Origin of the sequence: Streptomyces sp. 3N207 (assembly GCF_052246355.1) — a bacterium.
In the GTDB taxonomy this organism is placed as follows: domain Bacteria; phylum Actinomycetota; class Actinomycetes; order Streptomycetales; family Streptomycetaceae; genus Streptomyces.
The window spans coordinates 1-56461 of the sequence record NZ_JBQQBV010000015.1 but is presented as its reverse complement, the minus strand read 5'-3'; the positions used below and the strand labels follow the sequence as shown (position 1 = coordinate 56461).

Sequence of the window (56461 nt, the reverse complement as noted above, 5' to 3'; positions counted from 1 at the left end):
CTTCGTCACCGTCAAACCGGGCGACACCCGCTTCACAGCCGACTACGAGCAGCACAAGAAGTGGGTTGAGGAGTTCAACTCGGAACAGGCCAACGGCGCCTGAGCCGCGGGCTGCGGCCTTGTTCCGGTGAGGGGGTGCCCTCGTCCGTCGTCCGCGGGCAGTCTGCGCGCTCTTTCAGGACAGGCCCGTCGGACGCTGGCCGTCCCGGCGGCGCTTGCGTGCCGCCATCACCGTCAGCCAGATCACCCCGGCCACCAGCAGTACGCCCACCACCACGATCACGACGCCCATGGCGCCGCCGCCTCCACCGTCTCCGCCGGGCAGGGCCGGCTCTTCGGGGGCGATATCTGCGAGATTCATCGCGTTGTCTCCATGGCTGTTCGGCCCCTCAGGGCGCATCGTCAGGTCGGACGGGTACGGGTACGGGTGCGGAAGCGGACGTGGAAGCGGACGTGGAACGGGAAGCGGCCGGCGGGAGGGAGGCGGACCCCGCGCCGAGCCCCAGCACGAGCATCAACAGCACGGGGAACTCCAGGTACGCGTGATACGTGGCGACCGCCGCGTACAGCTCCTTCCCCGAGGCGTAGTCACTGGCGAACAGCGCCGCCAGCGCCGCGCCGCCCGCCAGCCCCAGCGCCCACACCCGCCACCCTCGCAGCAGCGGTACCCGCCGCTCGAAGGAGACGGTCGCCTCCGGCGCGTACCGCGGAAGGAACCAGACCCACACCACGTAGTGCATCGTCTGGAGGAAGGCGAAGAGCGCCAGGAACCGCAACGCCACCGCCGAGTCCAGCCAGGCTGGTGGCGTGTACGCAGCGGACAGCCGGTCCGCCCACGCCGTTCCCGGTGCCGACCAGCCGTCGAACGCGCCCGCCAGCAGCAAGCCGGGCACCACCAGCACCCAGCCGCACTGCACCGCGCGGAACAGCCGCCGCCCCCGCTCCAGCCCACGTGACCACTCCCAGAGGAACAGCAGCGGCACCACGTTGTGCAGGTGAGCGAGGACCACGAAGTGGTAGTCGGGATAGGCCAGCGAACAGGCAGCCGCGCACACCAGCACCCCGCCCGCCGCCACGCACAACCCGGGCCGCCCGCGCAGCCCGTGCACACAGGCGGCGCCCAGCAGCCCGTAGGCGAGCAGGATTTCCGCCACCCGCGGCAGTTCGCCGGCCGGCAGCAGGCGGCACAGCACGATCCCGGAGGTCAGGAGAAGCAGCAGACGCAGGAACGGCCCGGCCAGTACGGCGTCGAAGCGGCCCAGCACATAACGCAGCTCCGTGACGTTGTGCAGAATGCCGAAGAGCGCCAGCCCGAACACCGTCGTCCCCACGGGCAGCCGCAACGCCAGGGCCAGCGCACCCACCACCGCCAACGGAAACCCGACCATCGCCACCGGTCCCAGCACGGTCCTCCGCGGCACGGTCCCCCGCGGGCCACCGCCCCCGGCCGCGCCCTGCGCCGCACCGGCGAGGTGTACGCCCGTCGCCCCCGTGGCCATGTCACCCCTCCCCCGTGACACGATCCCGGTCGTGCCCTACGCCTTGGCCCTCGGCCTCACCCTGCTCGTCGAGGTACCGGTCTACTCGGTGGCGCTGCGGGCACTCGGACGCGTAAGCGCGGGCCGGGCCCTCACCGCCGCCCTGCTCGTCAACTGCCTGACGCATCCGCCGCTCTGGTGGTTCCTGACCAGCGGTTTCCCGGGCGGGGCACCTGCGGCGGGCACGACCTCGGCAGCGTACCCGGTGCTCCTTCTGCTGAGCGAGGCCGCGGTCTGGCTGGCAGAGACGCTTCTGCTCCGCTACGGCCTGGGCCTACGCGGCCCCCTCCCCTACGCCCTCTCCCTCACCGCCAACACCGCCTCCCTCCTCCTCGGCCTCGTCCTTACGCCCTGACGGCGCCCCTGCGGCGGCTGCCCAGACCTATTTCAACCCCCGCCTTTCAAGTTCGGCATCGTGGAGCTCGGCGTAGACGGCGTCCGGGTCGAGGTGGGTCTCGGGCCGGTCCAGGTCAGCGGTTGACCGGATGGGGACCGCGATACCCAGCTCGGCGAGCAGTTCGGCCGCCTCTGCACTGAAGTGCTCGGCCACTTCCGCGAACTCCTCCTCGGGGACACTGAAGTAGTCGTCCACGATTGCCCCGGCGAAGGTATTCCCTCCCATGAGCATGAAAGAGCCCTCGGTGTCGCGGTGGACAATCCGCGCCGGCCGGTCTGTCGGCTCGTCCGGATGCACCCAGTATCCGTAGCAGTCCCCGTCCTCATGCTTGGCGACGACCTTGACGTACTGGGCCATCCGACGGTCGACCACGCCGCCCGCGGTGGTGGGCGCGGCGGGGGCTCGCTCGTCGCGGGAGCTCTGTTCCAGCAGAGGATCGATCTCTCCCGACTCCAGGAATCTGATGCCGAACTGCTCGTAGAACGCTTGGCGTCCCTCCCACTGCGCAATCAGCAGCCCCCGCAGATCTTCCGGTACCCGGCGTCCGTCCAACCGTTCACGGGAGAAGCTTTCCAACCTGTCATCCCTGTCATCGAACAAGGGGCCCCCTCTTGATCGTCAGCAGTACGAAGGTAGTGAGACCAACATCCGCACCGACAGCGCGGCGCACCCCGAAGTCAGACCCCTGGTGAGGACGGTGACCGCATTCCCGCACGGTGATCGCGGTGAGTCGCTGGCGGGCGTTGTGAGCCATCGTTGATGTTGTCATCGCTGAAGCCAGGGACGGTGGCGAATCAGCTGGGACGCTTTCTCCCGGTGCTCTCTGACGCTGAGCTCCTACGCACCTCTCACCCAACCAGCTACTCTCGCACGGTAGTTGGGAGTCGGAAGATGGAGACAGACATGGTCGTGCTCGTCATCGTCATATGCCTGGCTCTCATCGGTGCGGTGGCCTACGTCGCCCATCGTCGTGGCGTCGGTGGCTCCAGCGGGACTCTGACCCCGGAGGAGCGGGAACGTGGCCTCGCCGCCGAAGAAAAGGCCCGAGCCATCCACCAGCAGACCCACTGGCGACGTCTCTGAGCATCCCCCTTCACCAGCCCGCCTCCACTGGCAGCTCGCACCTGGGGGCAAGGGCCCACCCGTACTCGCTGCGGGCTCGCGATCCGTAAGCCATGGGCGGCAGCTGAAACGGCACGCGTCCCGGCGGCCGGCCGGTTCCCTGTACGACGACCGGCGGGAACCACTGCGGCTGGAATGCCTCTCCGTGGAGGTGGATGACGCCCGGGACCTGTACCAGTCTTCCGCGTACGCCAGACTCGCCGAACGCCGTCCCGCGCTGCTGGCAGACGCCCGGAAGAGATCACCGCAATGACCGTGCCCCCGGACCACGGCTCCGCCCGCTGCGAAGCCGGCCAAGTCGGTAGCGGCCTCAGCGATCACCCCGGTTGCTGTACTTCGCTGCCGTACGGCACGAAGAGGCCCCGCACCGATCCCGGTACGGGGCCTCTGACCTGCGGAGCCGCCTGTCGGATTCGAACCGACGACCTTCTGTTTACAAGACAGATGCTCTAACCAGCTGAGCTAAGGCGGCGGGGTGTCGTCGCTCGAGCAGTGTACCTGGGAGCTGGATCGTGATGTCTGGGGCTACTGACAAAAGCGCGGGGAGGAGCTAGCGTCTCGCCAGGTCCACGCGGTGGACTACACCTCCCTTTACGACGGATCGTCCGGCACGTACCTGCCGGTGAAGGAGAAGAGAACATGGCCACGGTCACCTACGACCAGGCGACCCGGGTGTACCCCGGCGCCGAGACCCCCGCCGTAGACAAGCTCGACATCGAGATCGCGGACGGGGAGTTCCTCGTTCTCGTCGGTCCCTCCGGTTGCGGTAAGTCCACCTCGCTGCGGATGCTCGCGGGGCTGGAGGACGTGAACGAGGGCAACATACGCATCGGTGACCGCGACGTCACCCACCTTCCGCCGAAGGACCGGGACATCGCGATGGTCTTCCAGAACTACGCGCTGTACCCGCACATGACCGTGGCCGACAACATGGGCTTCGCGCTCAAGATCGCGGGTGTGCCGAAGAGCGAGATCCGCAAGAAGGTCGAGGACGCGGCCAAGATCCTCGACCTGACCAAGTACCTGGACCGCAAGCCCAAGGCGCTCTCCGGTGGTCAGCGGCAGCGGGTCGCGATGGGCCGGGCCATCGTCCGGGAGCCGCAGGTCTTCCTGATGGACGAGCCGCTCTCGAACCTGGACGCCAAGCTCCGCGTCCAGACCCGTACCGAGATCGCGAGCCTTCAGCGCCGCCTCGGCATCACCACCGTGTACGTCACCCACGACCAGGTCGAGGCCCTGACGATGGGCGACCGCGTGGCGGTGCTCAAGGACGGACTGCTCCAGCAGGTCGACAGCCCGCGCAACATGTACGACCGCCCCAACAACCTGTTCGTCGCGGGCTTCATCGGCTCCCCGGCCATGAACCTGGTCGAGGTCCCGATCACCGACGGCGGCGTCAAGTTCGGCAACAGCGTGGTGCCGGTCGAGCGCGAGGCACTCACCGCCGCCTCGGACAAGGGTGACAAGACGGTCACGGTCGGCGTCCGACCCGAGCACTTCGACCTGGTGAACGGGGACGGCAACGGCAAGGCCCTGTCCAAGGACGAGAAGGCCGGCGTCCCCGTCACCGTGAACGTCGTCGAGGAGCTGGGTGCCGACGGCTACGTCTACGGCACCGCCGAGATCGGCGGCGAGAAGCGTGACCTGGTGGTCCGCGTTCCGGGCCGCGCAGTCCCGGAGAAGGGCGCCACGATCCACGTGGTGCCGCAGGGTGGCGAGACCCACGTCTTCTCCACCTCCTCCGGCGAGCGACTGAGCGACTGACGACACCCGACCCCTGCCTGTGGGGCGTGAAGGGCCGTGACGGCATCCCCGTCACGGCCCTTCACCGTTTCCGCCCAGCCGCCCGTTTCCGCCCCGCCTCTCCCCGCCTCCCGGGTCCTCCCTCCCCCGCTCGCGTCCGCCCCCTCCCGCCTCCGTTTCCCCCTCGTGCGGTACCGCTCGAACAACCCACTTTTCCCGTCGCTCGATGTGGTGACAAAATGTCGCCAAATCACTACCGCTCGCTACCATCGCGGTCGTGAACCACGCAGCCCGCCGTATCGGCCGATCCCTCGCCCTCGTACTCCCGGTCATGCTCGTCCTGTCCGGGACCCTCGCCGTCACCCATGTCCCATGGGCGCCGACGCCCGCGGACTCGCCGGTCCTCGCCTCCTCGGCAGAGGACTCGGCGCAGAGCTCGGCGCCGGACTCCGCGCACAAGGCGTCGGCGCGCAGCGCCTCGACACCGGCGGGGCCGATGACGCGTCGCGCCCCGCAGGACGTACTCCGTGACCGGCTCATCGCCGAACTCCAGGAGCAGCACCCTGGGGTGGCGCTGAGCGGTCTTCAGCGCGCGATCACCCGCAAGCCGTCCCTGGCCCGCCACTGCGCCACGATCGCGCGGGCGCTCGGCAAGGCCGCCGTCCACAAGTACGGTGCCCAGCGCGCCCAGCGCTTCGCGCGGCCCGTCTGCGACACGTCCTTCGCCTCCGGCGTCGCGCAACTGGGCTGAGGCAGCCCGCGCGGAGACAGCCGGAACCGGGACAGCCCGATTCGGGCCGGCCCGGGCTGTGGGTGCGGCGCCCGGCGCCTGCCCCGCGCGCATAGGCTGCGGCACATGACCCAGCACCCGACCCAGGCCGTGATCCTTGCCGGTGGACAGGGATCACGGCTGCGGCCGTACACCGACGACCGTCCCAAGCCGATGGTGGAGATCCCCGGTACGGGCGTCCCGATCATCGGCCATCAGTTGGCCTGGCTCGCGGCGGAGGGCGTCACCGACGTCGTCGTCTCCTGCGGACACCTCGCCGAGGTGCTCGAGGAGTGGCTCGCCAAGGCCGAACTCCCCTGCCGCGTCACTACGGTGATCGAGCGCGAGCCGCTGGGGCGCGGTGGCGGACTGAAGTTCGCGGCGCGCTCCCTGCCGCGTCCCGACGAGCCGTGGTACGCGACGAACGGTGACATCTGGACCCGCTTCTCGTTGCGCGAGATGGCCGCCTTCCACGCCGAGCGCGACGCGACCGCCACGCTCGCGCTCGCCCGCCCACGCATCCCCTGGGGCGCCGTGGAGACCGACCGGTTCGGCCACGTACTCGACTTCATCGAGGCGCCGCCCTCCCCGTATCTGATCAACGCGGGCGTCTACGTCTTCTCGCCCCGCTTCACCGGGCTGCTGCCCGAGCGCGGGGACCATGAGCGCACTACTTTCCCCCGCCTCGCCCGCGAGCGCGCCCTCGCGGGCTTCCCGCTCCCCCAGGGCTCCTACTGGCGGGCCATCGACACCGCCAAGGACCTGCGCGAGGCCGCCAAGGAACTCGCGGACGGCAACCCACGCTGAGTCCCATCCCACATACGGCCGCCGTACGGCCACATGGCCATGCGGCATAACGGCACAACGACACGCGGCTTACGGCATACGACCACTCGCGCACGCGGAAGGGCCTCCGGCTTCCCCTCTCCGGGGAGCGCCGAAGGCCCTTCCGTACGGCCGTACGCGCAACAACCCGGGCGCGCCCCGCAAGGCGCGCCCGCGCGGCTCAGTGGCCGAACAGCCCACCCAGCGCGCCGCGTCCGCCACCGGACGAGGACGCTCCGCCGCCGGAGCCGGCCGACGAGTCGTCGCTCGTGGAGGAGGACTCGCGGGACATACCGGTGCGGGAGCCCGAGCCGCCGGTGGTGGCCTGCGGCTGCTGTCCGGGCTGCTGGGCCGGCGGTGCTGTGGTGCCCTGCTGACCGGGTGTGGCGCCCTGCGGACCGCCCTCGTTCGCGCCCTGCGTCCGGCCCTGGCTGGGGGTGGACTCGGGGCCGCTGCTGGCCCGGCGCTCGCCCGGCCTGGTCTCGTGCGCGGAGGGGCGGCCGTCCTTGCGGCGCCGGTCCAGGTCGCCGCGCCGCCCGTCGAGGCCGGCCGGGCCGTGGGTCGCCTGGCCGGCGCCCGGTCCGCCCGGCGAGTGGGGCATCGGGGAGCCCGGCAGCCGGTTGGTGGGGGTCTTGCCGCGCTCGGGGGCCGAGGCCGGCTGCGAGGAGCGGACGGCGCTGCCCAGCAGCGAGCCGACGAGCAGGGCGAGACCGACGACGACCGTGGCGATGACGGTGCCCCTGCGCAGCACCCGGCGCTGCAGATCGCGCAGCTCGACGCGGGGGCCGAGCTTCCGCCATGCCTCGCTCGCCAACCGCCCGTCGACGGAGTAGACAGGCGCGCCCGCGATGATCAGCGGGCTCCAGGCAGCGAGGTAGATGATGTCCGGCGCCTCATAGGCGGGGACGCTGCTCCAGCTGACGGTCATCAGCAGCGCCGCCGACAGCAGCGCGCCGACGCCCGCGGCGACGCGCTGCCACAGCCCGAACATGGTCAGCACGCCGACGATCACCTGGAGGAAGGCCACGGTGAGTCCGGCGCCGACCGGGTGGGCGAGGGCGAAGTCCCGCAGCGGGGAGGCGACCGTCCACGGGTCCAGGGAGCGCAGCCAGGTGACCATGGAGCCGCGCTCGCCGCCGTCGAAGTAGACGGGGTCGCACAGCTTGCCCATTCCGGCGTAGACGGTGATGAAGCCGAGGAAGAGGCGCAGCGGGAGCAGGACGACGCCCAGGTTCATCCGGCGCCCCGGGTAGTACGCGTGCCGTACGGCGTCGCGGCGACGCCGGCCCTCGGCGTCCGCCGAACCGTCGTCGCTCTCGTAGCCCTCCGAGCCGTAGCCCTCGTGCTCCTCGAAGCGGGCGTAACGGACGTGCGGGCCGTGGCCGTCAGGACCTCCGTCGCCCCGGTTGCGGTGGCCCTGGTAGCCGACCGGCGGCAGTTCCCCGGTGTCCTGCTGGGCGGCGACGAGTTCGCCGGTGTCCTCGTCGAAGGCACCGCGCGCCGGGCGTACGCCCTTCAACAGCGGTTCTGGCTGCGGGGGCTCGGGCTGGTGCGGCACCGGCCGTCCGCTCTCGGACGGCTGCGGACCACGGGGCGGGCCGACCACGGTGGCGGGGCCGCTCCCGGTGGCTCCGCTCCCGGACCGGCCGGGCCCGCCGGGGCCCTTGACGCGGGGCAGGGTCTGGGTGGCGGAGGGGTCGGACTCGCCGGTGGCGGGGCCCTCGTAGCCGACGAGCCCGGCCGTGCGGGCGGCCTGGATCAGCTTTGTGGCACCCGTGTCGTCCGGCTCGGGGCCGCCGCTCCACACCACGGGTGCGCGGCGCCCGGCATGGCCGGAGCCGGGACGGCGGGCCCCGGCCGAAGCAGTGCCGCCGGTGACGACGGGAATGGGCTCGGTGTCCTCGAACGCCGCCACCTCGCGCCCGGCCGACGCGGACGGTGCCGAAGCGGACGTTCCGGCGGTCACGGCAGCGGTGGTGGCCGCAGGCGACAGGCCGCGCACGCTTACGGAGGGCGAGGCGACGGACGGTGCGGCAGGCATGGCCGACGTGGCCGATGCGGCGGACGCCGCGCCGAGCCGCACTCGGAAACTCGCGTGATTGACGACCACCTCAGCGGGGTCGGACGGGACCTTGACCGTGCTCAGCACCGGTTCGTCGTCGAAGAAACCGCGTGGGCTTCCCCCTGGGCTGTGCCCGGAGCCGCGGCCCGAAGCGCCGGGTGCGCGGGGTGTTCTGGTGTCCACACTCATCTAACCGAGTGACGGACGGTTAGGACACTGCCTTGACCGGCCCGATCTGTCCGAGGCCCGTCAAGAGATCATCAACCGGTCGCGGGTCCGGGCCCCCGCCCGGACCCGCCTCAGCCGCGTCGCCGCGCAGCCTCGTACAGCACGACACCGGCCGCGACGCCGGCGTTCAGCGACTCGGCGCCGCCCGGCATCGGGATGCGTACCCTCAGATCGCACGTCTCGCCGACCAGCCGCGACAGGCCCTTGCCCTCGCTGCCGACGACCACCACGAGCGGACCGTCGAGCGCGGCGGCCTCGCCGAGCTCCACCTCGCCGTCCGCCGCGAGCCCGACCACCATCAGGCCTGCCTTCTGGTAGCCCTCCAGCGCACGGGTGAGGTTGGTGGCGCGCGCGACCGGCGTACGCGCCGCCGTACCCGCGGACGTCTTCCACGCGCCGGCCGACATCCCGGCCGCACGCCGCTCCGGTACGACCACACCGTGCCCGCCGAACGCGGAGACGGAGCGGACCACGGCGCCCAGGTTCCGCGGGTCGGTCACCCCGTCCAGCGCCACGATCAGCGGGTCCTCGCCGCGGTCGAACGCGGCAGCCGCCAGTTCCTCGGGGTGCGCGTACTCGTACGGCGGGACCTGGAGGACCAGGCCCTGGTGGTTGAGGCCGTTGGTCATCCGGTCCAGCTCGGGCCTGGGGGCCTCGACCAGCCGGATGCCGCCGCGTTCGCCCGCGAAGCGGACGGCCTCACGGACCCGCTCGTCGTTGTCGACGAACTGCTGCACATAGAGCGCGTTGGCGGGCACACCCTCGCGGAGGGCCTCCACGACGGAGTTACGGCCCACGACCAGCTCCGAGGTGCCCTTGCCGCCACGCTGCTGGCGGCTCTGCGTGCGGCGCGCCCTGGCCTGCGCGGCGCGCTGCTTGGCGTGGCCCTTGCGCATCTCGGCGGGCGGCGTGGGGCCCTTGCCCTCCAGGCCACGGCGGCGGTTGCCGCCGCTGCCGATCTGCGGCCCCTTCTTCTTCCCGGGCATGCTGGGGCACCTACCTTGCTTCTTGGCGGCTTGCGCGTCGAGTACGCGCGCTCGGATGTACGTACGGCTTTACAACGGTACCGGTACCGAAGAGACCCTCACTCCCCGCTGAGCTCCCAGCGGGGGCCGGAGGGGGTGTCCTCGATCGTCAGGCCGGCGCGCTTGAGCTCGTCGCGGATGGCGTCCGCCGTCGCGTAGTCCTTGCGCGCCCGGGCTGCCTGCCGCTGCTCCAGCACCAGCCCGACCAGCGAGTCCACCACCGAGTGCAGGTCAGCGCCGCTGCCGGAGGCGCCACCGGACCAGGTGGCGTCCAGCGGATCCATGCCCAGGACGCCGAGCATGGCGCGGACCTCGGTGATCGCGGTCGCGACAGCGGCCTTGTCGCCCTCGCCCAGCGCGGCGTTCCCCTGCCGCACGGTCGTGTGGACGACGGCCAGCGCCTGCGGCACCGAGAAGTCGTCGTCCATGGCCTCGGCGAACGCGTCCGGAACGCGCTCCGCGGGCGCCGCCTGGCCCGCGAGCTCGGTGCCGCGCTGGAGGAAGCCCTCGATCCGGCCGAACGCGGACTCCGCCTCGCGCAGCGACTCGGTGCTGTACTCGATGGTGGAGCGGTAGTGCGGGCCGCCCAGGTAGTAGCGCAGCACGAGGGGGCGCCACTGCTTGACCATCTCGCTGACGAGCACCGAGTTGCCCAGCGACTTGCTCATCTTCTCGCCGCTCATGGTGACCCAGGCGTTGTGCGCCCAGTAGCGGGCGAAGTCGTCACCGAAGGCGCGGGACTGGGCGATCTCGTTCTCGTGGTGCGGGAAGACCAGGTCGACACCGCCGCCATGGATGTCGAAGGCGCGGCCGAGGTACTTGTGCGCCATCGCGGAGCACTCCAGGTGCCAGCCGGGGCGGCCAGGGCCGAAGGGGGTCTCCCAGTAGGGCTCGCCGGGCTTGGCGGCCTTCCACATCGCGAAGTCGCGGGGGTCCCGCTTGCCGGTCTCGCCCTCGCCCGCGGGCTGGAGGAGGTTGTCGAGCTCCTGGTTGGAGAGGGAGAGGTAGTCGCCGAAGGAGCGGACGTCGAAGTAGACGTTGCCGTCGGCGGCGTAGGCGTGGCCGCGCTCGATCAGCACCCGCATCATCTCGACCATCTCGGGGATGTGGCCGGTGGCACGCGGTTCGTTGGTGGGCGGCAGGCAACCGAGCGCATCGTAGGCGGCGTTGAAGGCACGCTCGTTCTCGTAGCCGATCGACCACCAGGGGCGGCCCTGCTCGGCGGACTTGACGATGATCTTGTCGTCGATGTCGGTGACGTTGCGGACGAACGTCACGTCGTAGCCGCGGTAGCTGAACCAGCGGCGCATGATGTCGAAGTTCAGCCCGGAGCGGATGTGCCCGATGTGCGGGGGCGCCTGCACGGTGGCACCGCACAGGTAGATCGAGACACAGCCGGGTTCGAGCGGGCTGAAATCGCGGATCTGCCGGGCGCTGGTGTCGTACAGGCGAAGAGTCACGGGGTCAAGGGTAGTAGCCCGGCGGGCCCCGCTGTGCGCCTCCCGGAAGAGAGGGCGGCGGGGCCCGGGGCCGGGCGGCTCAGAGCCGGCCGATGACCCTGTTGACGGTGACGCGTACGACGACGCGTTCGGCGTCCTCGCCCGCGGCGGGGTTGAACTCGGCGTAGCTCTTCCCGACGTACTTGTGCGCCAGCTCCTCGATGAGCTCCTGGCCGCCCTCGGGGGTGACGCTCGCGGTGCCGCGCAGCTCGGCGTAGGTGTACGGCTCCTCGGCTGGCTGCACCAGGATCGTCACGCGGGGGTCGCGCCGGAGGTTCTTCGTCTTGCGGCGGTCGATGGTGGTGGAGATCAGCAGGTCCTCGCCGTCGCGCTTCACCCACACCGGCGACACCTGCGGGCTGCCGTCGGGCTGGATGGTGGCGACGGCGATGAAGACCTTGCTGTCGAGGACCTTCTTGAGTTGGTCGGAGAGCACCTGCTGGGCCACGGAAACGGCTCCCTATTCTCTCGCTGCGGAGGTCTGGGCTCCTGGGACCGTATCTCACGCACCGTCAGCCGCGGAGCCTTACGCGCGTCGCAGGACCAGCGCGGTCGCGACGGCCGCCAGGCCCTCGCCACGGCCGGTCAGGCCAAGGCCGTCGGTGGTGGTGCCGGAGAGGGAGACGGGGGCGCCCGCGGCATCGGACAGCGCCTTCATGGCCTCCGCACGCCGTTTGCCGATCTTGGGGCGGACGCCGATGACCTGGACGGCCACATTGCCGATCTCATACCCCGCCGCGCGTACGATGCGCGCCGCCTCCGTGAGCAGCGCGACGCCGGAGGCGCCGGACCACTCGGGACGGTCCGTACCGAAGTGGGCACCGAGGTCACCGATCCCGGCGGCGGAGAAGAGCGCATCGCATGCCGCGTGCGCCGCCACGTCACCGTCGGAGTGCCCGGCGAGTCCGTACGGCTCGCCCTCCCACAGGAGCCCGCCGCACCACAGCTCGCGCCCCTCCTCGAACGCGTGCACATCCGTGCCGATGCCGACCAGGGGCAGGGGCAGGGCGGCTCCGGCAGCGTCCTCAGTACGCATCGCGCCTCCTCCTCCTGGCCAGCACGGCCTCCGCGAGCACGAGGTCGAGGGGGCGGGTCACCTTGAACGCCTCCTCGTGTCCGGGGACGACGACCACCTCGACGCCGAGCCGCTCGACCATCCCCGCGTCGTCCGTGGCGCCGTCGCCCTCAGCCACCAGCCGGGAGTGCGCCTCGGCGAGCACCTTGCGGGCGAAGCCCTGCGGGGTCTGCACGGCGCGCAGCCGGCCCCGGTCCGGGGTGCCGGTGACCGGCTCGGGCGCGCCGCCGGTGCGGGGCTCCACCTGCTTGACGGTGTCCGTGACGGGCAGCGCGGGCACCACGGCGGGCGCACCTTCGTGGACGGCCCGCGCGACGGCGTCCACCGTCTCGTCCGGGACGAGCGGCCGGGCCGCGTCGTGCACCAGCACGGTCTCGACGGTGTCGGGCAGCGCCGCCAGGCCCAGGCGTACGGAGTCCTGGCGGGTGTCGCCGCCGGGTACGACGGCGACCTCGGGCAGCCCGTGCCCGTCCAGCAGGGTGCGGACGGCGGGTGTGCCGTCGGGCGGTGCGACCACGACGACCAGCTCGACGGCGCGCGCCCGCGCGGTCGCCCGTACGGCGTGGACGAGCATCGGTGTACCGCCCAGCTCGCGCAGCGCCTTGGGCGCCCCCGGGCCGAGCCGAACGCCCTTGCCGGCGGCCGGGATGATGACAGCGGTGCGAGGGCCGGCATCAGTGGAGGGCCGGGGGTCCCCGGAAGGGGCAAAGTCTGTGGAATCGATTGACATCGGTAGCGCGTTCAGGGTTTGTGTCCTCAGCCGGGGTGGGTATGGCCTGGGGGTACCCCCGGCCACGGGTTGGGGAGTGCCGGGCGCGACCGCTCGACCGAGCCCTTCCGTGAACATCGGTCGAGCCGGCTGCCCGGGCCCGGCACGCCGGCTCCTCAGCCGGATGCGCAGTCGTATATGCGCGCACCATGCTTGACCGTGTTGCAGCATGCCCACACCGAATGTGTCACAACATGCCGCAGCGCCCGGTGACGACTGATGTCATCCGGGCACCGCGGCATCGTGGGGCATATCGAGTGTCAGGAAGCGAGAACCTCGTCGAGCAGCGCCTCGGCCTTGTCCTCGTTCGTGTTCTCCGCCAGAGCCAGCTCGCTCACCAGGATCTGACGGGCCTTGGCCAGCATCCGCTTCTCACCGGCGGACAGACCGCGCTCACGCTCACGGCGCCACAGGTCACGCACCACCTCGGCGACCTTGATCACGTCGCCGGACGCAAGCTTTTCGAGGTTTGCCTTGTAGCGGCGGGACCAGTTGGTCGGCTCCTCGGCATACGGCGCGCGGAGCACCTCGAAGACCCTGTCCAGCCCGTCCGAACCAACGACGTCGCGCACGCCTACGAACTCCGCATTGTCCGCCGGTACGCGAACGGTCAAATCGCCCTGCGCGACCTTCAGAACCAAGTAGGTCTTGTCCACGCCTTTGATCTGGCGAGTTTCGATAGCCTCGATCAGCGCGGCCCCGTGATGGGGATAGACCACGGTGTCGCCAACCTTGAACGTCATGTGTCAGGTACCCCTTCCGTGGCTATCCAGGGTAACACGGGAACGACGTCTTCTGAATGGCGTTTTCGCAGGTCAGGGCATATCTCGGGGCTTGACAAGCGACCCTCTATCGTGCATCGACCGGTCAATGCAAGCGGGTATTCGCAGGTGAGAGCGGTTCTGCGCACCCGCGGAAACAGGCCCGGCCGGCCCCCGGAAGAGGCTCGCGACACGTCCGCGGTGACCGATTTGTCCGACTGTAGGGAGTGGCATCTTCGCCGCGCCTTCCGGCTTTCCCAAGAATTGATCAATGGCCCTGTAAGAGCCTGTTGATCAATTCTTCATCATCCTCTCGCATTCCCGTGGAATCGCCCGTACGGAGGTCACCCGCACATCGGCCCTCGCTATTCGACGGCGTACGACGCGAAGTACCGCGCAGGGTGCAGCGCGCCGCCGGAAGTCCGGGCCGGAGGGTCGGGTGCGGGGCCTCCACAGGCTGTCGGTAACCTGAGCCCGCACGCGAAAGCCCATCCGTACGCGACCGGCACGCGCTTGAGGAGCGTGCCCGCCGCCATAGCTCGCCTAGGAGTTGCCGCCGCCGTGAGCAGCAGCCTTCGTCGCGGCACCCTCGCCGCCACCACCCTCGCGCTCGCCGCCGTTTCGCTGACCGCCTGCGGCGCGGGGAACGACGCGCAGACGCTGGAGGTCAAGCCCGACAACGCGGCGACGCACGTCGGGGTCATCAAGATCCAGAACGCCAACCTCGTCACCGACACCAAGGGGTCGGGCGAGGCGACCGTCACGGCGCGGATCTTCAACGACGGTGAGAAGGACCAGACCCTCAAGGGCATCTACATCAAGGGCACCCGTGCCGAACTGAGCCCCGCCAAGGGCAAGAAGAGGCTCGTCGTGCCGGCCGGCGGCTCGCTGGCGCTGGGCGGCAAGGGCAAGGCGTCCGCGCTGCTCACCGACGCGGAGAAGGCCGGCGTCAAGGACGGCAACGCACAGCCGCTCACCTTCGACCTCAGCCGCACCGGTCCCGTCAAGCTGCGGGCGACGGTGGTGCCGGCGGAGGACGCGTACGAGACGGTCGGCCCGAGCTCGTCGCCGTCCCCCCGGACGCCGGAGCAGGGACCCTCCGGGTCGGGCAAGCCGAGTGGGTCCGCCGAGCCGGGTGAGTCGGCCGGTGCGAGTGAGTCCGCGAAGCCGGGCGGCTCCGCCGAGCCTGGTGAGCGCTCTGCCAGCCCGTCCTCGTCGGCCACGTCCGGCGCCGAGGAGCAGCAGGGCGAGCACGCCGGCCACTGAGCCCGTACACGTACGGCGAGAGGCCGCATCCCGCGCGGGGTGCGGCCTCTCGCCGTAGGGGCTGGTGTGCAGTGCCCGGGTGCGGGCGCGGTTGTGGTTGATCGCGCCCGCGCGGCGGAGCCGCACATGTCAGCGCCCCGCGCCCCTGCGGGGCGCGGTTTACGGCTCGAACTTGTAGCCGAGGCCGCGGACCGTCACCAGGTAGCGGGGGGCGCCGGGGTCGGGCTCGATCTTGGCGCGGAGCCGCTTGACGTGGACGTCGAGGGTCTTGGTGTCGCCCACGTAGTCGGCGCCCCAGACCCGGTCGATCAGCTGCATCCGGGTCAGCACCCGGCCCGCATTGCGCAGCAGCATCTCCAGCAGGTCGAACTCCTTGAGCGGCAGATCGACCTTGCCACCGCCCACGGTGACCACATGCCGGTCCACGTCCATCCGGACCGGTCCCGCCTCCAGGGCCGCGGGCACGACCTCCTCCGGCTCGCCGCGGCGGCGCAGCACCGCGCGGACGCGGGCGACCAGCTCGCGGGAGGAGAACGGCTTGGTGACATAGTCGTCGGCGCCTATCTCCAGGCCGACGACCTTGTCGATCTCGCTGTCCTTGGCCGTCACCATGATCACCGGGACGTTGGAGCGGCCGCGCAGCTGGCGGCACACCTCCGTGCCGGGCAGCCCCGGCAGCATCAGGTCGAGCAGCACCAGATCGGCGCCGTTGCGTTCGAACTCGTCGAGCCCGTCGGGACCCGTGGCCGCGACGGCGACCTCGAAGCCTTCCTTACGGAGCATGTACGACAGTGCGTCGCTGAACGATTCCTCGTCCTCGACGACAAGCACTCGGGTCACGGGAGGACCTCCGGGGCGGAAAGTTGTTCATCAGCCTGGTCGACATACGGCCGCTCCTCCTCGTCGAAGGCGGCCGGTTCCTGCAGTGCGCCGGACAGGCGGTTCCGGCCGAGCCGGTCGGCCTTGTCGAGCGCCGCCTGCTCCCGTGCGCTGCCCGCCTCGGGCAGCCGCAGGGTGAAGGTGGAGCCCTGTCCCTCGGCGCTCCATACGGTGACCTCCCCGCCGTGCGAGGCGGCCACGTGTTTGACGATGGACAAGCCGAGCCCGGTGCCACCGGTGGCCCGGGACCTGGCCGGATCGACGCGGTAGAACCGCTCGAAGATGCGCTCCTTGTCGCGGTCGGAGATACCGATGCCCTGGTCGGTGACGGAGATCTCTATCAGGTCACCGCCGGGGGCCTGGGTGCAGCGTCCCGCGATCTTGACACGCGTGCGTGCGGGTGAGTAGTTGACGGCGTTCTCCACGAGGTTGCCGAGGGCCGCGGCCAGCTGACCGCGGTTGCCCCATACGTGCAGCCCTTCGGTGCCCCCTGCGAGGAGGGTGATCTGCTTGCTGTCGGCGCTATGCCGACTGCGTTCTATGGCCTCGGTGACCAGTTCGTCCACCCGGACCGACTCCGAGTCCTCCAGCGGGTCGTCGTTCTGCACCCGGGAGAGGTCGATCAGTTCCTGGACGAGGTTGGTGAGCCGGGTGGCCTCGTTCTGCATCCGCCCGGCGAAGCGCTCCACCGCCTCCGGATCGTCGGACGCGTCCAGTACCGCCTCCGAGAGGAGGGAGAGGGCGCCGACGGGGGTCTTGAGTTCATGGCTGACGTTGGCGACGAAGTCGCGCCGCACCGCCTCGATCCTGCGGGCCTCCGTCAGGTCCTCCACCAGCAGGAGCACCAGCCGGGAGCCGAGCGGAGCCACCCGCGCGGAGACCGCGAGGGCATCACCCCGTCCCGTGCCGCGTCGGGGCAGGTCCAACTCGACCTGGCGTATCTCGCCGTCGCGCCTGGTGTCCCTGGCCATCTGGAGCATAGGCTCCACCGCGAGCTTGCCGCCGCGCACCAGACCCAGCGCGTAGGCGGCGGAGCTGGCCTTGACGACGGCATCGCTCTCGTCCAGCACCACGGCTGAGGAGCGGAGCACCGACAGGACGGTGTCGACGCCGGGGGGCAGCCCCGGCTCGGTGTGCAGGGAGGTGCGGGTGGGGCGGGCCTGCTCCCGCTCGCTCCACCGGAACGCCAGCATCGCGATCACGCCGGTACACACACCGGCGATCGCAGCTGCCGCGGCGACCGCCGCATTAACGTCCATACAGCCAGGTTATGCGCCTCTTACGACAGTGCCCCAGTCCTGAGGGGGCCGACCGAAAGAGCTGTCGCCCAGTGTTAACCCTCAGGGCTCCTTCGGTTCACCGTGGGGGGCCGAACCGGTCGCATTTCGGGCGCATCGTTGAGAACGTAGGGGCCCGAGCGGCCCCATGAGAACGGCCGGGGCGAGCGCCCCACGAGAACATTCGTGCGAGGGAAGGACAGCCATGCGGGACGCGTACCACGAGGAGCTGGACTCGATCGGGGACAGCCTGGTCGAGATGGCAAGGCTCGTCGGCTCCGCGATCGGGCGCGCCACCACGGCGATGCTGGACGCGGACCTGAAGCTCGCCGAAAGCGTCATCGCCGCCGACGAGAAGGTCGACGATCTCCAGCGCGATCTGGAGACAAGGGCGATACAGCTGCTGGCCCGGCAACAGCCGGTCGCCACCGATCTGCGGATCGTCGTCACCTCGCTGAGGATGAGCGCCGACCTGGAGCGCTCGGGCGACCTGGCGCAGCATGTGGCGAAGGTCGCCCGGCTGCGCTTTCCCGAGTCGGCCGTCCCCCAGGACCTCCAGGCGACGCTGCTGGAGATGGGGCAGCTGGCACAGCGGCTGATGGCGAAGGCGGCCGAGGTCATCATCACCAAGGACGTCGACCTGGCGATGCAGCTGGAGCAGGACGACGACGCCATGGACCTGCTGCACCGCACCCTCTTCCAGCACCTGATGGACGACCGCTGGCACCACGGCATCGAGACCGCCGTGGACGTCACGCTGCTGGGCCGCTACTACGAGCGGTTCGCCGACCACGCGGTGTCGGTGGCCCGCCGGGTCGTCTACCTGGTGACCGGCGACTACGCAGACGAGATCGACCCCGCGCTGGCCGCCGCGACCGGGGCGAACCCCTCCGGGGGCGAGGCTGCGTCCGGTTCGGAGGGCGCCTCCGCCGAGGGCTGAGGCCCGGGGGACCGTGGCTTGGGGCCGCAGGGGCCGCAGGGGCCAGGGGCCGAACAGGATCCGCAGGACCCAAGGGCCGAAGGGGACGTAGGGACGCAGCTGGGGTGTGCAACCGCGCGCCCTTGATGCGCCCATGCCAGTCCGGCGTGCAATAGGGCTGTGTCATGCCTGTCCATGACTGTCCCTGCCGAGGAGGGCACGATGGCTGACTCCCCCCGATCGCCCCGGACCACGGCCGAGCAGCCGCCGACCGCACCCCCGGAAGCGCGGCATCTGCCCCTTGTCGGGGCCTGCGGATGCGGTCCCGGCTGCGGATGCGGCTGCCAGTCCGGCGGTCCCTGTAGTTGCGGAGGCTCCTGCGGCTGACCCCGCGTAGCCCCGCCGAAGCACGGCGCGGGGCCCTGACCGGTTCGACGGGTCAGGGCCCCGCGTCGTACCCGGACTCCGGAGTGGGCCACGGCAGCCGGACGTCCAGCGTGAAGTTCCCGTCCCGGGGACCGTAGGCAAGGGTGCCGCCCTCGATCTCCAGCCGCTCCCGCAGCCCGGTCAGCCCGGCACCGGCGCCGGGGATCGCCGCACCGGCCGGCCCCGCCGGTTCACGCCCCTCCGGCAGCGGATTGCTGACCCGTACCGTCAGCTCGCCTCCCACGGCACCCGCAACCCGCACCTCCACCGGCCGGCCGGGGGCGTGCTTGCGCGCGTTGGTGAGCCCCTCCTGCACCGCGCGGTAGGCGGTGCGCTGCAGCTGGGGGCGGAGCGGATAGCCGCCCTCGCCGTCGGCCCGCTCGGGCAGGTCCTGGTCGAAACGTACGGTCTGGCCCGCGGCCCGCGCCTCGTCGACCAGCTCCCCCAGCCGGGAGAGGTCCGGCTGCGGTCGTGCGCCGTCCGGCGCACCCGGCAACCCGGGCGCCCCGAGGGGAGCCGCTTCCTCCTTCTCGTCCTCGCGCAGCACGTGCAGCACATCGCGCAGCTCCTCCAGCGCCTGGTGCGCGCTGTCGCGGATGACGGTGGCGCTCTCGGCGATCTCCGAGTCGTCCAGTGCTGCGCCCTCGCCCTCCGCCGTGCGCTGCGTACGGTAGGCGAGCGCGCCCGCGTGCACGGACAGCAGCGAGACGCGGTGTGCCAGCACGTCGTGCATCTCCCGGGCGATCGCCCGCCGCTCGGCCCGCCGTACGTCAGCCAGCCGCCGCTCGTGGTCCGCCTGGGCGCGCACCGCGTCCTCCCGCAGCTTGAGGACCAGTTGCCGTCGGGCCCGGGTCGCACTGCCCCAGGTGAAGAAGAGCAGGTAGAAGATGAGCACGAACGCGGCAACCGTCCAGCGCTCGTCGTGCGGCACCCCGTAGAACAGCACATACGGGAGCGTGGCCGCCAGATGCAGCAGCAGCACCAGCGCGGCCGTACGCGGCGGGATGCGCAGTGCCAGGTTGAAGATGATGACGGCGAGCGCGCCCACGACGGTGTCCGTCAGCGCCGCGGCCGGCACCGCAACCAGCGCCACCCCCAGCGGCCAGCGGCGCCGCAGCCACAGCGAGACACAGGCGAGCGCCCCCAGCGGCGGGTCGAGGGCCACCAGCCACCCGGGCAGATACGGCTTCGCCTCGGCCTGCTCGAACAGCGCCGCCCAGCACAGCACGGCCCACAGGAAGAGCAGTACGTCCACGCCCCAGTCCCGCGCGCTCCGCCGCACCCGCCCAGGGCGCGGCGGCCCCCCGGCGGTCAGCTCCCCGGGCAGCAACCGCCGGGCCAACGCGGAGGTGGGATGAATGGTCATGCTCCGAGCGTATGCGGCACCACGGACACCGCCTCCAGACCGCTTCGCCGCCTCCCCCGCTCAACGCCGCCCGAGCCACCATTGCTCCGTTCTCAGCGAGCTACGTCGGCGGAAGGTGCGTGCCGCCGCCCTGCGTACGGCTCGGATCTCCGTCGGCCTGAACAAGCGCCTGGCCACCAAGTAACCGGAGCGCCCCATCCCGACGTATCTCGATGAGGAGGATGTCCTCTCCCTCGCCGAAATCACCCTCGGTAACCGGCCGCGCTTCAGCGTTTGGCGTAGCCTGCGAAGCCTCGCCAGTCGATCATGACGCAGGGTTCCTGGCCGAGGACCCAGGCGTCATGGCCGGGTGGGACGTCGAGGATGTCACCGGGGCCGACCTCGGCCTCCTCGCCGTCGTCCATGACGATCTTCATCCGGCCCGAGATGACATAACCCGCGTGGGCCGACTGGCAACTCTCGGTCTGGGCGATCGGCTTGACGTGCTTGGACCACTGCCAGCCCGGCTGGAACGTGGCTCTGCCCAGTTCCCCGTCCAGATCGACGACCTCGAGCTGTCCCGTGCCCCCTTCGAAGGGCCGGACTTCCTCGGGTGAGTCGAAGCTCTTGCGAACGATTCCCGCCATCGGACACGCTCCCTCGTCCTTGTCGACCGTGCGTCCCCGCCATCGTCCGGCGGGCACCAGGTGATCGCATCCGGGGCGGAGGGGAGCGCCGGCGCCTCGGCTCCGCAGCGCGTAGCCCCCTACCCGGCGGCGGAACCGCGGGCAGGGGGCTGCTCGGGGACGGGCGTGGGCTACTTCTTGCCCTGGTTCTTGACGGCTTCGATGGCGGCCTTGGCGGCGTCCGGGTCGAGGTAGGTGCCGCCCTTCTTGACCGGGTGGAAGTCGGCGTCCAGTTCGTAGACCAGCGGGATGCCGGTGGGGATGTTGAGGCCGGAGATGTCCTCGTCGGAGATGCCGTCCAGGTGCTTGACCAGGCCGCGCAGCGAGTTGCCGTGCGCGGCGACCAGGACGGTGTGGCCGGCCATCAGGTCCGGGATGATGCCGTCGAACCAGTACGGCAGCATCCGCTCGACGACGTCCTTGAGGCACTCGGTGCGGGGCCGCAGCTCGCTGGGGACACCCGCGTAGCGCGGGTCGTCGCTCTGCGAGAACTCGGCGCCGTCCTCCAGGACCGGCGGCGGGGTGTCGTAGGAGCGGCGCCAGAGCATGAACTGCTCCTCGCCGAACTCGTCGCGGATCTGCGCCTTGTCCTTGCCCTGGAGCGCCCCGTAGTGGCGCTCGTTCAGCCGCCAGGAGCGGCGTACGGGGACCCACAGGCGGTCCGCGGCCTCCAGCGCCAGCTGCGCGGTGCGGATGGCGCGCTTCTGTACGGAGGTGTGCAGCACGTCGGGGAGCAGGCCGGCGTCCTTGAGCAGCTCGCCGCCGCGGACCGCCTCCTTCTCGCCCTTCGCGGTGAGGTTGACGTCCACCCACCCGGTGAACAGATTCTTGGCGTTCCACTCGCTCTCGCCATGGCGGAGCAGGATCAGCTTGTACGGTGCGTCGGCCATACCCGAGAGCCTAGCCGCCCCGCTGTGGGCCCCGACCAAGGTGGGGTCCCGCCGCACAGCCGGGCGGTGAAGTGTGGGGCACCACCACATGGGGGGCGGGGGCGGGTTTCCCTAGCGTGCGGCGTCATGGTCACCCCTTCTTCGTCCCCAGAGTCGACAGAGCGCGCGCCTGCCGTCGGTCCCCGGTCGCTGCGCCGGATCGTCGCCGCGAGCCTCATCGGCACCACCATCGAGTGGTACGACTTCTTCCTCTACGGCTCGGCCGCCGCGCTCGTCTTCAACAAGCTGTTCTTCCCGGACTCCGATCCGCTGGTCGGCACCCTGCTGGCGTTCCTCACCTACGCCGTCGGCTTCGCGGCCCGCCCCATCGGGGCGCTGGTCTTCGGCCACTACGGAGACCGCATCGGCCGCAAGAAGCTGCTGGTGATCAGCTTGCTGCTGATGGGCGGCGCCACGTTCGCCATCGGGCTGCTGCCCACCCATGCGACGGTGGGCGCGTTCGCTCCCGTCCTGCTGACGGCGCTGCGGCTGGTGCAGGGCTTCGCGCTGGGCGGCGAGTGGGGCGGCGCGGTGCTGCTGGTCTCCGAGCACGGGGATCCGCGGCGGCGCGGCTTCTGGGCCTCGTGGCCGCAGACCGGGGCGCCCGCGGGCCAGTTGCTGGCGACCGGGGTGCTGGCGGCGCTGACCGCGCTGCTGTCCGACGGCGCGTTCGAGAGCTGGGGCTGGCGGGTGCCGTTCCTGCTCTCCGGAGTGCTGGTGCTGGTCGGTCTGTGGGTGCGGCTGGCGGTGGACGAGTCGCCGGTCTTCAAGGAGGCCCGTGCCCGTGCGGAGGCCCGCAAGGGCGGGGGGAGCGCGGTGGAGGAGCTGCCGCTGCTCGCCGTACTGCGGCACCACTGGCGTGACGTGCTGGTGGCGATGGGTGCCCGGATGGCGGAGAACATCAGCTTCTACGTACTGACGGCGTTCCTGCTGGTGTACCTCACCGACCACCTCGGCATGTCCCAGCAGACCGGGCTGAACGCGGTGCTGATCGCCTCCGCCGTGCACTTCGCCGTCATCCCGGCCTGGGGCGCACTCTCCGACCGGCTGGGGCGGCGTCCCGTCTACCTCCTCGGAGCGGTCGGCGTCGGCGGGTGGATCTTCCCGTTCTTCGCGCTGCTGGACACCGGGAGCTTCGGCCTGATCGTGCTGGCGGTGACGGTCGGGCTGGTGCTGCACGGTGCGATGTACGCGCCGCAGGCGGCGTTCTTCTCCGAGCTGTTCGCCACCCGTATGCGGTACTCGGGGGCCTCGATCGGGGCGCAGTTCTCCTCGGTGGCGGCCGGTGCACCCGCGCCGATGATCGCGACGGCGCTGCTGGCCGAGTACGACGGGTCGGCGCTGGTGTCGGTGTATGTGATCGCTGCCGCGCTGCTCACCGTCGTCGCGCTGGCCTGTGCGAGCGAGACCCGTCAGCGGGACCTGGCGACGGTGGGTGAGCCCACCACACCGGGCGCCGCTCCCGTCGACGCGGCGCCCTCAGCCGCCGAGGGCTCCCGTCAGCCGGTGGAGCCGTAGCGCGAGCTGGATCTCCAGCGCGCGGTGCGGTGCCTGCCAGTCGTCGCCCAGCAGCCGGCCCACCCGCTCCAGCCGCTGGGCGACGGTGTTGACGTGGACGTGCAGCACGTCCTTGGCCCGTACGGGGCTCATGCCGCTGGCGAAGTACGCGTCCAGGGTGGCCACCAGCTCGGTGCCGCGCCGCTCGTCGTAGTCGAGTGCGGGACCGAGGGTGCGGCGTACGAAGCCCCCGACGTCCCGGGTCTGTGTCAGCAGCAGCCCGAGAAAGCCCAGGTCCTCGGCCGCCGCGCCCGCACCGCGGCGGCCGAGCAGGCTGAGCGCCTCCAGACAGCGGCGGGCCTCCGGGTAGGCGGCGGCGACGGAGCCGGGGTGGGCTGCCGGGGACGGTACGGGCGCGGAGGCGCCGACGGTGACGGGCCCGCCGACGGCGCGGCCCAGCTCGGCGGCAACCTGCCGTGCCGTACGGGAGACGACCCCTTCGCCGCCGTGCGCCCCTTCGAGAGGTGGCACGGGCGCCCCTTCGAGGGGCAGCAGCAGCACCGGGCCGCCGTCCCGGGTGGCGGCCAGGCCGTGCCGGGTCGCGGCGAGATGGGTGGCCGCCGACCAGAGGCGCTGCCGGTCCGCCTCGTCGGGCGCGGAGACCGCCTCCCGGGAGGCGTCGAGGCGGGCGGCCAGCACGGTGTGCGGTACGTCCAGGTCCGCGTCGACCCGCGCTGCACGGTCGCGCAGCAGATGGGGCTCGCGGTGTGCGGCGTCCAGCAGCTCGTCCAGCAGCTCGCCCCGTACCCGCGCTTCGGCCTCGCCTGCCGAGCGGCGGGCGAGTTGCAGCAGCGAGGTCACCATCGCGGCGCGCTCCAGAGTGCGCTGGTCGACGGGGGCGAGCTCCGCGTACTCGTGCAGCAGCAGAGCGCCCAGCAGTTCGCCGCCCGCCGTGACGGCCGCCACCCAGGTGTCGCCCTCGCGTACGGCGTGTCCGTCGCGGCGGGAACGTTCGACGGCCGACGTCCACGCCGCGTCTGCCCGCCGGCCGTACTCGCCCGAACCGCCGAGCTCGACACGCTCGCTGAACTCCACGCGCCCGCCCAGCACTTCCGCCAGTACCCGCGTCACCTCGTCCACGCCGCCACCGCGCAGCACCAGCTCGGTCAGCCGGTCGTGGACGTCGGAGGCGCGGCGGATGGTCTCGTTGACCGCGCGCAGCCCGGCCAGCGCCTGGGTCGTCTCGGTCAGCAGCCGGGTGTTGTCGAGAGCGACGGCGGCGTGCGCGGCGAACGAGCGCAGCAGGGCGATCTGCTCGGGCCCGAAGACACGCTCCCGGCGATCGGCCGCGTACAGCACGCCTATGACCTCCCGCCCGCCGAGCAGCAGCGGCACCCCGAGAATGGCGATCAGCCCTTCCTCACCGACGGCCCCGTCGATGGAGTCGGTGTGCTCGAAGCGGGCATCGCGCGGGTAGTTCTGGGTCGCGTAGGGGCGCGCGGTCTGCGCCACGAGCCCGCCCAGCCCCTCCCCCATACCGAGCCGCAGCTGCTGGAAACGGGCCGAGACGGAGCCCTCGGTGACCCGCATATAGGTGTCGCCGCGCTCGGGGTCGTTGAGCGTCATATAGGCGGCCTCGGTGCCCAGCAGGCGGCGGGCCCGCTGCACGATCGCCTGCAGCACATCGTCCAGGTCGCGCAGGCCCGCAAGGTCGTGCACCGTCTCGAACAGCGCCGTCAGCTCGGCCTCCCGGCGCCGCCTGCCCTCCAGCTCGGCACGGATACGCAGGGCCAGCTGCCTGCCGCGCTCGGCGGCGGGGACGGTGTCGGACGGGGCGTGCGGTGCTGTGGTGTGCGCCGCCGGGTCGTCGTACGCCTCGGCGGGGGCGCCGCGGCTCAGCAGTTCGAGGTAGCCGAGGCAGGCGGCTTCGGCGTCGCGGTCGGGTGATTCAGGACTGTTGTCGGTGGGGCGTTGCATGGCCACAGGGTCAGTGAGCGGTCCACGCGCCGTCGAGAGGCAGAGCGGATCCCGTGAGGAAAGCGGCAGCGGGAGTGCACAGATAGGCGACCGCCTCGGCGACCTCGTACGGCTCCAGCAGCCGCTTGACCGCCGAATCCGCCAGCATGATCTCGGAGACGACCCGCTCGGCCGCAATGCCGTGCGCCTCGGCCTGGTCCGCGATCTGCCGCTCCACCAGCGGTGTCCGCACATAGGCCGGGTTGACGCAGTTGGCGGTCACCCCGTGCGCCGCCGCCTCCAGCGCCGTCGTCTTGGACAGCCCCTCCAGCCCGTGCTTGGCCGCCACATACGCCGACTTGTACGCGGAGGCCCGCAGCCCGTGCACGGAGGAGATGTGCACGATCCGGCCCCACCCCTGCGCGTACATATGGCGGAGCGCGCCCCGGGTGGTACGGAAGGGTGCCTCCAGCATGAGGGCGAGCATCCGGCGGAACGCTTCGGGCGGGAATTCCTCGATGGGGCGTACGAGCTGGGTGCCGGCCGCGTTGACCAGCACATCGACGCCGTCCGCAGCTCGCTCGGCCGCGTCCAGCCCCGCGGGGGCCGTCAGATCGAGGGGGTGGATCTCGACGGCTTCCTCCCCCGCGGGGCCCCGGGCCGCCTCCGCAGTCACCTCCGCCGCGAGCGACTTGAGCCCCTCCGGGTCCAGGTCGACCGCGCGGAGCCGGGCGCCCGCCGCGGCGAGCCGCACTGCGCAGGCCCGCCCGATACCGCTGGCCGCGCCGGTGACCAGGGCCGTACGGCCGGTGAGGTCCAGATCGACGGAACGGGACCCGGCGGGCCCGGAGCCGGGGGATGCGGGCCGAGGCGACTGAGGCGTCATGGCCGCAGCCTAGGGCCGCTCCGCGGACGCCCGGATGTGGTGGCTGTCCGCACTTTCCCCGGCTCATATGTGCCGGGGACACATCCGGTGCGGTCCGGCGTCGGCAATGTGGCTGCCCCACAGCGGCACGCCGGGACGGCTGGCGGACCGGCACGTTCGCCCGTCGCGGCCCGCGTTCTACGTTGCGGCTGTCCGGGCTCTGTGCCCGTATCCCCCACACCAGCACCACGGAAGGAACCCCTCATGCGAACCTCCGTGCGCACCGCGGCAGCGCTGCTGGCCGCCCTCACCCTCTCCGCGCTGGGCGTCGCCGGTACGTCCTCGGCATCGGCAGACGGGCAGCCGCGGACAACCGCCGCCCTCGAACAGGTCACCGACTTCGGCTCCAACCCCGGCGCCCTGTCCATGTACCGCTACACCCCTGACGGGCTCGGCGCCAAGCGCCCCGTGGTCGTCGTCCTGCACGGCTGCACCCAGAACGCGGTGACGTACTTCGACGGCGCGGGCTGGCAGCAGGCCGCCGACAAGCACGGTTTCTCCGTCGTCGCGCCGCAGCAGGAGACGGCCAACAACGCCAACCGGTGCTTCAACTGGTTCCAGTCCGGCGACACCGGGCGGGGCAGCGGCGAGGCGCTGTCCGTCCGGCAGATGGTGGACCGCACCGTACGGGACCTGGACGCGGACCCCTCCCGGGTGTACGTCACCGGGCTGTCGGCCGGCGGCGGAATGACCTCCGCGCTGCTCGCCGCCTACCCCGACACCTTCGCGGGCGGCGGCGTCATCGCGGGGCTGCCGCACGGTTGCGCGGACTCGGTGGTCGAGGCGTACAACTGCATGAACCCCGGCGTCAGCAAGACCCCGGAACAGTGGGGCGACCTGGTCCGCGCCGCGCACCCCGAATACACCGGCAAGCGGCCCCGCGCCTCGGTCTGGCACGGCACGGCCGACACCACCGTCGCTCCCCGCAATGCCAACGAGTCCGTCAAACAGTGGACCAACGCCCTGGGCGCCGACCAGAACGCCGACGCCACCCACCAACTCCCCGGCGGCACCACACAGTCCGACTACCAGGACGGCGACGGCCAGGTCGCAGTGCGCAGCTATCTGGTGGACGGCATGAACCACGGCACGCCCGTCAAGCCGGGCGAGGGGTGCGGGAAGGCGGGCGCGCACTTCCTGGACACCGTCTGCTCGACGTCGTATCTGACCCGGGACTGGGGCCTGAGCAACTGAGCCTCAGCTCCCGCCCTCAGTTCCGGCGCAGGATGACGGCTGCCGCTCCGGCCGTGACGATCGTGGCGAGCAGCCAGCCGAGGATGACGAGGGTCAGGGCTATCCACTGGGAGGGGCCTGTGGTCCGCCAGGCCGCCTCCTGGCCCAGGTCGAGCACCGGGAGCAGCAGATCGAGGGTGTAGATGAACGGCTCCCAGTGCGGCGCCTCGTCGGGTTTGAGGGCCGGGGGCGGGTTCTCGGCGAACCACACCGACCCGCCCGTCAGCAGCAGGACCAGCCACAGGGCGGCGCGGCCGGGCCGGTAGCCGTAGCCCAGTGCGAGGTCCTGGATGTAGTCCCACACCCGAAGCGGCAGCGGGAGGGTATCCCGGCGGCGCCGGAGCTTGGTGAGAAGAACAGTGTGTGCGTCGGCGTCCTCGCCGCCTGTCTGGAGGCAGGCGGCGAGGCGGTCGTACGGCTCGGGGCTGAACTCCGGGGTTGCCGCGTGCACCCAGGCCAGCCGCTGGTCCAGAGGGAAGGGGCCTTTCGGGATCAGGTACTCATAGGTGAAGCCGCGTAGTCGCAGACGGCCGTCGCCCGGCCAGCTGGCGGCCCGGTCGATCAGCCGGCTCACCACGGTGTCCTGGAGGTCCACACGACCGCGTTCCGGGCACTCGGGAGTGAACGTCAGCTCCGTGGCCTGGATGCCGCGCAGCGAGAGCTCTTGGTCGTGTGTCAGCTCCAGCCTTACGCCCTCCAGGACCAGCGCACCACCGATGGTCGAGCTGTCCAGGTTGATGCCTCCCTGGACGGCGGCGGCTTGCATGCGGGCCATCCGGGAATCGGACCCCGAAGGCAGTGGGCCGGGAGCGAGCATGAGGTTCTCCTCGACGGTGAGCCGGGACGCGGTGAGCGCCGACCTGCCGTGGGGATTGCTCAGCCGGGCGCCGTGCAAGCTGATGGTGCCGCCCACTCGTGCACCCCGCAGGGACAGCTCGCCCGCGGTCTCCAGCAGGTCGGCGTTCACGTCCTGGGCGACGTTCAGCCCGTCGGCGTCCAGCGACTTACCTCTCCTGGAACCGCCCAGCCGCAGGCCCTCCATGGTGAGGTCCGTGCCGATGTTGGCCTGCGCCAGTACCAGGCCCTGGGACAGTTCGCTGTCGGTCAGCCGCAGATCGCCCTCGACCGTCAGCCGCGTCGCCTCCAGCCGCTGCGCCCAGCATTGGTGCAGGATCACCGTGCTCGCCCGACAGTCGATGAGCCGCACCGGTTGCTCCAAGCGGCATTGCCTCAGTTCGACGGGCACGGTGATCTCCGAGTTGGACAGGTCGAGCGGCCCCTCGATCACACAGCCCGCCAGCTTCAGCGCCGGTGCCCTGCCCGGCAGCGCAGGCGGGCCGTCGAGCAGCAGCAGCGCCACTGTCCGGGCCCGTACGGTGCGTTCGGGTCCCCAGCGGAGGTCGCTGCGCACTGCGTCCTCCCGGGGATTCCCCGTACGCAGGTCGTACGCGCTGCCGTTCCGGTACGCCTGCCACATCCCCCACTCCGCCGGTGTCAGATCGTCCGGCGGTTCCCATGTGTCACGCTCGGCCACCCTGATGCCCTCCGTCCCCCACCCGTCCCACTGGGACGGCAGTTTCCCAGAAGGGCCCCAACCGACGCCCCCGAGCGGTCGATTGACGGAGGCCGTCAATTCGCTGGCGGCCTCAGGAGCGCCGCGAGTAACGTGCACGCCACCGGTAAGCCACTTACGCCCTCACGGGTGTGCGGGTTTCCAAGGGGGAGCGGTCGTGGGCGGGAAAGTGTCGTTCGGCAGGCTCGGACAGGCCGTGGCCGAGAGCGTCGGTGGGCTGCCCCGGCAGTTCTGGTGGCTGTGGATCGGGACTCTCGTCAACCGGCTGGGCGCCTTCGTGGCGACGTTCCTCGCGCTGTATCTGACGGTCGAGCGCGGCTATTCGGCCTCGTACGCGGGTCTCGTCGGCGCTCTCTACGGCCTGGGCGGGGTCGTCTCGTCGATCGGCGCCGGGGTACTGACCGACCGCATCGGACGGCGGCCGACCCTGCTGGTCGCCCAGCTGTCGACCGCGGTGTCCGTCGCCTCGCTCAGCCTGGTCACCCACCCGGTGGCGATCGCGGCCGTCGCGGGCCTCGTCGGTATGGCCACCAACGCCTCGCGGCCCGCCGTGCAGGCGATGATGGCCGACATCGTCAGCCCCGAGGACCGGGTGCGGGCCTTCTCGCTCAACTACTGGGCGATCAACCTCGGTTTCGCCATCTCCTCCGCCGGCGCGGGGCTCATCGCGCAGTACAGCTACCATCTGCTCTTCTTCGGCGAAGCGGCGATGGTGCTGGCCACGGCGCTGATCACCTTCTGGAAGCTGTCGGAGTCCAGACCGCAGACCGCGGTGCCGGAACGGGGACCCCACGCCGGCCGCGAGAGCGACATCTCCATGTGGACGGTGCTGCGGGACACCCGCTTCATGGTGGTCGTCGCGCTCAACCTGCTGCTGGCAGCGCTCATCCAGCAGGCGTTCGTCTCGCTGCCCATCGCTATGGGCCAACAGGGCCTGTCCAGCACCGACTTCGGCACCGTCATCGCCGTCAACGGCGTACTGATCGTGCTGCTCCAGCTCCCCCTCACCCGCTTCATAGAGCACCGCGATCCCGCCAAGCTGCTGATCGTCTCGGCGCTGCTGACGGGGTACGGGTTCGGGTTGAACGCGTTCGCCGGCGGCTCGGCGGCCTTCTACGCGCTCGCCGTGGTGGTGTGGACACTGGGGGAGATGATCAACTCCCCCACCCAGATGGGCCTGGTCGTCCGCCTCTCCCCCCTCCACGGCCGGGGCCGCTACCAGGGCATGTACACCCTCTCCTGGTCCGCCGCAGCCCTCGGCGCCCCCCTGCTGGGCGGCACCGTCATCGACCACTTCGGCGCCGCCGCCCTCTGGTCCGCCAGCGCTGTGGTGGGCACCGTCGCAGCGCTGGGCTACGCGTTGCTGCTCCGCAGCATGCGGGCGGACGACCAACAGGAGGGCAAGCAGGAGGGCAAGGGGGAGAGGGAGGAGAGCGAGGAGAGCGACCCACCGCACTCGGCGGCGCCGTCCTCCCCGAGTCGCGACCGTGAGCGGCCGGTGCGCTCGCCGTGACGGCAGCGCGGACTCACTGGATCGGGGAGTCGGGCGGCGGGAGCCGGACGGTGCGCTCCCGGTCGACGGATTCGACGCCGTCGACCGCCTCCAGCGCGGGTATCCGGTCCTCCGCGACGGAGCCGGAGAGCGTACCGAGGGCCGGCTGCTCCCCCGTGACCGTCAGTCCGGCCCGGCGCAAGGCCCCGACCACGTCCGCGAACCGGTCGGGGTCGACCGCGAGGATGACCCCGACCGGCGCGGACCCGGACGACTCGCTCACGGCGCCTGGAGCAGGCCGGCGCCCACGTCCGTGGCGGGCAGCGCCAGCGGGAAGGCACCGGTCAGCAGACTGGCCTTGAGATCGGCCGCGGACGCCTGGGGGTTCGCCTGGGCCAGCAGTGCGAGGACTCCGGCGACGTGCGGTGTGGCCATGCTGGTACCGCTCAGGGACTCGTACCCGCCACCCGGAGCAGCCGAGCGGATGTCCCTGCCCGGCGCGGCGATATCGACCTCGCCGCCCTGGCCGTTGATGGCGCCGTTGGAGAAGAACGACGGCGTGAGTGCCTTGTCGAGCGCGCCCACCGCAAGGATGGAGGGGCAGTTGGCGGGTCGGTTGACGGGCTCGATGCGCGGGGGCCGACGGCTGTCGTTGCCCGCGGCAGCGATGATCACCGTGCCGCGCCGGAGAGCACGCTGGGCCAGCTTCTCGTACGTCTGCGGGAAGAGCTCGCCCCGCCGGACCCGGGCACCGAGCGACATGGAGATCACCCGCGCACCGTGGGCGACGGCCCATGCCATGGCCGCCAGGATGGAGCCGTCGCTGCCGTCACCCGCGTTGTCGAGCGCCTTTGCCGCAAGGATCCTGGCCTCGCAGGCCACGCCGTAGCGGGGTCCCTGCTGGGGCTCGGCCGGGCCGGCAGCGGTGCCGATGCAGTGCGTGCCGTGGCCGTGGCCGTCCTCGGCGGTCTCGCCGGGCACGAAGGAGGCCGCCGCCTCGATGCGCCCGGCCAGATCCGGGTGGCGGGTGTCCACACCGGTGTCGATCACGGCGATCTTCACATCACGGCCGGTCAGGCTGGACCGGTTGCTCCGGATCGCCTGCAGCCCCCAGGTCCATGACCGCTCGTCGAAGGACGGGCCCTGGGCAGCGGCCATTTCGGCCATGGTGTGGTGGGCGACCACGTCCTCGTCGCTGCGGTACGCCGGGTAGAACTCGGTCGGCGCCTGCTGCGGGGCGGTGATCGGCAAGGCGTGGACCCTGCGCTCCGGCTCAGCCGCGATGATCGAGGGCTCCGCCTCGGCCGTGGCCACCAGCGCCTGGCGCTGCTCGGGCCGCACCTCGACGACGGCGGCCCCGAGTTCCTCGAAGAGCACCGAGACATCGGGGCGTTCAAGGAGTTCGGCAACGTTCGCCGTCTCGGTTCCCCGGACGCGCTCGACGGACGCGATATCGGCCGAAGAACGCAGTGCGTTCAGCCCGCTCTCCTGGTCACCCGGCTCGAGCAGGACCACGTATCGACCGGTGTAGTCCGATCCCTGGCCCGTGACGTGGCCGTTGGGCCGACCAGGCTGCTCGCCGAAGGCGCGCCCGTCCATAGGTCCGTTCGCCATTGATTACCCGCTTTCTGTGAGCTTCCCCCCTTGGACCGGCCGACATTGCCTCCCCTCTCACCGTGGCACCGGGCTCTGAAGCCCGCAACACGGTGCGATCTCGGAGGCAGAGCATTCGCGGAGCGGTGCGCATAGGCGGGGAGGGCGGGGGTACCGCCGGGGGCTGGGTGACCCAACACCAGACCGACGTACAGAGTCGAACGGAGTCGGCCATGACCACGACACATGAGGCCCCGCCCCGCACGGACATACGCAGGAAGGCAGCCACCGACGAGTCGGTGGGCCACCTGGTGCAGCAGGCGTCGGGGCAGATCTCCCAGCTCGCGCGGCAGGAGATGCGGCTGGCGCAGATGGAGATGCAGCAGAAGGGCAAGCGCTTCGGCATCGGCGGCGGCATGTTCGGCGGAGCGGGAGTGATGGGCTTCATCGCCCTGCAGGCGCTGGCCGCCACGGTCATCGTGGCCCTCGACATCGTGCTGCCGCTGTGGCTGGCGGCCCTGGTGGTGACCGGTCTGCTGGCGGTGGTCGCGGGCGTGCTGGCCCTTGCCGGCAAGAGCCAGCTCAGCAAGGCCGGTCCGCCGACGCCCGAACGGACCGTACAGAGCGTGAAAGCCGACGTGGCCGAGGTGAAGGAGAGGTCGCACCGATGACGGACAGCACCAAGACCAACGGCCATGGGCCCGCACCGAGCCCGGAGGAGTTGCGGGCGCAGGTGGAGGAGACGCGCCGGGAGCTCGGCGAGACCGTCGAGGCGCTGGCGGCCCGCGCCGATATCAAGTCGCAGGGCCGGGCCAAGGCGCGGCAGGCGGCGGAGCGGACGCGGGAGAACCCGTCCGTGCCTGTCGCCGCGGGCGTGGCCGCCCTGATCGCCCTCGTCTTCCTCGTCCGGCGCGGCAGCAGGCGGCGGCGCCGGTGAAATGCGTGCCCCCTCCCTTTCGGCACCTTCCGATCAGGGGGTGCCCCTGTCCGATGTCTGCGGACTGCGGGAATGTCGTGGCTGGGCGCGCAGTTCCCCGCGCCCCTTCGGGGCGCGGGGACCTACTGCTTCCGCTCCGTCAGATGTGTGAACGCGTCCAGATTCCGGGTGGATTCGCCGCGCGAGGTGCGCCAGGCGTACTCCTTGCGGATGGCGGTGGCGAAGCCCATCTCCAGCAGGGTGTTGAAAGAGCCGTCGGCGTTCTCCAGGACGCTGCCCAGCAGGCGGTCGATCTCCTCCGGGGTGACGGCGGCCAGGGGCAACCGCCCTGCGAGATAGATGTCGCCGTGTCCGTCCACCGCGTAAGCGACGCCGTACAGCTTGGTGTTGCGCTCCAGGAGCCAGCGGTGCACGGCGGCGTGGTTCTCGTCGGGGTTGCGGACGACGAAGGCGTTGACCGAGAGGGAGTGTGCGCCGACCGCCAGGGAGCAGGTGGTCCGCAGTTTGCGGGTGCCGGGGAGCGTGACGACGTACGTGCCGTCCGCGGGGCTCTCCCACTCCAGCTCGGCGTCCTTCAGCGTCTGCTCGATCGCCGCCCGCGCGGCGGCAGCAACGTCACCCATGCGGCGATCGTAGGCGACCCCGCCGTTCCTGCAACGCGGCGGCGTACACCTCCGCGGTGGCCTCCGCCGCCGCACCCCAGCCGAAGCCCTCCGCGTGCCGGGCCGCGGCGGAGCCCAGCCGCTCGGCCAGACCCGGGTCGGCGGAGAAGCGGCGCAGGGCACGGGCGTACTCCGCGGGGTCATGACCGGCGATCAGATAGCCGCTGACCCCGTCCCGGACGGCGACCGGCAGCCCTCCCACGGCGGCGGCCACCACGGGGGTGCCGCACGCCTGCGCCTCGGCGGCGACCAGGCCGAAGGATTCGCTGTAGGACGGCATGACCAGCACGGACGCCGCCCGGTACCAGTCGGCGAGCTGTTCCTGGCCGACCGGTGGCCGGAACATGACCAGGTCGGCTATGCCCAGCCGCGCTGCGAGCTTCTGAAGCCCCTCCGGCTTGGCCAGCCCGCTGCCGCTGGGTCCGCCCACCACGGGGACGACCATCCGGTGCCGTAGCGAGGGGTCCTCGTCCACCAGCAGGGCGACGGCGCGCAGCAGCACGTCGGGGGCCTTCAGCGGCTGGATGCGTCCGGCGAACAGGGGGATCAGCGCGTCCTGGGGCAGGCCGAGGCGGGCGCGGGCCGCGGCCCGGCCGTCACCCGGGCGGAAGCGGTCGAGGTTGACGCCGGGGTGCACGACGGCGGTGCGGTCGGCGGGTGCCTCGTAATGGTGGACGAGCTCGCCCGCCTCCTCGGCCGTGTTGGCGATGAGACGGTCGGCGGCCCCCACGATCTGCATCTCGCCGATGACGCGCGCTGCCGGCTCAGGGGTGTCGCCCTCGGCCAGGGCCGCGTTCTTGACCTTCGCCATGGTGTGCATGGCGTGCACCAGCGGGACGCCCCAGCGCTGCGCGGCGAGCCAGCCGACATGCCCGGAGAGCCAGTAGTGCGAGTGCACCAGGTCGTAGTAGCCGGGCCGCTGCCCTGCCCACACCTGCATCACCCCGTGTGTGAAGGCACACAGCTGCGCGGGCAGCTCCTCCTTGGACAGGCCCTCGTAGGGGCCCGCGTCGATGTGCCGTACGAGGACGCCGGGGGCCAGCTCGACGGTGGGTTCGAGTGCGCCCGTCGTGGCGCGGGTGAAGATCTCGACCTCGGTGCCCTGCGCGGCGAGCTGCCGCGCCAGTTCCACGATGTAGACGTTCATGCCGCCCGCGTCGCCCGTCCCCGGCTGGTGGAGGGGGGAGGTGTGGACACTGAGCATCGCCACGCGGCGGGCACGGCGGGGGCCGGGGAAGCGCAGCAACGGGGTCCTGGGCTGGTGCGGGAGCGCGGAGCGTGCGCCGCGCCACTGACCGAGCCGGGACACGTAGTGGCTCACGGTTCCGATGCCTCCTCCGTTGCGGACTGCGGACGGTGCGGTACGGGGTGTGGTACGGGACCAGGCCGGGTGCGGCCCTCGACGGGGAACAGCGGAAAGGTTGCTTCCTCTTCCCGCTTTTCCGAGTACTTTGCCAAAATGTGACCACCGGATGCCGCTGTATGCCCTCGTATGCTCGACTCATGCCGCGTACCCCTGCACCGTCCCGTCCACTCGGACGCCCGGTCGGTACGGTCACGCGCGGAACGACGAATCCGAACCGGCTGCGGCGGATGGACCGCTGGATCGCCGCCGCGCACGGCCCCGCGCTCCGCCGTTCCGCCGCCCCGCCCACCGCCGTCGACCTCGGCTACGGGGCCGCGCCCTGGACCGCCGTCGAACTGCTGGAACGGCTGCGCAAGGTGCGCGCGGACGCGCGGGTGTACGGCGTCGAGATCGACCCGGAGCGGGTCGCGGCGGCCCGCCCGTACGAGCGTACGGGGCTCAACTTCGTACGCGGCGGCTTCGAGCTCCCCGTCCCCGGCGGCCACGGGCTGACGCTGATCCGTGCGGCGAACGTGCTGCGCCAGTACCCGGAGGCGGAGGTCTTCCCCGCGTGGCAGCGGCTGTGTGCGCGGCTGGCGCCCGGGGGGCTGCTGATAGAGGGCACCTGCGACGAGATAGGCCGTCGGCACGTGTGGGTGGCGCTCGGTCCCGAGGGCCCCAGGACGGTCACCTTCGCGGCCCGCCTCGCCACCCTGGCCACCCCCTCCGACCTGGCCGAACGGCTGCCGAAGGCGCTCATACACCGCAATGTGCCCGGCGAGGCGGTGCATGCCTTCCTCGCCGACTTCGATCGCGCCTGGGCGGCGGCTGCCCCGTACGGCGCACTCAGCGCCCGCCAGCGCTGGGTGCGCGCCGTCCGCGCCCTCGCCGCGGGCTGGCCGCTCGCCGATGGGCCTCGGCGGTGGCGTCAGGGTGAGGTGACAGTTCGCTGGTCGGCACTTGCCCCGCGGTGAGGGGGTGCCCCCTTTCCGCCGTCCGCAGGCTGCGGGCGCGTTCTGGCTGGTCGCGCAGTTCCCCGCGCCCCTTACGGGGCGCGTCCCCTACAGCGGGCCGCCCTCCATCCAATGGTGGCCGAAAGTGAAGCGGGCGGCCTCGACCTCGAGGCGCTGGTCGGCGTGCAGCACGCCGAGGGCGTAGGCCGTGGCGGGGGCAATCCGCGGGGTCGCAGCGGCCGAAGCGGCAGCAGCCGCCGCCGCGGCGGCCTCCCGGTGCCGCTCCAGCGCCTCGCCCGTAGGGCGTAGCCGCGGTTCGGGCTCGGCGGAGGGGCCCAGCACCTCCTGTGCGTAACGATGCAGCCGCAGCAGGACCCGTACGTGGTCCCAGACCGCGTCCTGCCGGGCCTCGGTCGCCAGCGAGCGAGAGAGTCCGTCGGCGTTGTACGGGGCTCCGGCGCGGGAGAGGGGCAGCGCGGCGACGGCCTCGGTGAGCTGGCGGCGGGCCTGGTCGGCCAGCGGGGGCAGGACGGCACCGGCGGGCTGGTCGGCACTCTCGCCGCCCGGGCGGAACGGAGCCTCGGAGGCGAGCAGCGCCACCGCGTCGGCGACCGCATGGAAGCGGGACGAGCCCAGCGCCTGGAGCGCGGCCGAATGAGCGCGCGTACGGGAGAGGGTGAGCTGGCGTTCCAGCAGCGCGCCCGCGCGGGCCGCGCCCACCGGCAGCGCGCCCCGCTCATGCGTCGCCGCGCCGCCCCGGCCGCCACCCGTCGCCGCGCCGCCCCGGCCGCCGCCACCGGTCGTCTGCCGTCCCACGCCGCTGGGCGGGGGCGCGGACGAACCTGCGGGCCTGGCACCCGTCTCGACGCCCTCGCGGCCCGCTCCCCCGCCGCTCGCCAACCGGTGCAGGGCACCCAGCAGCCGCTCCAGCCGGGCCGCGTAGGCGTACTCGCGGGCCACTACGCCCGCCAGCCAGCTCAGCTCGGTACGCAGGTTGTCGGCCCAGGCCGGGTCGAGCAGCGGGCGGTAGGTCAGCAGCGCCCCGTTCAGCCGGCGTGCGGCCGAACGGAGGACGTCGACGGACGCCGCGGCCCGCGCGGGGTCCGCCGCACCGCTCCCGCCGGCCCCTCCCCCGCCGCCCCCGGCGCCCGCGCCCTGCGCATGAGCACGCAGCCCGCGCAAGAACTCCGCGGCGCGCTCGTGCAGATACCCGCCGAGCACCTCGGCGGCCGTACCCGTGGGCGCGCTCGTCGCCGTACGGGTGGGCGCGTTCGTCGCCGTACCCGTGGCCGGATCTGTCGCCGTGCCCCCTGCCGTGCCCGTCCCGGCCGGCTGCGCGGGCTCCCGCGTGCCGTGCCCGGACCCGACGACCACGTCCCGGCTCCGTCCCATCGCGTTCACGTCCCCTTCCGCGCACCGCGCGCGTTCCCCGCACCGCGCGCGCGTGCCGAACCGCACACACGTCGCTGCATAGCCCTCAGCCCCCCAACAGCCACGCGGCCCTGCACGTCACGTCGTCGTCGGACCACGCTTGCGCCGCCGCCCCTCGATCAGCATTTCCTGCACGTTGGGCAGCCGCTGCCCGTTCTCGTCGTGCGCGTGCCGGGTCCACCCGCCGTCCGGGCCCAGATGCCAGGACGCCGTGGTGCCCGACAAGCCGCTTTCCAGCAACCGGTTGAGGGAGGCGCGGTGCCCGGGGTCGGTGACCCGCACCAGCGCCTCGATCCGCCGGTCGAGGTTGCGGTGCATCATGTCGGCGCTGCCGAGCCACACTTCCGGCTCGCCGCCGTTGCCGAAGCAGAAGACCCGCGAGTGCTCCAGGAACCGGCCCAGCACGCTGCGCACCTGGATGTTCTCGCTCAGCCCCGGCACCCCGGGCCGCAGCGCGCAGATTCCCCGTACCCACACCTGCACCGGCACCCCGGCCATGGAGGCGTGGTAGAGGGCGTCGCACACCGTCTCGTCCACGATCGAGTTGACCTTGATCCGGATGTACGCCTCGTGCCCGGCGCGGTGGTGGGTGATCTCCTTCTGGATACGGGAGACCAGCCCGTCCCGCAGCGAGCGCGGGGCGACCAGCAGCCGGCGGTAGGTCTCCCGCCGTGAGTACCCGGAGAGCCGGTTGAACAGGTCGGACAGGTCGGCGCCGACCTGCTGGTCGGCGGTCAGCAGCCCCAGGTCCTCGTACAGCCGGGCCGTCTTGGGGTGGTAGTTACCGGTGCCCACATGCGCGTACCGGCGCAGCACCTCGCCCTCCTGCCGCACCACCAGCGACAGCTTGCAGTGCGTCTTGAGCCCGACCAGCCCGTAGACGACGTGGCAGCCCGCCTCCTCCAGCTTCCGCGCCCACTTGATGTTGGCCTGCTCGTCGAAGCGCGCCTTGATCTCGACCAGCACCAGCACCTGCTTGCCGGACTCGGCGGCGTCGATCAGCGCGTCCACGATCGGCGAGTCGCCCGAGGTGCGGTACAGCGTCTGCTTGATCGCCAGCACGTCCGGGTCGGCCGCCGCCTGCTCAAGGAACGCCTGCACGGAGGTGGAGAACGAGTCGTAGGGGTGGTGCAGCAGTACGTCGCGCTCGCGCAGCGCCGCGAAGATGTCCGGCGGCGAGGCCGACTCGACCTCCGCCAGGTCCCGGTGGGTGCCCGCCACGAACTTCGGGTACTTCAGCTCCGGCCGGTCCATGGCGGACGCGATCCCGGACAGCCCGGTCAGGTCGAGCGGGCCGGGCAGCGTACAGACCTCCGCCTCGCTCACCTTCAGCTCGCGGATCAGCAGATCGAGGACGTACGGGTCGATGGACTCCTCCACCTCCAGCCGTACGGGAGGACCGAACCGGCGCCGCATCAGCTCCTTCTCCAGGGCCTGGAGCAGGTTCTCCGCGTCGTCCTCCTCGACCTCCAGGTCCTCGTTCCGCGTCACCCGGAACATGTGGTGCGCCAGCACCTCCATGCCGGGGAACAGCTCCTCCAGGTGCGCGGCGATCACGTCCTCCAGCGGGACGTAGCGGTGCGGCGACGCCTCCAGGAAGCGCGGCAGCAGCGGCGGCACCTTGACCCGCGCGAAGTGGTTGTGCCCGCTGACGGGGTTGCGGACGACCACCGCCAGGTTGAGCGACAACCCCGAGATGTACGGGAACGGGTGGGCAGGGTCGACCGCGAGCGGGGTGAGGACCGGGTAGATCTGCCGCCGGAAGAGGGTGAACAGCCGGGCCTGCTCCTTCTCGGTCAGCTCCGCCCAGCGGATCAGATGCAGCCCCTCGGCGGCCAGGGCCGGGGCGATGTCCTGCTGGTAGCAGGCGGCGTGCCGGGCCATGAGCTCCCGCGAACGGCTCCAGATCCCCTCCAGCACCTCGCGCGGCTGGAGCCCGGATGCGCTGCGGGTCGCCACACCGGTGGCTATCCGGCGCTTGAGGCCCGCGACGCGGACCATGAAGAACTCGTCCAGATTGCCCGCGAAGATCGCCAGGAAGTTGGCCCGTTCCAGGAGCGGCGTCTCGGGGTCCTCCGCGAGTTCGAGCACGCGCGCGTTGAACGCCAGCCAGCTGCGTTCGCGGTCCAGAAAGCGGTCCGCGGGCAGGTCGTCCGCCGCCGGATCTCCATCCGGACGGTCCCGGCCCCCCTCGTACACATCGGCGTCGGAGTCGAGGTCCGGGTCCAGGCCCAGGTCGGGGCCCGCCCCGGGCACATTGCTGGAAACTTTGCCGGGGACATTGCCGTGGACATTTCCGGGCTGGCTCATACCGCCATTGTCCGTGCTGTGCGCTGCGAGGCTCTCTGCCAGGGAGGACCGGGCCATTCCGCGAGGCTCGCACGAGAGTTTGAATCAACGGTTACGCCGACATGGCATCGCGGGGTGCCGAGGGTTGCCGGCCGGGGCGCCTCTTCCTTCCCCCTTCTCTGCTGTGACCTCCTGGCCACCGCCGGTGCCGAGCCACCTGGCGCCGTGCCGGGCATTGACGACCCCGGCCCCTGATCAACGGTGCTGCCTCGGTCACCGACCGTAAGGCCACCAGGGCACCGGACACCATGGCATCCGGGGAGGTCGGCCCCGGAGTGTCAAGGGGCCAATCAAGGCGTAGTGGAAGAACATGAAGACGGTGCCCGTGGACAAGGACCCCGCAGGCGACCCGAACTTCCGCCACGGCTCAGCCCGTTCACCTTGACGCCGCCGATCAGCGCTCCGGCCGGTATTCGGCCCACGTCTTGGGTGTCTCAGAGATCCTGACCGCCGTCAACTCCGGAAATCGCTCGGTCCAGAGGTCGTAGATCCATGAGGCGAGATTTTCGGCCGTTGGGGAAATTCCCCCCCATCGCCTCATTCAGGTGGCGGTGGTCGAGGGTGTCGTCCAGCCATTTCTTGAAGGCATCGAGCTCGCGGTAGTCGCGGACGAACCCCACGTCGGTGAGGTCCTCACGACGGGCGGACAGCTCCAGCACGACGACGTAGTTGTGGCCGTGCATGCGGGCACAGGGGTGCCAGCTCGGCAGTCGGTCGAGGACATGGCTGGCCGAGAAGTGGAACTCCTTGGTGATCGTCAGCATGACGGCACCAGTCTGCCACCTGCCGTCGGGGCACCTCTGAGGCTGTCCTCCCTGGTCACCGGCCGACCCCTCTGCCCTCACGGATGGCCTCGTTGAGGTGGTCCTGCCTGAGGAAACGGTCGCGCAGCGAGTCCTCGGCGATCAGGTCCGCCTTGCGAGCAACCTCGCGCCGGGCCCGCTCCAGCAATGCATGCGCCTCCTCCCGTGGCCCCTCGGCGGCCTGTACGACGGCGGAGTGGTACAGGACCTCCTCTGTACGCAGGGCGGGCATGTCCCCGACCTCATCGAGGATGCGAACGGCTTGACGGGCCTGATCCTGCGCGGCAGCCGTGTTGCCCTGCCGCAGCAGGATGCGGCTACGCAGGGAGTGCGCGGCGATCTCGCTGCGGATCATGCCACTGCGCCGGGTCTCGACGCAGGTGGCTACCGCCAGACGGTCGGCCTGGTCAAGGAGTTCCCCGGGTCCGTCAGCAGCGACCAGCAGGACTTCGGCGTACAGATTGCGGACGATGGGAACGAGGTTGGCCAGCCAGGTCCGCTCCGTCTCCGCCCAGGCGTCGGCGATCAGCTCAAGAGCCTGGTCACGCCGCAGCGGCTGCTGGACGAGAAGGTGGGCGAGCAGCGCCTTGTTGTAGGCGTGCCAGCCGCTGTCGCCTCCGCGGCCGGCCTCGTGGTCGAGAGCCTCGCGCAGGGCCTCCTCGGCTTCCCCGTAGCCGCCGAGACCCGCGTGCACCTGTGCCAGATAGTTGAGCGCGATGGGCAGCTCGGCCTTCAGCGGCTCGTTACGCAGCCGATGGACACAGCGGATCACCCGGCTCAGCGCCTCGCTGAGGTGCCCGCTGTCGAAGAGGGTGATCCCGAGCTGCATCTCCCCCAGGTTGCGGGCATGCTGAAGAACCGGGTCGCCGGTGCCGCCGAGGCGCGGATCGGAGGCGTACATGCGCTCCGCCTCCCGCAGTTGTGCCAGACCGTCGGCCAACCGTCGCTTGGACACCTGCCGTCCGTATTCGACGCGGGCCACGAAGAGCGGGACGGGATCGCCGTGCTCCTCGGCCAGCTCGACAGCCGCGCGGAGCTTGTCCAGGGACGGCACCAGACCCTGGGTCGCGAGCAGGGTCTTGCCGCGCAGCAGCGTCGTACGGATCGCCAGTTCCGGGTTGCCGCAGCGCCTGGCTGCTCCCTCGGCCTCGGCAGCGAGCGCGTCGATATCCGGTCCGCCGGTCGGCTGGTGCTGGCCGCGCCAGCGCACCTCGGTCAGTGACAGCAGCAGTTCCACGGCCCGAACCAGCCACCGGTCCCGGCTCTCCGCTTGCTCCGGCAGATCACGGACGGCCCTGATCACCTCTTCACAGTGCCGCTCCGCCTCGGCGAAGGACAGCCCTTCCATCGCGGCGTCCCGCGCCAGCCCGTAGTGGACCTCTGCGGAGGCGCGCAAGCACTCGGCGCCACCGCTACGCAGGTGGCGGGCAATCTCCAGTCGACGTTCCAGCGGCATGCCGTCCAGCGGGCCGGACGTGAGGGCCGTCGCGATCCGGGCGTGCCGGGATCGCTTCTGCTGAGGAGTCTGCTGGTCGTACACCACGCCCCAAAGGGCGCCATGCTCGAACCGGTAGCAGTCGGAGGCGTCCAACCGCGCCCATCGAGGAGGCTCCGTCTGCACGATCAGCCGGTGCTGAGCGGCGATCAGCCGTAGCCGCTCCATCACTTCGTCGTGCGGCGCTCCCCGGGCTTCGGCAACCGTACGCGACAGGAACGTCTCGCTCTGGGTCGCCCCGATCATCAGCAATTCGCGGTCGAACTCGGTGAGCAGCCGGAGACGGTCCTCCACCACGCGCGACAAGCTGCGGGGCAGCTGCACCCGGGGCCCGGCGTTCGGACTCCACTCCTCCAGGCACAGGGCGACGAAGACGGCGTGGCCGGCCGTGAGCCGGACCAACTGCTCCGACAGAGCCGGCGGAGCGTCCGGGTGCCGGGAGCGCACCAACTCGGCGACCGCCTCACGCGGCAGACCGTCCAGCACCCTCCTTCGCAGGAGTCCGTCCTTCGCCCAGTCGTGCAGCAGATCCTCGACCATGGCGCCCGGACCGTCGGCGTACGCTCCGTCCGTTGTATGGCTGAGCACCACGCCGAGCGGCTCGCCGGGCAGCCGTCGCAGCAAACGGTCGAGGACCAGCAAACTGCTGGGATCGCCGTACTGAACGTCGTCGATGAGCACGACAGTGGGCGGGCCCTGCCGAACGAGGTCCAGCAGAGCATCCACGATCTGTGTGGCTGCTCCTTGCTGGAACGGCAGCAGGCTGTCGAACGGCATCGATCCCGAGGCCAGCGATGCTTCCGCGACCTCCTTGCCCAAGCTGAACAGCGCACCTAATCCGGGGACCAGCGCGGTGAGCACCTCCGGCGCAGAACGGACGACGCCCTGCCCTGTGAAGCTCAGCAGCCTACGAAAGACACCTGGCTGCTTGACCTCCTGGTCCTCGGCCAACTGCAGGAGAAGCTCGACGATTGCCCCGTAGTGCAGCCCCGACCCGATCGACGGCTGACACCGCGCGGACACAACCCGGCAGGCGCCCCGCTCGCGGGATGCGGGGACCTCCGTCTCGAATGCCCGCAGCAGCGCCGACTTGCCCATGCCCGAGACGCCGTCGATCACGATCGCCCGGCCGCCACGCCTCTCGGCCACGTCCGCCAGCAGCGAGTGCAACTCGTCCATGTGCTCTACGCGGTCGACAAACCCGGTTCGCACTACAGCCCCCGTCCAGTCCTCCGCCACGGAACACCCGTACCCACAACGTCACTTGACACCCCACCGTAGATCACGGGCCAAGAGTGCGCGGCCGTGCCGTCGGCGGGCAGCCGACAGGCTTCGTGCGATCCGGTGGCTTACGGGCGGCAGGTGCCGACGTACACGGCGTAGGTTTCGGGGTTCATGCTGGAGAGCCCGGTCTGCGGAACGGCGCTGTGAGGTGCTACGCAGAGCCTGTGGCTCGGCGAGCCGTCGAGCCGCTGGACCTCGCAGAGCGAGGGCTCGGACGATTCGTTCCTGACCTCGTAGTTGACCGCGTCATGACGGACCAGCGTGCACCTGGGCCCCTCCGCGGAGGCGCCGACCGGAGCGCTGTACGACGCGGCCTGAGCCGATGGGGCAAGGGCGAGCAGGGCACCGCCCATCACCGTCGCCGCCAGTACTCCCCCGGTCCGCCGAAGCGTGTTTCGCATGTCAACACCTCTCGTGTAGCACAGCGGTCCGACCGTGGGTGTCACGCCTCCCCGCCCGACCGCCGTTCCCCCTTCATCGGTCGCGCCGCCCACTGCCACGTGGTCAACGTCGTCCGTATCGCAGTGCCGTAAGGCAGTCTCGCGGCGAGCGAACCGGCATGCGGAGCAGGCGACTTCGTCCACCCTAACCGGCTGGCCTGCCGGGAAGGCAACCAGTTCGACCCCAAGGGACTGGCCCGAGTTCAGCCCCCGGTTCCTCGAGCGCTTCCCGCACGCGTTGGGGCGGCGGTCGGGCTTTTGTCGTCGTTGAGTGCGGCGCTGATCTCTCGCAGACGTTCGGCGGGCAGCGCGAAGGCGTTGTGAGGGTTGCGGTGGGAATGCCTGCCGTCGTTGATCCATGAGCCGGCTGCCGAGTGCCAGTCGGCGGGCTCCCATTGGCCCTGGGCGGAGAGGAGCATCTTCGCTACTTCGGCGGGTTCTTCGATCTGCGTACGAGCGGCAAGGGCGGTGGTGAGAGTAGCGACCGCGTCGTCGGAGAGCTGCGTGTCGCCGAGTGTGGGGAAGAGCAGCAGCAGGCGGGCGCTGATGTGGGTTTCGCCGTCCGGCGTCGGCTGGGCAGCTGTGTTCAGGAGCTCGTGCCAGGCCATGCCGGGGCCCATGAAGTGGCCGTCGTCCACGGCGAGGGTTTCCGCTGTGGACCAGGTCGGGTGGTTGATCAGGTAGTCCACCCCGGGGTCCCCGTCGAGGTTGCGGTAGACGATGTAGAGGGTGTGGCCGGAACGGAGAGTCACCTCGAACACGGGCCACTCGTGCGCGGCGGAGAGCGCGCGGTACAGATCCATGGCAGCGTCCCAGTCGGCCCCGAACGCGGCTCTCTGTGCCTCTTCGCCGCGCAGACACGAACCGAGGTGCACCGGCCAGAACAGGGGTTGGTCCAGGTACGCGCTGCCTTCCACGAGGGGGCCGTGTGCGTATCCGGGGATCTCCAGCATGGTGGGGATGATTGCACGGTGGCGGCGGAGGCGCAGGCGGCTGACTGCCCGAACGAGGACGATCGCGGCCAGCGCTGTCGCGAGGACGGCAGTGAGGGCGGGGCCCGCCAGGGTGAGGGCTCGCTGGGCGGAAGCGGCCGTGAATCCCGCTCCGGCCTCGGCGGCGGCCCACAGCGGGGTGGCCACGGCGCTGTAGGGGGCGATGCGCTGGTACGGCACGCGGGTGGCTCCCGCAACGTGCGGGGTGAGGGTGCGCAGCACGGGAACGAACCGCGAACAGAACACGGCCCGGCCGCCGTGCCCGGCCATCAGCGCCTCGGCCCGTCGCCATGCACCGGCGGGGATCCGGCGGGCGAGCCGTGAGGTGCGCAGCCGGTCGCCGAGCAGGCAGCCGGTGCGGTGCGCGAGGAAGTCGCCCACCATCGCGGCGCACGCGGCGACCGCGATCACCGTAAGAAGGCCGAGCTGCTCGGTACGGGCCAGCGCCCCGGCCGTGAGAAGCAGGGTGAGGGTCGGTACGAAAGCGCCCACCAACAGCACGGATTCGGCGAGTACGGCCGTCGCCAGCAACGCGTACGCGGCTGCCGGGGGCGCCTGGCCGAGGGCGTCGAGCAGGGCGGTCACCAGGCGGCCCCGGCCCCGGACCTGGCCCCGGCCCGGCCATGAGGGAAGACAGGTGCTGCCGTCGTGCCATGTGGTGTGGTCATGCGGCACAACGCGGTCAAGTGCTTCATCGCCCCGATGCTGGAATGCGGTGTGCCGCGGCGAATCCGTCGTCGTGCGACGCCGCTCCCCTACGAAAGTCGGAGCCGGCACCGAAGATCGGCGGAGGGAGGTGGGGAGCGCCGGGGTGCTGTGCGCGGGCAGGCATGATGGGGCTGTGGGACATCTTCCTGTCGACGTACGCGCATCGCTTCGGTTCTTCGCCTTCTATCTGGCGAACGGGACCGTTGATGTCGAGCTGCTCGACGGCATCGACTACCGGCCGGCGCTCTTCCGGTTCGGCTCTCCGCTGGAGACGGTCTTCGCGATCTACGCCAATGTGCTGCAGGTCGACGAGAGCGGACAAGTGCTGAACGACGGAGAGGCCCAGTACCGCGCCGCCCAGTGGATCCGTGGCTTCTGCGACCCCGGCTACCGGATCGAGCCGCCGTTCCAGGCATGGGAGACCGAACTGCACGGCCCCTGACTTCAACGGCCCCTGACGTCATGCCACCTGACGTCCGAGCAGGGCGCCGGGCCTCGCCGGGCTACCTGCGTACGCTGCCCAGCCACAGCAGGTCGCGGGCGCGGGTCATGGCGACGAAGAGCTGGCTGCGGGCAAGTTCGTTGCGTTCGTCCGCCGTCTCGGACGAGGGCGGGGCTGTGGCCGTGGCGGGGGGCCGGGTGAGCGCTGCGTCGTGCTCGGGCAGGTAGACGCTCTTGAATTCGAGGCCCTTGGCCCGAAGGTAGCTGCCGAGCTTCACGGCGTCGACGGTGCGGCCGTCGTACTGCTCCAGCAGGCAGACCGGGATGCCCGCGCGTTCGAGGAGCCGCTGGTAGTGGCCGATGGCGCGGATGGAGGGACAGAGGATCGCGGCATCGGCACGGGAGGACGGGGGCAGGGTGCGCAGGGCCTCCAGGAGGGCCCGGTCGTGTTCCGCCGGGGTCGGTTCGCAGACGCGGATCACCTGTCCGTCGTGGTACGTCAGGTCGACGTCGCGGCGGCCCGGGGTGCGCAGTCCGTCGATGTCCTCGAAGGTGTCCTCGGCGACGACCGTCAGCGCCGCCTCCAGAATCTCTTTGCTGTTGCGGTAGTTGGTGCGCAGTACCTGACCGCGGTCGCCGCGGATGTCGATGCCGGCGTCGGTCAGCCGGAACCCGCCCGGGTAGACGGCCTGTTGGCCGTCGCCGACCAGCAGCAGTCCGTTGGGGACGTCGCCGATGAGGGTGTGCAGCAGCCGCACGCCGACCAGCGTCAGGTCCTGCACCTCGTCCACGACCACGGCCGCGTACGGGTGCTGTCCCGCGCGGCGGCGGGCCTCCGCCAGGGCGAGGGAGAGCACGTCGTTGAAGTCGTGCACTTTGCGCTCGGCGAGCAGCGACTCGTACGCCTCGTACAGCTGCCATACGGCCTGCCGGTGTGCCCGGCGCAGGCCGGCGCGGCGGCGGCGACGGGGCACGGTGGCGTACTCCTCGAAGGAGGTGATGCCGCGGCCCTTGATGACGTGGTCGATCTCCTCCCGCCAGTAGCGCGGGGCCGGGTCGATCTCGGCAAGACAGCTGTCGCGTCCGACCCGGGTCCAGGCGAGGCTGAAGGCGGTCTCGGCCTTGTCCCCGTGCAGCCGGACGGGAACGCCGCACTCGTGCAGGAACTCCTGTGCGAAGGAGTGCAGGCTGCGGAAGTCGACCCTGTCGGCCACCGCCGGGGACATGGTCCTGAGGAACGTCGACTGCACCCGCGGGAGGTTGTTGGCGAACGTGACGTACAGCACCCGGCCGGTGGTCCGCTGGGCGAGCCGCGCCGTGCGGTGCAGGCCGACGACGGTCTTGCCGGTGCCGGCCGGGCCGCTGATCCGGGCCGGGCCCGCCCAGTTGCGCCGCACCAGGGCGACCTGGTCGGGGTGGAGGAACGTCATCCACTGCTCGATCGGGGCCCGCAGTGCTTCTTCGAGAGCGGCCTCGCGAAGACCGTCGAGATCGAAGAGCCCGTCGGACGGTGGATCGGCGGCGGACGCGGCGGCGGACGCGGCGGCAGTCGGCGCGGCGGCCGGTCCGTGCTGGGCAGGCGGTATACCCCGTGCATCGCGTGCGCCCTGTGCATCGCGTGCGCCCTGTGCACCCCGTGCGTCCGGTGTGCCCTGTACGACGGACGAGCCCTCGTACTCCGGGAAGACCCGATCCAGGTGATCGGCGATGGCGCGCACCGACTCGGGGCGCAGTCGGCGGCGTTCCGACAGCAGCGCCCGGCCGACCTCGCGCTCCCCCAGCAGCCGGACCCGGCCCAGCTCGGTGTCGACCCCGTGGCCCGCGAAGACCATGAGGGGCTGGACCGCCACCGGGGACATTCCCAGCGACGCCACAGCGCCCTCGGCGGCCTTCGTCACCGCCAGCAGCTTGGTGACGTGCTCGTCGCGCGGCTCACCGGCCGCGCTCAGCTTGCCGTTCGCGGTCTCCGGCGCGAAACGCCAGTTCTTCACGTCGAGGACGAATACGCCGCCGGGACCGATCATCAGCATGTCCACGTTGGCGGCACGCGTCCCCGGCCATCTGCGGTCCACCAGCAGCCGCCACCCCCGCGCTGTAAGGATCAACAGCTGTGCGGCAACGCGCCGTTCGCCCTCGCTGGCCGCCTCCCAGCGACGTGCCTGCTGTCGGGCCGCCTGCCACTGCTCCCGCAGCAGCCGTTCCTGCCGCCGCGCCTCCTGCGCCCGCCGCGACGCCGATCCACCAACCGCCATACCACGCCCCCTCGTACACGGAGTAGCGATCATAGAACGGTCAGCAACGACCACGGCAGGGCGCACGGACGGCAGAAATTGCACGGAAAGCGCATGACGGTGCGGAGGTGGATGCAGTGCAGGTGGTGCGGCGGACAGCGGCTCGGGCAGGGCAACCGCAGCAGGTGTGGTATGCCGCCTATGGGTCCAACATGCACCGGGAGCGGTTGCGGGCCTACATCTGTGGGGGGCGGCCCCGGGGCGCCGAGCGGTGGTATCCGGGGTGCCGGGACCGGACGATGCCGACGGAGTCGGTGCCGGTCGAGTTGCCCGGCGCCGTGTACTTCGCGACGACGTCACCGGTGTGGGGCGGCGGACGGGCGTTCTACGACCCGGCTGCCGAGGGGCGCACCTTCGCGGTGGCGCATCTGGTGACGCCGGGACAGTTCTCCGACATCGCGGCGCAGGAGATGTACCGGGAGCCGGGCGCCGAGCTGGAGCTGTCCGGCGTACTGACGCACGGGAGGGTGTCGCTCGGCGAGGGGCGGTACGAGACGCTGGTGTACGCCGGGGAGCTGGCGGAGCACCCGGTACTGACGTTCACCGCCCCGTGGAGGCTGGGGGAGGTGCCGTACGTGGCTCCGGCGGCGGCGTACGTCCGGTATCTGGCCTCCGGGCTGTTGCAGGCGGGTGGTCGGACTGCGGAGACAGTGGCCCGGTATCTCTCCGGGGCGCCGGGGGCGGAGGGGCACTGGTCGACCGGGGCGGTTCTGGAGCTGGTCGGCGAGTAGCTCCGCTCCGTCCCCGGCGCACCCATGGGCCACGTCAGGGATCAGGGGTCAGGACTTGTACGAGTAGCAGGTCACCCAAGTGGTTTCGATCGCCGCGTGGGCGCCCCGGGCCGCGTAGGCACCGGAGAGGGCCGATTCGTTCTGGAGGGCCCAGTCCATCGGGGAGGAGGAGATGTCGCGGGTGGCGGTCTTCACCAGCTTGCCGTCCAGGAAGTACTTCACCTTGCCCGGCGTCCACTCGATCGACGTGGTGTGCGGAGTGGTCCAGGAGGCGCCGGTGTCGACGTTCTCCTCGCTCGGGTGGGTGAAGGCGGAGATCTTGTCGTCGTTGAAGTTGCCGCCGGCCTCGGGGAAGTCCATCTCGTGCGGATCCTCGTAGAAGAGGTGCGCCGCCTTGAAGCCCGGGTCCATGCGGGTCACCTTGAACCGCTCGGTGTACTTCCCGTAAGCGCGGTCCATGCACTTGCGGGGCACGACGGTGCCCACGTAGTTGTCGTCGCCGGTCTGCGGCCGGTACATGTCGACCTTCATGGTGCCGGTGCCGTCGTAGCCGGAGGGGGAGACGGACACCGTCTTGTCGGCGCGGTACTCGCCGCCCATTTTGCGGTCGTTGCCGTTGCTGTGGTTGTTCGGGTGGGCGGTGTCGTACCAGCCGGTCGGGTACGCCCACCAGTTGGCGCGGTACTCGCCGCTGAGGCCGCCGCAGTAGGCGTCGGCGGTGTCGACGTTGTGGTCGCAGTCGGAGAACGAGCCGACCGGCACGGTGTCGCCGCTGAAGTTCTCCGCGAACACCTGGCGGAATTTCCCGCAGTCCCCTGACGGCATGGTGTTGTCCGTCGTCTTGCACGCATCCTCGGAGGGCGTCTCCTCGGCCGGGGCCGGCCCGGCCACCATCCATATGCATGCGAAGGCAGCCGCCAGCGCGGTGGCGGTCTTGAGCCCCAGTTTCCGTTTCATGGCCGGAGAGTATGCCCCTGCCACCCCTTCCGCGCACGCCTTTCACGGCAGTAACTCCCTTATCAGGGAGGGAACTTGGCGAATACTGCCCTGGGCTAGCGTTCGGGCCCGCCGGAGTCGATCAGACCGGCCTCGTAGGCCAGGATGACCGCCTGGGTGCGGTTGTTGGCGCCCAGCTTGGTCAGCACGTTGCCCACATGCGTCTTGACGGTCTCCAGGCTCACCCGAAGCCGACCGGCCGTCTGCTGGTTGGACAGCCCTTCCGCCATGAGCCGCAGGATCTCCGTCTCGCGCGGGGTGAGCGCACCCGTCCTGTCGGCGGCGTCCCGCCGTACGGCCCGGCCGACGGCGAGCCTGCGGACGGTGTCCGGGAAGAGCACGGAGTCCCCGGTGGCCACCAGCCGGATGGCGTGGGCGATCTGCTGTGCCGGTGCTCGTTTGCGGATGAAGCCGCTGGCGCCGATGTGCAGTGCGTCGTAGACGTACTCGTCGTTCTCGAACGTGGTGATCACGATGACCTTCGGCGGGTCGGACAACGCGGTCCGCAGCCGACGCGTCGCCTCGATACCGTCCACCTCCGGCATGCGCACATCCATCAGGACCACATCGGGGCGCAGCCGCGTGACCATCGGAAACACCTCGGCTCCGTCCGCGGCCTCGCCGACCACCTCCAGATCGGGTTTGGCCGTCAGCAGGGCCCGCAGCCCGGTGCGCGTGAGTTCGTCGTCGTCGACGATGAGGACGGTCACCCGCTGCTCGGACGGCGGGGTCGGGGCCCGGCCCGGCGCTGGGGCTTGGCTCGGCGCGCTGTCGGCGGTCATGGCGCCGACCGTAGTGGTATCCGCGCAGCCAGCCGCCAGTGCGGGTGGCCTTCGCCGTCCATGCGGCCGGCGGACACCTCGCCGCCCAGCAACCGCACCCGCTCGGCGATCCCCGTCAGCCCGTGCCCGTGCTGCTGCCTATGGGGCCGGAAGCGCACCGTGTCGTCCACCGGGTTGGTGACCTCCACCTCCAGCCGGCCGTCCAGCGCGGCGACCCGCAAGCCGATCCCGGTCTTTCTGCCGTGCCGCAACGCGTTGGTGAGACCTTCCTGGACGAGCCGGTACGCCTCTCGTGAGACGGTGGCCGGGACCTGGGTCAGATCCCCGTGAGTCTCCACGCTGAGCCCGGCACCCGCCTGACTGACCCGCTCGGTCAACGGGCCGAGATCGGCGAGCGTGCGCTGCGGGGCCGTCGTCGGCCGGTGCTCGCGCAGGGCACCGAGCACCTGGTCAAGGTCGTCCATGGCGGCACGGGAGGTCTCCTCGATGCTGTTGAGGGCCCGTCGGGCCGCCTCCGGATCACTGTCCATGAGCTCCCCTGCGACGGCGGCCTGGATGGTGGAGGCCGTCAGGGTGTGCCCGATCGAATCGTGCAACTCCTGGGCGAGCCGGTTGCGTTGAGCCAGCGCGTGCATCTGCCGTTCGGCGGCGGCCAGCCGATCGGCGGGCCGCAGACCGAGGAAGACCGGCGCGAGCAGCCGCAGCACCACCGTGCCGCCTGCGGTGATGTACCCCGCCAGCGCCAGGCACCCGGCGAACGCGGCCGGTGCCCACAGTCCCCGCGGGCCCGGCTCCACCTGCACGGCCGCCCCGAAGGCCGCCAACGGGCCACCGCCACCCAGCCAGACCGCGAGGAACACGACGGCCGTGAACACCGCAAGGCCCGTCACCGTGACCACGGCTCCGCCGAGAGCCATGTGCACCGCCAGGCATCCCGCTGTGCGGAACCGGTCGGCCCAGCGGGACGCCGGTGCCTCCGGCGGCGCGGGAAGATCGGTGCCCAGCAACCGGTTGGCCAGCCGTACGCAGCCCCGGCGCGCCGCCTGAGGGGAGCCCAGGGCCACCACCAGCACGGCCAGCGCGAGGGTGAACCCCACGAGGCGGAGCGGCAGCGGCCATTGGCGAGGCGTCGCGAAGAGCGCCAGCGTCAACGGCGGCAGGCTCATGGCAGCGCCGAGAAGTGCGTATATCCAGCCCCGGTATGTGGCTGCGCCGAAGAGCGGCCGAATCAGTTTGCCCACGGCCGGAACAGTACCGTCGGGCTGTGCGGGGCACCTCCCCCGAAGGAGCCAGAACGGCCTCCCGGAAAAAGGCGGTTCGCAAACCGCTCGGCACAGCGATGCGCTCGGGCGCCGTCGGCTGCGACGTTGTGCGGGTGATCGTGAAATCGAAGCTGACAACAAGGACACACGCAATGGACCGCACTTCGGTGGCGGCCAGAATCGGTGCCGCGGCATGGGTTCTCAATGCCGTGCAGTTCCTCGTCGTGCAACTGGTCGTGGAATCCGCCTGGCGCACGCCCTACAGCTGGAAGAGCTACAACATCAGCGACCTGGGCAACGTCCACTGCCGGACCTGGGACGTCTCACGTCCCCGCTACGTGTGCTCGCCGCTGCACGACGCCATGAACGTATCCTTCGTCGTCCAGGGCGTACTGCTCCTGGTCGGCGCACTGCTGACCAGGGTGTGCTGGGGCCGGAGCCGGATGTCGCGCACCGCACGCATTCTGTTTCTCATCAACGCCGCCGCATGGTGCCTGGTGGGCTTTGTTCCCGCGGACGTCGACGAGGACCTTCATGTATTGGGCGCATTCCTCATCATGGGGGTGGGCAATATCGGACTCCTCTGCACCGGATTCATGCCGAAAAACTCCCTGTTCGGCAAGTTGCGGCACATTACCTTCGCCTTCGCCGCCGCCGCGCTGCTCGCGGCGTGGATGTTCTTCGCCCAGCTCGATCCCGGGATCGGGCTGGGCGGCATGGAACGGATCGCGGCCTTCGCACTTCAGGGGTGGACGCTCGTCATGGCGTCGGCGATATTCCGCGGTTACTCGTCGCTTTCCAGTTCGCCTTCCGTCTCCAGATAGATCTGGCGCAGCGCGTCGAGCGTGGCCGGGTCGGGCTTGGACCACATGCCGCGGGACTCGGCCTCCAGCAGGCGCTCGGCGATGCCGTGCAGGGCCCAGGGGTTGGACTCCTGGAGGAAGGCGCGGTTGGTCTCGTCCAGGACGTACGTCTCGGTGAGCTTGTCGTACATCCAGTCGGCCACCACTCCGGTGGTGGCGTCGTAGCCGAAGAGGTAGTCGACGGTGGCGGCCAGCTCGAAGGCTCCCTTGTAGCCGTGGCGGCGCATCGCCTCGATCCACTTGGGGTTGACGACGCGGGCGCGGAAGACGCGGGAGGTCTCTTCCACGAGGCTGCGGGTGCGCACCGTCTCGGGCCGGGTGGAGTCGCCGATGTACGCCTCGGGCGCGGTGCCGCGCAGCGCACGCACGGTGGCGACCATGCCGCCGTGGTACTGGAAGTAGTCGTCGGAGTCCGCGATGTCGTGTTCGCGGGTGTCGGTGTTCTTGGCGGCCACGGCAATGCGCTTGTACGCCGTCTCCATCTCGCCGCGCGCCGGGCGGCCGTCGAGGTCGCGGCCGTAGGCGTAGCCGCCCCAGACGGTGTAGACCTCGGCCAGGTCCGCATCGGTGCGCCAGTCGCGGGAGTCGATCAGCTGGAGGAGGCCCGCACCGTAGGTGCCGGGGCGGGAGCCGAAGATACGGGTGGTGGCTCGCCGTTCGTCGCCGTGTTCGCGCAGGTCCTGCTGGGTGTGGGCGCGTACGTGGTTGCGGTCGTCCGGCTCCTCCAGGGACGCCGCCAGCCGCACAGCGTCGTCCAGCAGCGCCACCGCGTGCGGGAACGCGTCACGGAAGAAGCCGGAGATGCGGAGGGTGACGTCGATCCGCGGACGGCCCAGCTCCTCGTACGGGATCGGCTCCAGGCCCGTCACACGGCGCGATGCGTCGTCCCACACCGGGCGGACGCCGAGCAGCGCCAGGGCCTCCGCGATGTCGTCGCCCGCGGTGCGCATGGCGCTGGTGCCCCACAGGGAGAGGCCGACGGAGGTGGGCCAGGCTCCGTTGTCGGTGCGGTAGCGCTCCAGGAGGGAGTCGGCGAGGGCCTGTCCCGTCTCCCACGCGAGGCGGGAGGGGACGGCCTTGGGGTCGACGGAGTAGAAGTTGCGCCCCGTCGGCAGGACGTTGACCAGACCGCGGAGCGGCGACCCGGACGGCCCTGCCGGTACGAAGCCGCCGTTCAGCGCGTGGACGGTGTGGTCCAGTTCGGCGGTGGTGGCCGCCAGGCGCGGGACGACCTCCCGGGCCGCGAAGTCGAGGATGTCGGCCACCTGGGACGGGTGGCCCGCGGCGACACGGGGGGCCGCCTGCCGGTCCCAGTCCGCCGCCTCCATCGCCTCGACCAGCGCACGGGCCTTCGCCTCCGCCTCGTCGGCAGTGGTACGGGTGGCCGCCGACTCGTCCAGACCGAGGGCCTCGCGCAGGCCCGGCAGAGTGCTGCTGCCGCCCCAGATCTGGCGTGCGCGCAGGATGGCGAGGACCAGGTTGACGCGGTCCTCGCCGGCCGGGGCCGTACCCAGAACGTGCAGGCCGTCGCGGATCTGCGCGTCCTTCACCTCGCACAGCCAGCCGTCGACGTGCAGCAGGAAGTCGTCGAAACCGTCGTCGTCCGGACGCTGCTCCAGACCGAGGTCGTGGTCGAGCCGGGCCGCCTGGATCAGCGTCCAGATCTGGGCGCGGATCGCCGGCAGCTTGGCCGGGTCCATGGAGCTGATCTGCGCGTACTCGTCCAGGAGTTGTTCGAGGCGGGCGATGTCGCCGTAGGAGTCGGCGCGGGCCATCGGTGGCACCAGATGGTCGACGAGCGTGGCGTGCACCCGGCGCTTGGCCTGGGTGCCCTCGCCCGGGTCGTTGACCAGGAACGGATAGACGAGAGGCAGATCACCCAGCGCGGCGTCCGGCGCACACGCCGCCGACAGCCCCGCGTTCTTGCCGGGCAGCCACTCCAGATTGCCGTGCTTGCCCAGATGGATCATCGCGTCCGCGCCGAAGCCCCCCTCGGCCTGGGGCGCCGCGATCCAGCGGTAGGCCGCCAAGTAGTGGTGGGACGGCGGCAGATCCGGGTCGTGGTAGATGGCGATCGGGTTCTCGCCGAAGCCGCGGGGCGGCTGGATGAGGACGAGCAGGTTGCCGTGGCGCAGCGCCGCCAGGACGATGTCGCCGTCCGGATTGTGCGTACGGTCCACGAACATCTCGCCCGGCGGCGGGCCCCAGTGCTCCTCCACCGCGTCACGGAGCTCCTGCGGGAGGGTTGCGTACCAGCGGCGGTAGTCGGCCGCCGGGATGCGGACCGGGTTTTTTGCCAGCTGCTCCTCGGTGAGCCAGTTCTGGTCGTGGCCACCGGCGTCGATGAGGGCGCGGATGAGGGGGTCGCCGGGATGGTCACCGCCTTGGGTGGTGACGCCCGGGATGGGGGTGTCGCCGAAGTCGTAGCCCTCCGCCTGAAGGCGGTGCAGCAGCGCCACCGCGCTGGCCGGGGTGTCGAGTCCGACCGCGTTGCCGATCCGGGAGTGCTTGGTCGGGTACGCCGACAGTACGAGCGCCAGCCGCTTGTCCGCCGCCGGGATGTGGCGCAGCCGTGCGTGCCGTACGGCGATGCCCGCGACACGGGATGCGCGCTCCGGGTCGGCCACATAGGACGGCAGGCCGTCCGCGTCGATCTCCTTGAAGGAGAACGGGACGGTGATGAGGCGGCCGTCGAACTCCGGTACGGCGATCTGACTCGCCGCGTCCAAAGGGGAGACGCCCTCGTCGTTCTGCTCCCAGTCGGAGCGGGGCGCGGTGAGGCACAGCGCCTGGATGATCGGTACGTCCAGGGTGGTGAGCGCGCCCGCGTCCCACGCCTCGTCGTCGCCGCCCGCGCCCGCGTCGGCCGGCTTGGCGCCGCCGGCCCCGCCCGCCGCCAGCACCGTGGTCACGATGACGTCGGCGGCGCGGAGTTCCTCGATGAGCTCGGGTTCGGGCGCGCGGAGCGAGGCCACATAGAGGGGCAGCGCCTTGCCGCCCGCCGCCTCGACGGCGTCGCAGAGCGCCGCGGCGAACGCGGTGTTGCCGCTCATGTGGTGCGCGCGGTAGTAGAGGACGGCGATGGTGGGGGCATCTTCCGCCGCGGGGCGCTGCGATGCGGGCTCGCGGTCCAGATGGCCCCAGGACGGGGCCGGGGCCGGGGGCTCGAAGCCGTGCCCCGTGAGCAGCACCGTGTCGGAGAGGAAACGGGCCAGCTGGACGAGGTTCGCGGGGCCGCCGTGCGCCAGGTAGGCGTGGGCTTCGGCCGCCACGCCGATCGGCACCGTGGACGCGGCCATCAGCTGGGCGTCCGGTGCCTGTTCGCCGGTCAGGACGACGAGCGGGAGGCTGGTCGCGCGGAGCGCCTCGATGCCGGGTTCCCAGGCGCGGAGGCCGCCGAGGAGGCGTACGACGACGAGGTCGACGCCCTCGAGGAGGGCGTCGAGTTCTTCGGCGAGGGTGTCCTCGGACAGCCGGCTCGGGTTGGCGTAGCGGTAGGCGAGGGGGGCGGAGCTGTCGCTCTGCGCTGGGGCTGCGGTCGCGGTCGCGTTCGACGTCGAGGTGGCGGTCGCGGTCGCGGTTGCGGTCGCGTTCGCCGCGCGGGCGCTGAGGAGGTCCGTGTCGGAGGTCGACAGGAGCAGGATCGGCATGCTGCGGTAGCCCTTCCTCGGGGTGTCCGCGCCCCGGGTGGTGTTGGGTGGGTCTCCCCTGCTCCCGGGGCACCTCCCGGCCGAAGGCCGGGGGAGGATCCGAGAGCTCGGGGAAGGGAGTTCCTGGCTCACCCGGCCGTGCGTGCTGGTGGCCGGGCTCACAGTGGCGGGACCGCGCCGGATTCGCACCGGCTTCCTCCCTGTCGCCGTCACCGGCGACGAGGGCCATGTTACGGG

49 protein-coding genes, 1 tRNA gene, 1 pseudogene and 1 riboswitch (1 of these 52 cut by a window edge) are annotated in these 56461 nt (G+C 71.3%); of the genes and pseudogenes, 17 read left to right on the top strand and 34 right to left on the bottom strand.

Annotation, left to right across the window (positions count from 1 at the left end):
* Positions 1 to 103, top strand: the final stretch of a protein-coding gene (mltG, locus tag ACTWP9_RS23055) for an endolytic transglycosylase MltG (RefSeq protein ID WP_443248141.1). The gene continues 689 nt to the left of window position 1, outside the view; 103 of the gene's 792 nt are visible here — the last part of the coding sequence; its start codon lies off the left edge, out of view; the stop codon is at positions 101 to 103.
* Between the two features lie 72 nt (positions 104 to 175).
* Here the strand turns inward: mltG and ACTWP9_RS23050 are convergent, their stop codons facing one another.
* Positions 176 to 361 (bottom strand): hypothetical protein, encoded by a 186-nt coding sequence (locus ACTWP9_RS23050; protein ID WP_443248140.1) that lies wholly within the window; start codon positions 359 to 361, stop codon positions 176 to 178.
* A gap of 28 nt (positions 362 to 389) precedes the next feature.
* A complete protein-coding gene (locus ACTWP9_RS23045; RefSeq protein ID WP_443248139.1) occupies positions 390 to 1499 on the bottom strand; it encodes a hypothetical protein in 1110 nt (369 codons plus the stop codon).
* A gap of 31 nt (positions 1500 to 1530) precedes the next feature.
* On the opposite strand from ACTWP9_RS23045, the gene ACTWP9_RS23040 reads away from it, so the two are divergent.
* On the top strand, positions 1531 to 1893 hold the full coding sequence (locus ACTWP9_RS23040) for a hypothetical protein (protein ID WP_443248138.1): 363 nt from the start codon (positions 1531 to 1533) through the stop codon (positions 1891 to 1893).
* Between the two features lie 27 nt (positions 1894 to 1920).
* Here the strand turns inward: ACTWP9_RS23040 and ACTWP9_RS23035 are convergent, their stop codons facing one another.
* Positions 1921 to 2511 carry a hypothetical protein gene (locus ACTWP9_RS23035; protein ID WP_443248137.1) on the bottom strand — a complete coding sequence of 197 codons (591 nt, stop codon included), beginning with the start codon at positions 2509 to 2511 and terminating at the stop codon, positions 1921 to 1923.
* 315 nt (positions 2512 to 2826) lie between these two features.
* Here ACTWP9_RS23035 and ACTWP9_RS23030 point away from each other — a divergent pair, with 315 nt between their 5' ends.
* Complete coding sequence (locus ACTWP9_RS23030) at positions 2827 to 3018, top strand: hypothetical protein (RefSeq protein WP_443248136.1); 192 nt, start codon at positions 2827 to 2829, stop codon at positions 3016 to 3018.
* A gap of 437 nt (positions 3019 to 3455) precedes the next feature.
* On the opposite strand, the gene ACTWP9_RS23025 is transcribed toward ACTWP9_RS23030, so the two are convergent.
* Positions 3456 to 3529, bottom strand: a tRNA-Thr gene (locus tag ACTWP9_RS23025).
* 167 nt (positions 3530 to 3696) lie between these two features.
* On the opposite strand from ACTWP9_RS23025, the gene ACTWP9_RS23020 reads away from it, so the two are divergent.
* The 3 genes from ACTWP9_RS23020 (at position 3697) to ACTWP9_RS23010 (ending at position 6376) form a co-directional block, all read left to right on the top strand.
* The gene (locus ACTWP9_RS23020; RefSeq protein ID WP_443248135.1) at positions 3697 to 4821 is read left to right on the top strand and encodes an ABC transporter ATP-binding protein; all 1125 of its coding nucleotides are present in this window, start codon (positions 3697 to 3699) and stop codon (positions 4819 to 4821) included.
* Positions 4822 to 5077: 256 nt separating this feature from the next.
* Positions 5078 to 5551, top strand: a complete 474-nt coding sequence (locus ACTWP9_RS23015) for a hypothetical protein (protein ID WP_443248134.1) — start codon at positions 5078 to 5080, stop codon at positions 5549 to 5551.
* Between the two features lie 105 nt (positions 5552 to 5656).
* Positions 5657 to 6376, top strand: coding sequence for a nucleotidyltransferase family protein (locus tag ACTWP9_RS23010; protein ID WP_443248133.1), 720 nt, complete (start codon positions 5657 to 5659; stop codon positions 6374 to 6376).
* Positions 6377 to 6575: 199 nt separating this feature from the next.
* Here the strand turns inward: ACTWP9_RS23010 and ACTWP9_RS23005 are convergent, their stop codons facing one another.
* From ACTWP9_RS23005 to ACTWP9_RS22975, 7 genes are all read right to left on the bottom strand, one after another.
* Entirely contained in the window at positions 6576 to 8645 is a 2070-nt protein-coding gene (locus ACTWP9_RS23005) for a DoxX family protein (protein WP_443248132.1), read from the bottom strand.
* 110 nt (positions 8646 to 8755) lie between these two features.
* On the bottom strand, positions 8756 to 9670 hold the full coding sequence (gene rlmB / locus ACTWP9_RS23000; RefSeq protein WP_443248131.1) for a 23S rRNA (guanosine(2251)-2'-O)-methyltransferase RlmB: 915 nt from the start codon (positions 9668 to 9670) through the stop codon (positions 8756 to 8758).
* 98 nt (positions 9671 to 9768) lie between these two features.
* Positions 9769 to 11169 (bottom strand): cysteine--tRNA ligase, encoded by a 1401-nt coding sequence (gene cysS, locus ACTWP9_RS22995; protein WP_443248130.1) that lies wholly within the window; start codon positions 11167 to 11169, stop codon positions 9769 to 9771.
* A gap of 79 nt (positions 11170 to 11248) precedes the next feature.
* On the bottom strand, positions 11249 to 11656 hold the full coding sequence (locus ACTWP9_RS22990; RefSeq protein WP_443248129.1) for a PPOX class F420-dependent oxidoreductase: 408 nt from the start codon (positions 11654 to 11656) through the stop codon (positions 11249 to 11251).
* A 78-nt stretch (positions 11657 to 11734) separates the two neighbouring features.
* Positions 11735 to 12244, bottom strand: a complete 510-nt coding sequence (ispF, locus tag ACTWP9_RS22985; protein ID WP_443248128.1) for a 2-C-methyl-D-erythritol 2,4-cyclodiphosphate synthase — start codon at positions 12242 to 12244, stop codon at positions 11735 to 11737.
* Entirely contained in the window at positions 12234 to 13013 is a 780-nt protein-coding gene (ispD, locus tag ACTWP9_RS22980; RefSeq protein ID WP_443248127.1) for a 2-C-methyl-D-erythritol 4-phosphate cytidylyltransferase, read from the bottom strand. Before ispD ends, ispF begins: the two co-directional genes overlap by 11 nt.
* A 299-nt stretch (positions 13014 to 13312) precedes the next feature.
* Entirely contained in the window at positions 13313 to 13795 is a 483-nt protein-coding gene (locus ACTWP9_RS22975) for a CarD family transcriptional regulator (protein WP_016472332.1), read from the bottom strand.
* Between the two features lie 579 nt (positions 13796 to 14374).
* On the opposite strand from ACTWP9_RS22975, the gene ACTWP9_RS22970 reads away from it, so the two are divergent.
* On the top strand, positions 14375 to 15079 hold the full coding sequence (locus ACTWP9_RS22970; RefSeq protein WP_443248126.1) for a DUF461 domain-containing protein: 705 nt from the start codon (positions 14375 to 14377) through the stop codon (positions 15077 to 15079).
* A gap of 159 nt (positions 15080 to 15238) precedes the next feature.
* Here ACTWP9_RS22970 and ACTWP9_RS22965 read toward each other — a convergent pair whose 3' ends face one another.
* Both ACTWP9_RS22965 and ACTWP9_RS22960 read right to left on the bottom strand, forming a co-directional pair.
* On the bottom strand, positions 15239 to 15919 hold the full coding sequence (locus ACTWP9_RS22965) for a response regulator transcription factor (RefSeq protein ID WP_326689525.1): 681 nt from the start codon (positions 15917 to 15919) through the stop codon (positions 15239 to 15241).
* Positions 15916 to 17217 carry a sensor histidine kinase gene (locus ACTWP9_RS22960; RefSeq protein ID WP_443248125.1) on the bottom strand — a complete coding sequence of 434 codons (1302 nt, stop codon included), beginning with the start codon at positions 17215 to 17217 and terminating at the stop codon, positions 15916 to 15918. The genes ACTWP9_RS22965 and ACTWP9_RS22960 overlap by 4 nt, the downstream gene beginning before the upstream one ends.
* Before the next feature lie 223 nt (positions 17218 to 17440).
* Between ACTWP9_RS22960 and phoU the strand changes: the two genes are divergently transcribed.
* A complete protein-coding gene (phoU, locus tag ACTWP9_RS22955; RefSeq protein ID WP_443248124.1) occupies positions 17441 to 18175 on the top strand; it encodes a phosphate signaling complex protein PhoU in 735 nt (244 codons plus the stop codon).
* Positions 18176 to 18593: 418 nt separating this feature from the next.
* Here phoU and ACTWP9_RS22950 read toward each other — a convergent pair whose 3' ends face one another.
* From ACTWP9_RS22950 to ACTWP9_RS22940, 3 genes are all read right to left on the bottom strand, one after another.
* Entirely contained in the window at positions 18594 to 19946 is a 1353-nt protein-coding gene (locus ACTWP9_RS22950) for a sensor histidine kinase (RefSeq protein ID WP_443248123.1), read from the bottom strand.
* Between the two features lie 266 nt (positions 19947 to 20212).
* Entirely contained in the window at positions 20213 to 20572 is a 360-nt protein-coding gene (locus ACTWP9_RS22945; protein ID WP_443248122.1) for a cupin domain-containing protein, read from the bottom strand.
* A 170-nt stretch (positions 20573 to 20742) separates the two neighbouring features.
* On the bottom strand, positions 20743 to 21501 hold the full coding sequence (locus tag ACTWP9_RS22940) for a phosphoglyceromutase (protein WP_443248121.1): 759 nt from the start codon (positions 21499 to 21501) through the stop codon (positions 20743 to 20745).
* A 126-nt stretch (positions 21502 to 21627) separates the two neighbouring features.
* Here ACTWP9_RS22940 and ACTWP9_RS22935 point away from each other — a divergent pair, with 126 nt between their 5' ends.
* On the top strand, positions 21628 to 23058 hold the full coding sequence (locus tag ACTWP9_RS22935; protein ID WP_443248120.1) for an MFS transporter: 1431 nt from the start codon (positions 21628 to 21630) through the stop codon (positions 23056 to 23058).
* Here the strand turns inward: ACTWP9_RS22935 and ACTWP9_RS22930 are convergent.
* Complete coding sequence (locus ACTWP9_RS22930) at positions 23020 to 25014, bottom strand: helix-turn-helix domain-containing protein (RefSeq protein WP_443248119.1); 1995 nt, start codon at positions 25012 to 25014, stop codon at positions 23020 to 23022. The genes ACTWP9_RS22935 and ACTWP9_RS22930 overlap by 39 nt on opposite strands.
* A 10-nt stretch (positions 25015 to 25024) precedes the next feature.
* Positions 25025 to 25879: a 3-hydroxybutyrate dehydrogenase gene (locus ACTWP9_RS22925; protein ID WP_443248118.1), complete on the bottom strand. Its 855-nt coding sequence runs from the start codon at positions 25877 to 25879 to the stop codon at positions 25025 to 25027.
* Positions 25880 to 26122: 243 nt separating this feature from the next.
* Here ACTWP9_RS22925 and ACTWP9_RS22920 point away from each other — a divergent pair, with 243 nt between their 5' ends.
* On the top strand, positions 26123 to 27112 hold the full coding sequence (locus tag ACTWP9_RS22920) for an extracellular catalytic domain type 1 short-chain-length polyhydroxyalkanoate depolymerase (protein WP_443248117.1): 990 nt from the start codon (positions 26123 to 26125) through the stop codon (positions 27110 to 27112).
* A 16-nt stretch (positions 27113 to 27128) separates the two neighbouring features.
* Here the strand turns inward: ACTWP9_RS22920 and ACTWP9_RS22915 are convergent, their stop codons facing one another.
* Positions 27129 to 28628, bottom strand: a complete 1500-nt coding sequence (locus ACTWP9_RS22915; protein ID WP_443248251.1) for an oxidoreductase — start codon at positions 28626 to 28628, stop codon at positions 27129 to 27131.
* 265 nt (positions 28629 to 28893) lie between these two features.
* On the opposite strand from ACTWP9_RS22915, the gene ACTWP9_RS22910 reads away from it, so the two are divergent.
* On the top strand, positions 28894 to 30237 hold the full coding sequence (locus tag ACTWP9_RS22910) for an MDR family MFS transporter (RefSeq protein ID WP_443248250.1): 1344 nt from the start codon (positions 28894 to 28896) through the stop codon (positions 30235 to 30237).
* 13 nt (positions 30238 to 30250) lie between these two features.
* Here ACTWP9_RS22910 and ACTWP9_RS22905 read toward each other — a convergent pair whose 3' ends face one another.
* Together ACTWP9_RS22905 and ACTWP9_RS22900 are read right to left on the bottom strand one after the other, a co-directional pair.
* Positions 30251 to 30499: a hypothetical protein gene (locus ACTWP9_RS22905; RefSeq protein WP_443248116.1), complete on the bottom strand. Its 249-nt coding sequence runs from the start codon at positions 30497 to 30499 to the stop codon at positions 30251 to 30253.
* Complete coding sequence (locus ACTWP9_RS22900) at positions 30496 to 31830, bottom strand: S8 family peptidase (protein ID WP_443248115.1); 1335 nt, start codon at positions 31828 to 31830, stop codon at positions 30496 to 30498. Before ACTWP9_RS22900 ends, ACTWP9_RS22905 begins: the two co-directional genes overlap by 4 nt.
* A 212-nt stretch (positions 31831 to 32042) precedes the next feature.
* Here ACTWP9_RS22900 and ACTWP9_RS22895 point away from each other — a divergent pair, with 212 nt between their 5' ends.
* Both ACTWP9_RS22895 and ACTWP9_RS22890 read left to right on the top strand, forming a co-directional pair.
* On the top strand, positions 32043 to 32480 hold the full coding sequence (locus ACTWP9_RS22895) for a phage holin family protein (RefSeq protein ID WP_443248114.1): 438 nt from the start codon (positions 32043 to 32045) through the stop codon (positions 32478 to 32480).
* A complete protein-coding gene (locus tag ACTWP9_RS22890; protein WP_443248113.1) occupies positions 32477 to 32746 on the top strand; it encodes a DUF3618 domain-containing protein in 270 nt (89 codons plus the stop codon). Before ACTWP9_RS22895 ends, ACTWP9_RS22890 begins: the two co-directional genes overlap by 4 nt.
* A 122-nt stretch (positions 32747 to 32868) precedes the next feature.
* Here ACTWP9_RS22890 and ACTWP9_RS22885 read toward each other — a convergent pair whose 3' ends face one another.
* Positions 32869 to 33369, bottom strand: a complete 501-nt coding sequence (locus tag ACTWP9_RS22885; protein WP_443248112.1) for a YbjN domain-containing protein — start codon at positions 33367 to 33369, stop codon at positions 32869 to 32871.
* Complete coding sequence (gene mshA / locus ACTWP9_RS22880) at positions 33362 to 34729, bottom strand: D-inositol-3-phosphate glycosyltransferase (protein WP_443248111.1); 1368 nt, start codon at positions 34727 to 34729, stop codon at positions 33362 to 33364. The genes ACTWP9_RS22885 and mshA overlap by 8 nt, the downstream gene beginning before the upstream one ends.
* Positions 34730 to 34911: 182 nt before the next feature.
* Here mshA and ACTWP9_RS22875 point away from each other — a divergent pair, with 182 nt between their 5' ends.
* Entirely contained in the window at positions 34912 to 35727 is an 816-nt protein-coding gene (locus ACTWP9_RS22875; RefSeq protein ID WP_443248110.1) for a class I SAM-dependent methyltransferase, read from the top strand.
* A gap of 87 nt (positions 35728 to 35814) precedes the next feature.
* On the opposite strand, the gene ACTWP9_RS22870 is transcribed toward ACTWP9_RS22875, so the two are convergent.
* From ACTWP9_RS22870 to ACTWP9_RS22845, 6 genes and pseudogenes are all read right to left on the bottom strand, one after another.
* Positions 35815 to 37098, bottom strand: a complete 1284-nt coding sequence (locus tag ACTWP9_RS22870; protein WP_443248109.1) for a CHAD domain-containing protein — start codon at positions 37096 to 37098, stop codon at positions 35815 to 35817.
* A 117-nt stretch (positions 37099 to 37215) separates the two neighbouring features.
* Positions 37216 to 39447, bottom strand: coding sequence for an RNA degradosome polyphosphate kinase (locus ACTWP9_RS22865; RefSeq protein ID WP_443248108.1), 2232 nt, complete (start codon positions 39445 to 39447; stop codon positions 37216 to 37218).
* Positions 39448 to 39880: 433 nt separating this feature from the next.
* A pseudogene (locus tag ACTWP9_RS22860) lies at positions 39881 to 40250 on the bottom strand (6-pyruvoyl trahydropterin synthase family protein).
* A 55-nt stretch (positions 40251 to 40305) separates the two neighbouring features.
* Complete coding sequence (locus tag ACTWP9_RS22855) at positions 40306 to 42996, bottom strand: AAA family ATPase (RefSeq protein WP_443248107.1); 2691 nt, start codon at positions 42994 to 42996, stop codon at positions 40306 to 40308.
* Positions 42997 to 43133: 137 nt separating this feature from the next.
* The gene (locus ACTWP9_RS22850; protein ID WP_443248106.1) at positions 43134 to 43469 is read right to left on the bottom strand and encodes a hypothetical protein; all 336 of its coding nucleotides are present in this window, start codon (positions 43467 to 43469) and stop codon (positions 43134 to 43136) included.
* Positions 43470 to 43711: 242 nt separating this feature from the next.
* Positions 43712 to 45085 (bottom strand): DedA family protein, encoded by a 1374-nt coding sequence (locus tag ACTWP9_RS22845; RefSeq protein ID WP_443248105.1) that lies wholly within the window; start codon positions 45083 to 45085, stop codon positions 43712 to 43714.
* 256 nt (positions 45086 to 45341) lie between these two features.
* Here ACTWP9_RS22845 and ACTWP9_RS22840 point away from each other — a divergent pair, with 256 nt between their 5' ends.
* Complete coding sequence (locus ACTWP9_RS22840; protein WP_443248104.1) at positions 45342 to 45650, top strand: DUF7677 family protein; 309 nt, start codon at positions 45342 to 45344, stop codon at positions 45648 to 45650.
* A gap of 61 nt (positions 45651 to 45711) precedes the next feature.
* On the opposite strand, the gene ACTWP9_RS22835 is transcribed toward ACTWP9_RS22840, so the two are convergent.
* On the bottom strand, positions 45712 to 47901 hold the full coding sequence (locus tag ACTWP9_RS22835; protein WP_443248103.1) for a UvrD-helicase domain-containing protein: 2190 nt from the start codon (positions 47899 to 47901) through the stop codon (positions 45712 to 45714).
* 116 nt (positions 47902 to 48017) lie between these two features.
* Between ACTWP9_RS22835 and ACTWP9_RS22830 the strand changes: the two genes are divergently transcribed.
* A complete protein-coding gene (locus ACTWP9_RS22830) occupies positions 48018 to 48671 on the top strand; it encodes a histone deacetylase (RefSeq protein WP_443248249.1) in 654 nt (217 codons plus the stop codon).
* A 48-nt stretch (positions 48672 to 48719) separates the two neighbouring features.
* On the opposite strand, the gene ACTWP9_RS22825 is transcribed toward ACTWP9_RS22830, so the two are convergent.
* From ACTWP9_RS22825 to ACTWP9_RS22815, 3 genes are all read right to left on the bottom strand, one after another.
* Positions 48720 to 49628 carry a glycoside hydrolase family 16 protein gene (locus tag ACTWP9_RS22825; RefSeq protein WP_443248102.1) on the bottom strand — a complete coding sequence of 303 codons (909 nt, stop codon included), beginning with the start codon at positions 49626 to 49628 and terminating at the stop codon, positions 48720 to 48722.
* Between the two features lie 95 nt (positions 49629 to 49723).
* A complete protein-coding gene (locus tag ACTWP9_RS22820) occupies positions 49724 to 50449 on the bottom strand; it encodes a response regulator (RefSeq protein ID WP_443248101.1) in 726 nt (241 codons plus the stop codon).
* Positions 50446 to 51690, bottom strand: coding sequence for a sensor histidine kinase (locus ACTWP9_RS22815; RefSeq protein WP_443248100.1), 1245 nt, complete (start codon positions 51688 to 51690; stop codon positions 50446 to 50448). Before ACTWP9_RS22815 ends, ACTWP9_RS22820 begins: the two co-directional genes overlap by 4 nt.
* Positions 51691 to 51713: 23 nt before the next feature.
* Here ACTWP9_RS22815 and ACTWP9_RS22810 point away from each other — a divergent pair, with 23 nt between their 5' ends.
* Positions 51714 to 52535 carry a DUF998 domain-containing protein gene (locus ACTWP9_RS22810; RefSeq protein ID WP_443248099.1) on the top strand — a complete coding sequence of 274 codons (822 nt, stop codon included), beginning with the start codon at positions 51714 to 51716 and terminating at the stop codon, positions 52533 to 52535.
* On the opposite strand, the gene cobN is transcribed toward ACTWP9_RS22810, so the two are convergent.
* On the bottom strand, positions 52496 to 56224 hold the full coding sequence (gene cobN / locus ACTWP9_RS22805) for a cobaltochelatase subunit CobN (protein ID WP_443248098.1): 3729 nt from the start codon (positions 56222 to 56224) through the stop codon (positions 52496 to 52498). The two genes, ACTWP9_RS22810 and cobN, sit on opposite strands and share 40 nt — an antisense overlap.
* Positions 56225 to 56321: 97 nt before the next feature.
* A riboswitch (cobalamin riboswitch) is annotated at positions 56322 to 56457 on the bottom strand.
* Positions 56458 to 56461: the final 4 nt, after the last annotated feature.

Coding starts and splice junctions, on each gene's coding strand:
- ACTWP9_RS22915 (WP_443248251.1), bottom strand. CDS start 28,628: ATGTGGCAGGCGTACCGGAACGGCAGCGCGTACGACCTGCGTACGGGG.
- cobN (WP_443248098.1), bottom strand. CDS start 56,224: ATGCCGATCCTGCTCCTGTCGACCTCCGACACGGACCTCCTCAGCGCC.
- ACTWP9_RS22945 (WP_443248122.1), bottom strand. CDS start 20,572: ATGGCGGGAATCGTTCGCAAGAGCTTCGACTCACCCGAGGAAGTCCGG.
- ACTWP9_RS22900 (WP_443248115.1), bottom strand. CDS start 31,830: ATGGCGAACGGACCTATGGACGGGCGCGCCTTCGGCGAGCAGCCTGGT.
- ACTWP9_RS22820 (WP_443248101.1), bottom strand. CDS start 50,449: ATGACCGCCGACAGCGCGCCGAGCCAAGCCCCAGCGCCGGGCCGGGCC.
- ACTWP9_RS22895 (WP_443248114.1), top strand. CDS start 32,043: ATGACCACGACACATGAGGCCCCGCCCCGCACGGACATACGCAGGAAG.
- ACTWP9_RS22930 (WP_443248119.1), bottom strand. CDS start 25,014: ATGCAACGCCCCACCGACAACAGTCCTGAATCACCCGACCGCGACGCC.
- ACTWP9_RS22875 (WP_443248110.1), top strand. CDS start 34,912: ATGCCGCGTACCCCTGCACCGTCCCGTCCACTCGGACGCCCGGTCGGT.
- ACTWP9_RS23020 (WP_443248135.1), top strand. CDS start 3,697: ATGGCCACGGTCACCTACGACCAGGCGACCCGGGTGTACCCCGGCGCC.
- ACTWP9_RS22960 (WP_443248125.1), bottom strand. CDS start 17,217: ATGGACGTTAATGCGGCGGTCGCCGCGGCAGCTGCGATCGCCGGTGTG.
- ACTWP9_RS23050 (WP_443248140.1), bottom strand. CDS start 361: ATGAATCTCGCAGATATCGCCCCCGAAGAGCCGGCCCTGCCCGGCGGA.
- ACTWP9_RS22950 (WP_443248123.1), bottom strand. CDS start 19,946: ATGACCATTCATCCCACCTCCGCGTTGGCCCGGCGGTTGCTGCCCGGG.
- ACTWP9_RS22885 (WP_443248112.1), bottom strand. CDS start 33,369: ATGGGTGACGTTGCTGCCGCCGCGCGGGCGGCGATCGAGCAGACGCTG.
- ACTWP9_RS23030 (WP_443248136.1), top strand. CDS start 2,827: ATGGAGACAGACATGGTCGTGCTCGTCATCGTCATATGCCTGGCTCTC.
- ACTWP9_RS22890 (WP_443248113.1), top strand. CDS start 32,477: ATGACGGACAGCACCAAGACCAACGGCCATGGGCCCGCACCGAGCCCG.
- ispF (WP_443248128.1), bottom strand. CDS start 12,244: ATGCGTACTGAGGACGCTGCCGGAGCCGCCCTGCCCCTGCCCCTGGTC.
- ACTWP9_RS22925 (WP_443248118.1), bottom strand. CDS start 25,879: ATGACGCCTCAGTCGCCTCGGCCCGCATCCCCCGGCTCCGGGCCCGCC.
- ACTWP9_RS23005 (WP_443248132.1), bottom strand. CDS start 8,645: ATGAGTGTGGACACCAGAACACCCCGCGCACCCGGCGCTTCGGGCCGC.
- ACTWP9_RS22850 (WP_443248106.1), bottom strand. CDS start 43,469: ATGCGAAACACGCTTCGGCGGACCGGGGGAGTACTGGCGGCGACGGTG.
- phoU (WP_443248124.1), top strand. CDS start 17,441: ATGCGGGACGCGTACCACGAGGAGCTGGACTCGATCGGGGACAGCCTG.
- rlmB (WP_443248131.1), bottom strand. CDS start 9,670: ATGCCCGGGAAGAAGAAGGGGCCGCAGATCGGCAGCGGCGGCAACCGC.
- ACTWP9_RS22940 (WP_443248121.1), bottom strand. CDS start 21,501: ATGGCCGACGCACCGTACAAGCTGATCCTGCTCCGCCATGGCGAGAGC.
- ACTWP9_RS22865 (WP_443248108.1), bottom strand. CDS start 39,447: ATGAGCCAGCCCGGAAATGTCCACGGCAATGTCCCCGGCAAAGTTTCC.
- ACTWP9_RS22825 (WP_443248102.1), bottom strand. CDS start 49,628: ATGAAACGGAAACTGGGGCTCAAGACCGCCACCGCGCTGGCGGCTGCC.
- ACTWP9_RS23010 (WP_443248133.1), top strand. CDS start 5,657: ATGACCCAGCACCCGACCCAGGCCGTGATCCTTGCCGGTGGACAGGGA.
- ACTWP9_RS22975 (WP_016472332.1), bottom strand. CDS start 13,795: ATGACGTTCAAGGTTGGCGACACCGTGGTCTATCCCCATCACGGGGCC.
- ispD (WP_443248127.1), bottom strand. CDS start 13,013: ATGTCAATCGATTCCACAGACTTTGCCCCTTCCGGGGACCCCCGGCCC.
- ACTWP9_RS23045 (WP_443248139.1), bottom strand. CDS start 1,499: ATGGCCACGGGGGCGACGGGCGTACACCTCGCCGGTGCGGCGCAGGGC.
- ACTWP9_RS22870 (WP_443248109.1), bottom strand. CDS start 37,098: ATGGGACGGAGCCGGGACGTGGTCGTCGGGTCCGGGCACGGCACGCGG.
- ACTWP9_RS22835 (WP_443248103.1), bottom strand. CDS start 47,901: ATGGCGGTTGGTGGATCGGCGTCGCGGCGGGCGCAGGAGGCGCGGCGG.
- ACTWP9_RS22935 (WP_443248120.1), top strand. CDS start 21,628: ATGGTCACCCCTTCTTCGTCCCCAGAGTCGACAGAGCGCGCGCCTGCC.
- ACTWP9_RS22920 (WP_443248117.1), top strand. CDS start 26,123: ATGCGAACCTCCGTGCGCACCGCGGCAGCGCTGCTGGCCGCCCTCACC.